Annotated in this window: 55 protein-coding genes (1 of these 55 running past the window's edge); 22 read left to right on the top strand and 33 right to left on the bottom strand. The window is 71.9% G+C overall.

The genetic code is table 11. The features are described 5' to 3' along the window. The 3 genes from ACWV17_RS17220 to ACWV17_RS17210 form a co-directional block, all read right to left on the bottom strand. A protein-coding gene (locus ACWV17_RS17220) for an RNA polymerase sigma factor SigF (protein ID WP_455360425.1) crosses the window boundary here: on the bottom strand, positions 1-523 show its 5' portion. The gene continues 269 nt to the left of window position 1, outside the view; only the first 523 of its 792 coding nucleotides appear in the window; the start codon lies at positions 521-523; its stop codon lies beyond the left edge, outside the window. Positions 524-796: 273 nt separating this feature from the next. Continuing rightward, the gene (locus tag ACWV17_RS17215) at positions 797-1,315 is read right to left on the bottom strand and encodes a DUF3618 domain-containing protein (protein ID WP_455360424.1); all 519 of its coding nucleotides are present in this window, start codon (positions 1,313-1,315) and stop codon (positions 797-799) included. Continuing rightward, on the bottom strand, positions 1,312-1,707 hold the full coding sequence (locus ACWV17_RS17210; protein ID WP_455351633.1) for a phage holin family protein: 396 nt from the start codon (positions 1,705-1,707) through the stop codon (positions 1,312-1,314). Before ACWV17_RS17210 ends, ACWV17_RS17215 begins: the two co-directional genes overlap by 4 nt. 173 nt (positions 1,708-1,880) lie before the next feature. Between ACWV17_RS17210 and ACWV17_RS17205 the strand changes: the two genes are divergently transcribed. Both ACWV17_RS17205 and ACWV17_RS17200 read left to right on the top strand, forming a co-directional pair. Further along, complete coding sequence (locus ACWV17_RS17205; RefSeq protein ID WP_455351634.1) at positions 1,881-2,255, top strand: DUF2795 domain-containing protein; 375 nt, start codon at positions 1,881-1,883, stop codon at positions 2,253-2,255. A gap of 74 nt (positions 2,256-2,329) precedes the next feature. Then, a complete protein-coding gene (locus ACWV17_RS17200) occupies positions 2,330-2,764 on the top strand; it encodes a CBS domain-containing protein (RefSeq protein WP_455360423.1) in 435 nt (144 codons plus the stop codon). A gap of 57 nt (positions 2,765-2,821) precedes the next feature. On the opposite strand, the gene ACWV17_RS17195 is transcribed toward ACWV17_RS17200, so the two are convergent. Together ACWV17_RS17195 and ACWV17_RS17190 are read right to left on the bottom strand one after the other, a co-directional pair. Next, positions 2,822-3,394, bottom strand: a complete 573-nt coding sequence (locus tag ACWV17_RS17195) for a TIGR03086 family metal-binding protein (RefSeq protein ID WP_455360422.1) — start codon at positions 3,392-3,394, stop codon at positions 2,822-2,824. Positions 3,395-3,410: 16 nt separating this feature from the next. Then, on the bottom strand, positions 3,411-3,653 hold the full coding sequence (locus ACWV17_RS17190) for a DUF6158 family protein (RefSeq protein ID WP_455351637.1): 243 nt from the start codon (positions 3,651-3,653) through the stop codon (positions 3,411-3,413). 101 nt (positions 3,654-3,754) lie between these two features. Between ACWV17_RS17190 and ACWV17_RS17185 the strand changes: the two genes are divergently transcribed. Next, positions 3,755-5,260, top strand: a complete 1,506-nt coding sequence (locus ACWV17_RS17185) for a phosphatase PAP2 family protein (protein WP_455360421.1) — start codon at positions 3,755-3,757, stop codon at positions 5,258-5,260. 9 nt (positions 5,261-5,269) lie between these two features. Here ACWV17_RS17185 and ACWV17_RS17180 read toward each other — a convergent pair whose 3' ends face one another. From ACWV17_RS17180 to ACWV17_RS17115, 14 genes are all read right to left on the bottom strand, one after another. Continuing rightward, complete coding sequence (locus tag ACWV17_RS17180) at positions 5,270-5,596, bottom strand: gas vesicle protein K (protein WP_455360496.1); 327 nt, start codon at positions 5,594-5,596, stop codon at positions 5,270-5,272. Between the two features lie 5 nt (positions 5,597-5,601). After that, a complete protein-coding gene (locus ACWV17_RS17175) occupies positions 5,602-5,811 on the bottom strand; it encodes a gas vesicle protein (RefSeq protein ID WP_455351639.1) in 210 nt (69 codons plus the stop codon). Next, positions 5,808-6,608 (bottom strand): GvpL/GvpF family gas vesicle protein, encoded by an 801-nt coding sequence (locus ACWV17_RS17170; RefSeq protein WP_455360420.1) that lies wholly within the window; start codon positions 6,606-6,608, stop codon positions 5,808-5,810. Before ACWV17_RS17170 ends, ACWV17_RS17175 begins: the two co-directional genes overlap by 4 nt. Next, positions 6,605-6,943 (bottom strand): gas vesicle protein GvpJ, encoded by a 339-nt coding sequence (gene gvpJ, locus ACWV17_RS17165; protein WP_455351641.1) that lies wholly within the window; start codon positions 6,941-6,943, stop codon positions 6,605-6,607. Before gvpJ ends, ACWV17_RS17170 begins: the two co-directional genes overlap by 4 nt. Then, a complete protein-coding gene (locus ACWV17_RS17160) occupies positions 6,940-8,019 on the bottom strand; it encodes an SRPBCC family protein (protein ID WP_455360419.1) in 1,080 nt (359 codons plus the stop codon). Before ACWV17_RS17160 ends, gvpJ begins: the two co-directional genes overlap by 4 nt. Further along, positions 8,012-8,566, bottom strand: coding sequence for a DNA primase (locus tag ACWV17_RS17155; RefSeq protein ID WP_455360418.1), 555 nt, complete (start codon positions 8,564-8,566; stop codon positions 8,012-8,014). Before ACWV17_RS17155 ends, ACWV17_RS17160 begins: the two co-directional genes overlap by 8 nt. Further along, positions 8,563-8,802, bottom strand: a complete 240-nt coding sequence (locus ACWV17_RS17150) for a gas vesicle protein GvpG (RefSeq protein WP_455351644.1) — start codon at positions 8,800-8,802, stop codon at positions 8,563-8,565. The genes ACWV17_RS17155 and ACWV17_RS17150 overlap by 4 nt, the downstream gene beginning before the upstream one ends. Before the next feature lie 6 nt (positions 8,803-8,808). Next, positions 8,809-9,525, bottom strand: coding sequence for a GvpL/GvpF family gas vesicle protein (locus tag ACWV17_RS17145; protein ID WP_455360417.1), 717 nt, complete (start codon positions 9,523-9,525; stop codon positions 8,809-8,811). Further along, positions 9,522-9,968: a gas vesicle structural protein GvpA gene (locus tag ACWV17_RS17140; protein WP_455360416.1), complete on the bottom strand. Its 447-nt coding sequence runs from the start codon at positions 9,966-9,968 to the stop codon at positions 9,522-9,524. The genes ACWV17_RS17145 and ACWV17_RS17140 overlap by 4 nt, the downstream gene beginning before the upstream one ends. A gap of 22 nt (positions 9,969-9,990) precedes the next feature. Next, a complete protein-coding gene (locus tag ACWV17_RS17135; RefSeq protein WP_455360415.1) occupies positions 9,991-10,305 on the bottom strand; it encodes a gas vesicle protein GvpO in 315 nt (104 codons plus the stop codon). 49 nt (positions 10,306-10,354) lie between these two features. After that, on the bottom strand, positions 10,355-11,983 hold the full coding sequence (locus tag ACWV17_RS17130; protein WP_455360414.1) for an IS200/IS605 family accessory protein TnpB-related protein: 1,629 nt from the start codon (positions 11,981-11,983) through the stop codon (positions 10,355-10,357). Positions 11,984-12,386: 403 nt separating this feature from the next. Beyond that, positions 12,387-14,231, bottom strand: a complete 1,845-nt coding sequence (locus ACWV17_RS17125; protein WP_455360413.1) for a transketolase — start codon at positions 14,229-14,231, stop codon at positions 12,387-12,389. Position 14,232: 1 nt separating this feature from the next. Next, a complete protein-coding gene (locus ACWV17_RS17120; protein WP_455360412.1) occupies positions 14,233-15,600 on the bottom strand; it encodes an NAD(P)/FAD-dependent oxidoreductase in 1,368 nt (455 codons plus the stop codon). Positions 15,601-15,896: 296 nt separating this feature from the next. Beyond that, positions 15,897-16,343: a phage holin family protein gene (locus ACWV17_RS17115; protein WP_455360411.1), complete on the bottom strand. Its 447-nt coding sequence runs from the start codon at positions 16,341-16,343 to the stop codon at positions 15,897-15,899. Between the two features lie 149 nt (positions 16,344-16,492). On the opposite strand from ACWV17_RS17115, the gene ACWV17_RS17110 reads away from it, so the two are divergent. Both ACWV17_RS17110 and ACWV17_RS17105 read left to right on the top strand, forming a co-directional pair. Next, entirely contained in the window at positions 16,493-17,305 is an 813-nt protein-coding gene (locus ACWV17_RS17110) for a methyltransferase domain-containing protein (protein ID WP_455360410.1), read from the top strand. 29 nt (positions 17,306-17,334) lie between these two features. After that, complete coding sequence (locus ACWV17_RS17105) at positions 17,335-17,694, top strand: VOC family protein (protein ID WP_455360409.1); 360 nt, start codon at positions 17,335-17,337, stop codon at positions 17,692-17,694. A gap of 9 nt (positions 17,695-17,703) precedes the next feature. On the opposite strand, the gene ACWV17_RS17100 is transcribed toward ACWV17_RS17105, so the two are convergent. Then, entirely contained in the window at positions 17,704-19,671 is a 1,968-nt protein-coding gene (locus ACWV17_RS17100; RefSeq protein ID WP_455360408.1) for a DUF5107 domain-containing protein, read from the bottom strand. Between the two features lie 218 nt (positions 19,672-19,889). Between ACWV17_RS17100 and ACWV17_RS17095 the strand changes: the two genes are divergently transcribed. Continuing rightward, positions 19,890-20,996, top strand: coding sequence for a PP2C family protein-serine/threonine phosphatase (locus ACWV17_RS17095; protein WP_455360407.1), 1,107 nt, complete (start codon positions 19,890-19,892; stop codon positions 20,994-20,996). A gap of 23 nt (positions 20,997-21,019) precedes the next feature. Here ACWV17_RS17095 and ACWV17_RS17090 read toward each other — a convergent pair whose 3' ends face one another. The 8 genes from ACWV17_RS17090 to ACWV17_RS17055 form a co-directional block, all read right to left on the bottom strand. Beyond that, on the bottom strand, positions 21,020-21,979 hold the full coding sequence (locus ACWV17_RS17090; protein ID WP_455360406.1) for a S66 peptidase family protein: 960 nt from the start codon (positions 21,977-21,979) through the stop codon (positions 21,020-21,022). Next, positions 21,976-23,958, bottom strand: a complete 1,983-nt coding sequence (locus ACWV17_RS17085; RefSeq protein WP_455360405.1) for a prolyl oligopeptidase family serine peptidase — start codon at positions 23,956-23,958, stop codon at positions 21,976-21,978. The genes ACWV17_RS17090 and ACWV17_RS17085 overlap by 4 nt, the downstream gene beginning before the upstream one ends. Before the next feature lie 15 nt (positions 23,959-23,973). Further along, positions 23,974-25,308, bottom strand: coding sequence for a M20/M25/M40 family metallo-hydrolase (locus tag ACWV17_RS17080; protein ID WP_455360404.1), 1,335 nt, complete (start codon positions 25,306-25,308; stop codon positions 23,974-23,976). Further along, positions 25,301-26,134: a M55 family metallopeptidase gene (locus ACWV17_RS17075; protein WP_455360403.1), complete on the bottom strand. Its 834-nt coding sequence runs from the start codon at positions 26,132-26,134 to the stop codon at positions 25,301-25,303. Before ACWV17_RS17075 ends, ACWV17_RS17080 begins: the two co-directional genes overlap by 8 nt. Positions 26,135-26,145: 11 nt before the next feature. After that, positions 26,146-26,919 carry a class I SAM-dependent methyltransferase gene (locus tag ACWV17_RS17070; RefSeq protein WP_455360402.1) on the bottom strand — a complete coding sequence of 258 codons (774 nt, stop codon included), beginning with the start codon at positions 26,917-26,919 and terminating at the stop codon, positions 26,146-26,148. Positions 26,920-27,001: 82 nt separating this feature from the next. Then, positions 27,002-29,500: an ATP-binding SpoIIE family protein phosphatase gene (locus tag ACWV17_RS17065; RefSeq protein WP_455360401.1), complete on the bottom strand. Its 2,499-nt coding sequence runs from the start codon at positions 29,498-29,500 to the stop codon at positions 27,002-27,004. A gap of 144 nt (positions 29,501-29,644) precedes the next feature. Continuing rightward, the gene (locus ACWV17_RS17060) at positions 29,645-32,098 is read right to left on the bottom strand and encodes an MFS transporter (protein ID WP_455360400.1); all 2,454 of its coding nucleotides are present in this window, start codon (positions 32,096-32,098) and stop codon (positions 29,645-29,647) included. 326 nt (positions 32,099-32,424) lie between these two features. After that, complete coding sequence (locus ACWV17_RS17055; protein ID WP_455351662.1) at positions 32,425-32,898, bottom strand: SRPBCC family protein; 474 nt, start codon at positions 32,896-32,898, stop codon at positions 32,425-32,427. A gap of 146 nt (positions 32,899-33,044) precedes the next feature. Here ACWV17_RS17055 and ACWV17_RS17050 point away from each other — a divergent pair, with 146 nt between their 5' ends. The 4 genes from ACWV17_RS17050 to ACWV17_RS17035 all read left to right on the top strand — a co-directional run bounded on the left by ACWV17_RS17050 (position 33,045) and on the right by ACWV17_RS17035 (position 37,258). After that, positions 33,045-34,091 carry an Rv2578c family radical SAM protein gene (locus ACWV17_RS17050; RefSeq protein WP_455360399.1) on the top strand — a complete coding sequence of 349 codons (1,047 nt, stop codon included), beginning with the start codon at positions 33,045-33,047 and terminating at the stop codon, positions 34,089-34,091. Between the two features lie 134 nt (positions 34,092-34,225). Next, positions 34,226-35,818, top strand: coding sequence for an alpha/beta hydrolase (locus ACWV17_RS17045; RefSeq protein ID WP_455360398.1), 1,593 nt, complete (start codon positions 34,226-34,228; stop codon positions 35,816-35,818). 85 nt (positions 35,819-35,903) lie between these two features. Beyond that, on the top strand, positions 35,904-36,479 hold the full coding sequence (locus tag ACWV17_RS17040; protein ID WP_455360397.1) for an SRPBCC family protein: 576 nt from the start codon (positions 35,904-35,906) through the stop codon (positions 36,477-36,479). Between the two features lie 227 nt (positions 36,480-36,706). Then, a complete protein-coding gene (locus ACWV17_RS17035; RefSeq protein ID WP_455360396.1) occupies positions 36,707-37,258 on the top strand; it encodes an N-acetyltransferase family protein in 552 nt (183 codons plus the stop codon). Here ACWV17_RS17035 and ACWV17_RS17030 read toward each other — a convergent pair. Next, entirely contained in the window at positions 37,207-37,782 is a 576-nt protein-coding gene (locus ACWV17_RS17030) for a HEAT repeat domain-containing protein (RefSeq protein WP_455360395.1), read from the bottom strand. The two genes, ACWV17_RS17035 and ACWV17_RS17030, sit on opposite strands and share 52 nt — an antisense overlap. Positions 37,783-38,123: 341 nt before the next feature. Between ACWV17_RS17030 and ACWV17_RS17025 the strand changes: the two genes are divergently transcribed. From ACWV17_RS17025 to pssA, 9 genes are all read left to right on the top strand, one after another. Next, the gene (locus ACWV17_RS17025) at positions 38,124-39,932 is read left to right on the top strand and encodes a 3-hydroxyacyl-CoA dehydrogenase family protein (protein ID WP_455360394.1); all 1,809 of its coding nucleotides are present in this window, start codon (positions 38,124-38,126) and stop codon (positions 39,930-39,932) included. A gap of 127 nt (positions 39,933-40,059) precedes the next feature. After that, on the top strand, positions 40,060-40,872 hold the full coding sequence (locus ACWV17_RS17020) for a TetR family transcriptional regulator (RefSeq protein ID WP_455360393.1): 813 nt from the start codon (positions 40,060-40,062) through the stop codon (positions 40,870-40,872). A gap of 340 nt (positions 40,873-41,212) precedes the next feature. Beyond that, positions 41,213-42,550, top strand: a complete 1,338-nt coding sequence (gene ccrA, locus ACWV17_RS17015) for a crotonyl-CoA carboxylase/reductase (protein ID WP_455351670.1) — start codon at positions 41,213-41,215, stop codon at positions 42,548-42,550. Positions 42,551-42,559: 9 nt separating this feature from the next. Further along, a complete protein-coding gene (locus ACWV17_RS17010; RefSeq protein ID WP_455360392.1) occupies positions 42,560-44,584 on the top strand; it encodes a protein meaA in 2,025 nt (674 codons plus the stop codon). After that, positions 44,581-45,546 carry an HpcH/HpaI aldolase/citrate lyase family protein gene (locus ACWV17_RS17005; RefSeq protein ID WP_455360391.1) on the top strand — a complete coding sequence of 322 codons (966 nt, stop codon included), beginning with the start codon at positions 44,581-44,583 and terminating at the stop codon, positions 45,544-45,546. The genes ACWV17_RS17010 and ACWV17_RS17005 overlap by 4 nt, the downstream gene beginning before the upstream one ends. A 3-nt stretch (positions 45,547-45,549) precedes the next feature. Continuing rightward, the gene (locus ACWV17_RS17000; RefSeq protein WP_455360390.1) at positions 45,550-46,077 is read left to right on the top strand and encodes a MaoC family dehydratase; all 528 of its coding nucleotides are present in this window, start codon (positions 45,550-45,552) and stop codon (positions 46,075-46,077) included. Between the two features lie 2 nt (positions 46,078-46,079). Continuing rightward, positions 46,080-47,285: an acyl-CoA dehydrogenase family protein gene (locus ACWV17_RS16995; RefSeq protein WP_455351674.1), complete on the top strand. Its 1,206-nt coding sequence runs from the start codon at positions 46,080-46,082 to the stop codon at positions 47,283-47,285. 169 nt (positions 47,286-47,454) lie between these two features. Then, positions 47,455-48,102, top strand: a complete 648-nt coding sequence (locus ACWV17_RS16990) for a phosphatidylserine decarboxylase (RefSeq protein WP_455351675.1) — start codon at positions 47,455-47,457, stop codon at positions 48,100-48,102. Between the two features lie 22 nt (positions 48,103-48,124). Beyond that, positions 48,125-48,946, top strand: a complete 822-nt coding sequence (gene pssA / locus ACWV17_RS16985; protein WP_455351905.1) for a CDP-diacylglycerol--serine O-phosphatidyltransferase — start codon at positions 48,125-48,127, stop codon at positions 48,944-48,946. Positions 48,947-49,045: 99 nt separating this feature from the next. Here the strand turns inward: pssA and ACWV17_RS16980 are convergent, their stop codons facing one another. Further along, positions 49,046-50,200: a glycerate kinase gene (locus tag ACWV17_RS16980; RefSeq protein WP_455351676.1), complete on the bottom strand. Its 1,155-nt coding sequence runs from the start codon at positions 50,198-50,200 to the stop codon at positions 49,046-49,048. A 91-nt stretch (positions 50,201-50,291) separates the two neighbouring features. Then, on the bottom strand, positions 50,292-50,507 hold the full coding sequence (locus ACWV17_RS16975) for a hypothetical protein (RefSeq protein WP_455351677.1): 216 nt from the start codon (positions 50,505-50,507) through the stop codon (positions 50,292-50,294). 95 nt (positions 50,508-50,602) lie between these two features. Between ACWV17_RS16975 and ACWV17_RS16970 the strand changes: the two genes are divergently transcribed. The 3 genes from ACWV17_RS16970 (at position 50,603) to ACWV17_RS16960 (ending at position 53,049) form a co-directional block, all read left to right on the top strand. Continuing rightward, complete coding sequence (locus ACWV17_RS16970; protein WP_455360389.1) at positions 50,603-51,709, top strand: ADP-ribosylglycohydrolase family protein; 1,107 nt, start codon at positions 50,603-50,605, stop codon at positions 51,707-51,709. Positions 51,710-51,737: 28 nt separating this feature from the next. After that, positions 51,738-52,226 (top strand): NUDIX domain-containing protein, encoded by a 489-nt coding sequence (locus ACWV17_RS16965; RefSeq protein ID WP_455360388.1) that lies wholly within the window; start codon positions 51,738-51,740, stop codon positions 52,224-52,226. A gap of 67 nt (positions 52,227-52,293) precedes the next feature. After that, the gene (locus tag ACWV17_RS16960; RefSeq protein ID WP_455360387.1) at positions 52,294-53,049 is read left to right on the top strand and encodes an SIR2 family NAD-dependent protein deacylase; all 756 of its coding nucleotides are present in this window, start codon (positions 52,294-52,296) and stop codon (positions 53,047-53,049) included. 16 nt (positions 53,050-53,065) lie between these two features. Here the strand turns inward: ACWV17_RS16960 and ACWV17_RS16955 are convergent, their stop codons facing one another. Both ACWV17_RS16955 and ACWV17_RS16950 read right to left on the bottom strand, forming a co-directional pair. Beyond that, positions 53,066-53,575, bottom strand: coding sequence for a methylated-DNA--[protein]-cysteine S-methyltransferase (locus tag ACWV17_RS16955; protein ID WP_455360386.1), 510 nt, complete (start codon positions 53,573-53,575; stop codon positions 53,066-53,068). Positions 53,576-53,585: 10 nt separating this feature from the next. Continuing rightward, a complete protein-coding gene (locus ACWV17_RS16950) occupies positions 53,586-55,070 on the bottom strand; it encodes an AlkA N-terminal domain-containing protein (protein ID WP_455360385.1) in 1,485 nt (494 codons plus the stop codon). Between the last annotated feature and the right edge of the window lie 168 nt (positions 55,071-55,238).

The raw sequence follows: 55,238 nt of genomic DNA, 5'->3' as shown, positions 1-55,238 counted from the left end.
GTTCGGCGTCCAGCGAGAGCGCGGTGAAGCTGTCCAGCGCCTCCAGCCCGGCGGTCGCCTCCTCCTCCGTCATTCCGGCGTGGTCGGCTATCTCCGCCGTGGTGGGCACCCGTCCGGACACCGTCTGGGCGAGCTCCTGGTGGGCGACGCGGACCCGGTTGCGCAGGTCCTGGACTCGGCGGGGCACGTGCAGCGTCCACATGTGGTCGCGGAAGTGGCGTTTGACCTCGCCGGTGATGGTGGGCACGGCGAAGCTCTCGAAAGCGGTGCCGCGGTCGGGGTCGTACCGATCGACGGCCTTCACCAGGCCCAGCGCCGCGACCTGGCGCAGGTCCTCGAGGGACTCGCCGCGGTTGCGGAACCGGCCGGCCAGGCGTTCCGACATGGGCAGCCAGGCGCTGACGAGTTCCTGGCGCAGGGCCTCCCGCCCGGGCCCCCGAGGAAGTACGGACAGCCGCCGGAAGGCATCGGCCGTGTCGGGCGCGTCGTCGTGCGGGTGCTTCGCGGTCGCGTGGGTGCGCATGTGCGTGAACTCCCTGAACGGTGCTGACGGATGGTTGTCACCGCGGGAGGGCCGCTGCGGACGCGGACAGGGGCGGCTGCACGCCCCGGGGGCGCGTCGAGCCGCTCCCACGGACGTGCCTCCGGTCCGAAGCACGAGGAGCGCTTTCCCGGCGGCCGGGGCTTCAAACGCGCCGGGTCCTCAGGTGCGTAGGAGACGTACGCGAGGGTGGCCGGAAACCCGTCCCGGGTTTCCGGCCACCCTCGTGCGGCGCGGTGTCGTCGGCGCCGACCGTCAGTGCTTCGTGATCAGCTGCTTCCAGGCCGGTCGGCGGTCCCGGGCGTTCCGGCGCAGGAGGACCACCGCGAGGAGCACGATCGCGCCGCCGGCGGCCGCGAGCGGCGCGGGGTGGCGGCGGATCGGTTCGGGGGTGTGCTCCTGAACCGCGTGCACCGTCCGGTGGGCCGTTTCCTGTGCCTGCGCCTTGACCTCGGCGGCCTTCTCCTGGGTGTGTGCCTTGACCTCCGCGGCCTTTTCCCGGGTGTGCGCCTTGACCTCGGCGGCCCTCTCCTGGGTGTGCGCCTTGACCTCGGCGGCCCTCTCCTGGGTGTGCGCCTTGACCTCCGCGGCCCTCTCCTGCGTGTGCGCCTTGACCTCCGCGGCCTTTTCCCGGGTGTGCGCCTTGACCTCCGCGGCCTTCTCCTGGGTGCGGGTCTTCACATCGGCCTTGGCCGCCAGCTGTTCCGCCGTCTCCCCCAGCCGGGCACGCGCCTGCTCCACCCGGGCCTGGGCGTCTGAGGTGGGCTCGTTCATCGGTGGGTCCTCTCCTTGAGCTCGTGGATGTCCGCTCGTACGTTCTCGACGGTCCGTTCCGGGGCGAGCGGGGTCGCCTTGTGGGTTTCACGCCGTCCCAGCAGCGCGAGCAGCGCCGCCACGGCGGCCAGGATCCCCGCCACCACCAGTCCCGCGGCCCAGACCGGAATGAGCAGCGCGAACGCGGCGACCGCGGCGACCACGAGCGCCTGGAAGGCGAAAAGACCCATGATCCCGGCGCCGCCGAAGAGCCCGCCGCCTCGTCCGGCCCGACGCCCCTTGGCCGTCAGTTCGGCGCGGGCCAGGGCCAGCTCCTCCCGCACCAGATCGCTGAGCTGCTCGGACGCCTGCTTGACGAGTTCGCCCACCGAGGGCTCGGGGGACACCGCCATGATCCTCACCTCCGTGGGGCCGGCCGCTGCCGGCCGTACTGACCTGCACTCACCTGTCTGCCCATGGCCGCTCGGCCGGGACAACGGGTGCCCCACCCCAATAGCCGCAAACATCCGTGTTGCGGCCGCGTCACCGGGTACGCGCATCTCACTCCCGAACCTTGGAGGCACTCATGCAACGAGGGAGCGACCGGCTCAGCCGGCGCCAGGATGATGAAATGAAGCACCAGCTCCAGGGGCTGCTGCGGTCCGGCCACCCGACCCGGACCGAGGAGTGGCACGACCCCGAGCCCTTCGCGGAGGACGACCCGGAGGTGGCCTCCGGGCCCGTCCCCCGGCCGGGCTCCACCGGCGCGTCCGAGGGCCTGCCCCGCGAGCTGGGCCGGCACCTGGCCCGCACCCCGTTCCCGGCCCACCGGCGCGAACTACTGCGGACCCTGGAGCAGCGGCACGCACCCGACCGGCTGCTGGATCTCGTGTCCGAGCTGCCGGCCGACCGTACGTACCGCACGGTGCAGGACGTGGTGCGGGCACTGCCGCAGGAATAGGCCCCTCCCCCTCGGGTACTGCGGGCGGAGTCATACCCGACGCACGCAAGCACTCAGAGGGAAGGCGGACCCCCATGGCCCAGTACGTCAGGGAAGTCATGACGCCGGGCGTCGCAGCCGTACGGCCCGACGCCTCGCTCGTCGAAGCGGCTCAGCTGATGCGTTCACAGGACACCGGGGACGTCCTGGTCGCCGACGGCGACCGGCTGATCGGAGTGGTCACCGACCGGGACATCGCGTTGCGCGCCGTGGCGGACGGGTTCGACCCGCTTACCATCAACGCGCAGTCGGTCTGCACCCCCGATCCGGTGTGCGTGGGCCCGGACGACGAGGTGTCGACGGCGGTGTCGCTGATGCGCCGGTACGCCGTGCGGCGGCTCCCGGTCGTGGAGGACGGCCGGCCGCTCGGCGTGGTCAGCCTGGGCGACCTCGCGGAGGCCCAGGACCCGGGCTCCGCGTTGGCCGACATCAGCCGGGCGGCCCCGGACGCACCGGGCGGACTCCAGTAGCCGCCCCAGTAGCCGCCCCCGACCGGGCTCCTCGCGTGCCCCGGCCCCCTCGTCTCGTCAGACGCGGCGGCCGAGGAGCGCGAGGAGCCTGGTCTGTGCGTCGGCCCCGGGCGGCGGGTCGAGCGGCGCGGCGAACAGACCGGTTTCCGCCAGGCCGTCGGCGTACGGGGTCACTTCCCCCGCCGTGAAGTCGACCAGCGCCCCGGGGAGCCGCTCCGGCGCGCCGATCGCGCGGGAAAGGTCCCAGGCGTGAATGACGGCGTCCGCGGTCATCTGCGCGCAGTACGCCGACGCCCGGCTCCTGCCGTACGACAGATGGACGGTGCGGGACAGCGCGCCGGGGGCGCCGAAGGCCTCCCGGGCGGCCACCGCGGCGCTCTCCCAGGCGGCCACCGGGTCGTCACCGAGGACGTCGCCGTCGAAGGCGTCGCCCTCGTCCTCCACCGTGCGGCCGTGGGTCACCAGCGGCGGGACCCACAGCTGCTCGACGGTGAGGTGGTTGACGAGGTCGGCGACGGACCACTCGTCGCACGGCGTGGGGGCGTCCCACTGGTCGGCCCGTACCGCGCGCACGCGCTCGGTGAACAGGTCGAGTACCTCGGCGTGCCGGGCGAGGAGTCCGTTTCCCACCGTGCTTTCCCTCCGCTCACTGTTGCCGCGCGCGGGCGCCCGCGCGCGTCCGGCCGTCGGCCGCCGGGCGGTCCGGGTGGCGCCGCAGGTACTCGCCCTCCAGCTCGGCCATCCGGACGTTGTGTGCGTGCAGGGCGTCCAGCGACCCGTGCAGCAGCGTGTCGTGCCGGGTGCGGTGGATGGTCTCCAGCTCGCGGAGCAGATCCTGCTCCGACAGCCGCGCCGGGTCCACGCCCTGCCTGCGCTCCGTGTCCTCCATGACGGGCCTCCCGTTCGTGTGGGTCCTCACCTCCCAGGTACCCGCAGGGGACGAAATACCCGGAAGTTTTCGAATCGGTCCGGCCCGGGTACTCGCGTGCCATGTCGCACGAGATCCCGCAGGGTCCGCCCGGGTCCACGCCCGCCCGGATCCTGAAGCTGCTCAGTGGCTGGGACCGCACGGTCTTCCACACCGTGGCCACCCGCCACTGGCCCGGCGCCGACCGGGTGCTGCCCCGGCTGAGCCACAGCGCCAACCACGGACTGCTCTGGTTCGGCACGGCGGCCGCGATCGGGGCGCTCGGCGGCAGCGCCCGGGCGCGCCGGGCGGCGGTGCGCGGGGTGGCCTCGCTGGCGCTGGCCTCCGCCACCATCAACACCGTCGGTAAGCGTTCGGTACGGCGGGCCCGGCCGGTGCTGGACGCGGTGCCGCTGATGCGGCAGCTCAAGCGGCAGCCGGTGACGACCTCGTTCCCGTCCGGGCACTCCGCCTCGGCCGCGGCCTTCGCGACCGGCGTCGCGCTGGAGTCCAGGAGCTGGGGCGCGGCGGTCGCGCCGGTCGCCGCCGCGGTGGCCCTCTCCCGCGTGTACACGGGCGCGCACTACCCGAGCGATGTGGTGGTGGGTGCGGCGCTGGGCGCGGGTGCGGCCTTCGCCGTACGGGGACTCGTACCCACCCGCGACCAGCTGCCCGCTCCCGGGCGGCCGCACGCCGACGCGCCGCAGCTGCCCGGCGGCCGGGAGCTGGTGGTCGTGGTCAACCGGGGTTCGGGCACCGCGCAGGCGGCGGCCGGCGTGGTACGGGATGCCCTGCCGCACGCCGAGGTGCTGGAGTGCGATCCGCAGGACATCACCGCCACGCTGGAACAGGCGGCCCGGCGGGGCCGGGCGCTGGGCATCTGCGGCGGGGACGGAACGGTCAACCAGGCCGCCGCGGTGGCCGCCCGGCACGGGGTGCCGCTGGCGGTGTTCCCCGGCGGCACGCTCAACCACTTCGCGTACGACCTCGGCATCGAGGAGGTCCTCGACACCTGCCGGGCGCTGGCCACGGGTGATGCCGTCAGGGTCGATCTGGGCCGCTTCACGCCGGGGCCGGACGGCAGCGGCGGGCCGGGATACTTCCTCAACAACCTGAGTCTGGGCGTCTATCCGGAGCTGGTACGGATCCGCGAGCACTGGTCCCCGCGGATCGGCGGCTGGCCGGCGGGTGTGTTCGCGGCACTGAGAGTGCTGCGCGGCGAGCATCCGCTGGAGGCCGAGTTCCACGGCCGCCGCCGCGCGGTGTGGCTGTTGTTCGCCGGAAACTGCATCTACCAGCGGATGGGCCCGACGCCCGGCCGCCGCTTCGACCTGGCGGACGGTCTGCTGGACGTCCGGGTGGTGCACGGCGGCCGCCTGCCCGGCCTGCGGCTGCTCGCCGCGGCGCTGGCCGGGCCGCTGAGCCGTTCCGCCGTCCATGCCGCAGTACGGCAGCGGCGGCTCCGGGTCACCGGGGTGGCGCCGGGCACGCTGCTCGCGTACGACGGTGAAGTGACGGAGGCTCCCGACGAGTTGACCATCGACAAGGCCGACGAGGCGCTCACGGTGTACCGTCCGCTGCCGGTCTGACGGCGGCCGTCAGGTGTCGGTGGGCAGCAGGGGGCCCAGCGGGCCGAGGTCGATGTTGAGGTCGCCGGGTTCCAGGCCGAACTTCTCCCGGAGTACGTCCATCCGGTCCTCCAGCAGCATCAGCGTCAGCCCGATCCGCTCCTCCTGATCCTCGGTGAGGTCGCCGGTGTCCACGCGGCGCAGCGCCTGCCGTTCCATGAGCTGACGCAGCAGCTCCACAACGGTCAGTACGAGTTTCGCCAGGTCGCGTTCGACGGTGTCCGGGTCGAGATCGACACGGCGCCGCGGCCCGCCCTCACTCGTGCGGCTCTTGGGGCTCACAGGGCTCGGGCTCACACGGCTCACAGGGCCTCCTCCCAGGGGGACGCGACTCGGTCACCGACCGAGCTGATCAGGGCGTTGAGGTCGATGCGTACGAGGTCGACGTCCGCGATGCGCAGCGTGACGTCACCCGTGATCACCACGCCGCCCGCGAGCAGCCGGTCCAGCAGGTCCACGAGGGCGAGTTCCCGCCGGGCGAGCGGCGAGGCCTGCGCGGGCCGCGCGCTCATCGCCCGGCCTCCCGTTCGGCACGGCTCGCCTGCTCCGGCAGGCCGGGCACATCCGCGAACGAGTACGGTGCCCAGGGGCCGGTCAGTTCGACGCGGATGCCGGGCCGCTGCGGGTTCAGCCGTTCGAGGTGGCCGACAAAGGCCTCGCAGCTCTCACGCGGCACCAGATAGGCGGCGTTGAGAACGTTGACACCCGGCTCTCCGGAGATCTCCGCGTTCTGCGGGCGGTGCAGCCGCCCGGCCTCCGCGTGCCGGCCGAGCTCGGCGTGCAGGTGGTTCGACAGGGCGTCCGCACGGGCCCAGTCGCCCTCACGTGACTGCCGCTCCTGAAGTCGCCGGCGCAGATAGTCACGGCCCGTGGCGGGCGCCTGCGGGGCGGGCTGCCGGCTGGGGGCCGGGTCCCGGTCGACGTACACCTTGACGCCCCACTCGACGCGGCCGTCCAGCCGGCCGAGCGTGGCCGCGAAGCGCTCCCGCCCTGCGTCGAGCAGCCGGCGTACGCCGCTGTCGTCGCGGCATACGGTCGCCAGCCGGAGCGGCAGCGGACAGGTGAGCGTGGTGAGGGCGGCGACCACGGCCTGATGGGCCCGGGCGGTCGCGGAGAGCCAGTCGAGGTCCTCCAGGTGCGCGCGGAGCGGGGCCTCGTCGAAATCGTCCGCGGGCACGGCGCTCACCACGGCGACCAGGTCGCCGTGGTGGAGCAGCCGGGGCGGCTCGCCGTCGAGGCCACGTGTTCCGTCCGGCAGGACGCCCTCGAAGGGGCGGGTGACGGCGTACACATAGCGCAGCTCGTTCATGCCACGTCCTTGCGCTCGTGGTGGGCGGCGGCCTCCTCCAGCTCCGCGACCCGGCGCTGCAACTCGGCGTTCTCGTCGGCGAGTTCGCGGCGCCGGGCGCCTGAGGAGAGGGCCGGATCGTCCTCCCACCAGTCGATGCCCATCTCCTTGGCCTTGTCGATGGAGGCGACGATCAGCCGGAGCTTGATGGTGAGCAGCTCGATGTCGAGGAGGTTGATCCGGATGTCCCCCGCGATGACGATGCCCTTGTCGAGGACGCGTTCGAGGATGTCCGCGAGGTTGGCACTGCCGTCGGCGGAGCCGTAGGGGTCGGGGAGGCGGCCGGCGGTCGTCATCGGCGCCCACGGTTCCCGGAGCCGGCGTACTCACGCTCCTTCTCGGCGTCGGCGTCCGCGTCGGCCTCAGCGTCGGCCTCCTCGAACTCGCCTTCGTACTCGCCCTCGTACTCGGCCTCTTCGCCCTCTTCGGCCGGCTCCTCGCCCTGTTCCTCCTCCTCGTCGCGCGCCTCCTGGGGCTCCTCCTCCTCGTAGGCGGCGTCCCCCTCGTCCTCGTCGGCATACGCCTCGGGCTCTTCCTCCCACTCGCCCTCCTCCTCCGCGACGGCGTCGTCGTGCGTGCGCACCACCTCGCCGTCCCGGATCTCGCCGCGCCAGCCGCCGTCCGCCTCGCCGCGCATCGAGATGTGCCGGGCGAAGTGCTTGAGGTCCAGACGGGCCCGCCGGCCCTGGGCGCGCCAGATGTTGCCGGTCTTCTCGAACAGCCCCTTCGGGTAGTACTCGATGACCAGCAGTACCCGGGTGAGGTTCTCGCCCAGCGGGTGGAAGGTGACGACACCCTTGCTGGTGCCCTTGGCGCCCTCGGAGGTCCAGGCGATCCGGGCGTCCGGCACCTGCTCGGTGGTGTGCGCCTTCCAGCTCCGGCTGGACCAGAAGATCTTCATGTTCCAGTCGGAGGTGGTGTCGTCGGCGACGCTCGCGCTCTTCACACCCTTGGCGAAGCCGGAGAAGTCCTGGAGCTGGGTCCACTGGTCGTACGCGTCGCGCACCGGGACCCCGACATCGATGAACTCCATGATGACCGTGGGCTTCTGGCCGCCGCCGCCCTTCTTGCGCTTGCCGCCGATCCCCTTGACGGCGTCCATGACGTTGTCCTTCAGATGGGAGGCGCCAACTTCCAGGGCGCTGCGGACCGGGCCCTTGCCGTCGGCGAGCTTCTTGCCGCCTTCGAGGGCGAGCTTGCCCAGGCCGGGGCTGCGGCCCTCGGCGATGTCGTTGAGCTTGGCGGTGCTTTCGCCGAGCTTGCGTCCGGCGCCGGTCAGCAGCCGTTCGGTCTGGGCGAGGAGGTAGGCCTGCAGTTCCTCCTTGACCCGCTCGGTCGCCGGATTGTCGAGCAGCTTCTTGGTGTCAGGCACGGTCCCGGCCTCCCTTCGCGGTGCTCTTGGCGGCGCGCTTGGCCGGTGCCGCCTTCCGGGCCGGGGCGCTCTTGCGGGCGGGGGCGGTCTTGCGGGCCGCGGCCTTCTTCCGCGGGGCGGGCCGCTCCTCGCGGGCCTCCTGCGGCTCGCGCTCCTCCTGCTGCTCCGCCCGCCCCCTCTCCGCCTCGTCGGCGTCCTCGCCCGGGCGGTCCGGTGCGCCGGCGACCGCGCCCGAGAGCCGGCCCTGCACACCCTGGGTCCGGTCGTGCAGGCGGTCGGCGAGGCCTTCCAGCTGCCGGTTCACCAGTGCGCCGGTGGCCGCCTTGCCGACGCCGCGCATGTCCTCGCGCAGCTGGTCGCCGATCTCCTTGAACTGCGGGTTGTTCTGCAGCTGGGAGGTCGCGAACTCGGCCAGCGCCTTCGGATTGAGTTGCAGCTTCTTACCCATGATCAGGGTGCCGATCCCGAAGGCGAGTTTCGCCTTCTTCGTGCGCCCCAGGACATAGCCCGCCCCCACGGCGAGCCCCATGACCAGCCGGTTGTTCATATCTGTCTCGTCCTGTCCGTCTGCAGCCGTTCGAGGAGCTCGTCCTCGCGGCGGTCGAATTCGGCCTCGTCGATCTCCCCCGCCTCGAGTCGTTGCTCGAGGAGGGCGAGTTCGCGCTGCACGGCCGAGGGGTCGTAGTACTGCCGCTCCGCCTCGTCCACCACCTGCCGGAGCACCCAGAGGGTGCCGCGCAGCGGGGCGGCGGGCAGCATCAGCAGTTCTCCCAGCAGGCCCATGTGCCGCTACTCCACGAAGCTGTAGGGCGGCAGCGGGCCGTTGACCTGGAGTACGAGCTGGGGATTGGCCCGCTGCAGCTCGCTCACCTGGGCCACGAACTCGTCAGCGCGCTCCCGCTCCACCAGGAACGAGACGTTCGCCAGCCACCCGGTGCTCTCCGGGCCGGCGCTCACATCCGCGGCGGCGGGTTCCAGGGTCTGGCGCACCACGGTGCCGTCCCGGGCCTCACGCCGCTGCACGGCGGCGACGATTCGTTCGCCCAGACGCAGTTTCTGCTCGTAGGTGCCGCCACCGGCCACCTGGTTGGCCGCGCTCAGCGCGCGCAGCTCCGGGTCGTCGGCGAGCACCTGGTGGAGGACGGCCTCCTCGTCGTGCGTGGCCTTCACGTTGTACTCGACCTTGCCGTCGAGGACCGTGAGCCGCTCCAGGTAGTGCTCCTCGCGCTCGGCGAGAACCGCGGTGACCGCCTCGTCGTCCGGTGAGATGCCGCCGAACCGCATCGGCAGTACGGCGCCGGCCGCGCCGGCCTCGGACAGGACGCTCTGGTGGGCGAGCAGGTCGCGCCGCTTGGGCTTGAGATCCTCGGGCGCGTCGCTGACCAGCGCGGCGAGGCGGCCCTGCGCCAGCACGCGGACGGGCCGGGGCGGGTCGCCCACTCCGCCCATCTTCTCCGGGAGGCTGGGGTGCGAGTCGCGGGCGATCCCGTAGACGTACGTACTCATTCCTGCTCCTCCTCCTTCCGGCGGGCCGTGCTGGTCCGGCGGGCGCGCGGCTTGGCCTCGGCCCGGGTGGACTCGCTCCTGCTGTCGTCGCGGGCCTGGTGGAAGGCGTCGGAGATGGTTTCCGCGGCGCCGGACAGGGCGCCCTTGGACTTGCCCTTGGCGCCCGACTCGGTGATCTCACCGACCAGGTCGGGCAGTCCGGGGCTCTTGCGCGGGCCCGCTTCGAGGTCGAGCCGGTTGCAGGCCTCGGCGAAGCGCAGATAGGTGTCGACGCTGGCGACGACCACCCGTATGTCGATCTTCAGGATCTCGATGCCGACGAGGGAGACACGGACGAACGCGTCGATCACGAGCCCTCGGTCGAGGATGAGTTCCAGTACGTCGTACAGGCCGCTGCTGCCTCCGGAGCTCCGGCCTTGCTGTTTTGCGGGGACAACCGTCATCGCGTAGTGCCCTCCTCGGGTGTCAGGACCGGCTGTCGGCCCGGCCGCGTTCGTAGCGGCGGACCCGGCGGTAGCCGGTCAGCTCGCCGTGCGGGTCGAGTTCGACCTCGTACGAGGCGAGCAGGCTCATCGTGTCGGGGACGCGGGCGAGTTCGAGTACCTCGACGACCAACGTCCAGCCGTCCTCCGAGCGTTCGAAGGACGAGACCGTTTCGGCGGTCATGCCGGTGAGTTCGGTGAGCTGGCGCCGCGCGGCGCGCAGCACTTCCACCGAGCCCGGCTGCTTCTCCGCCGAAGCCTGATTCCTCTGGGATGCGTTCTCTGATGTGTGTGTCATGAGTGCCTCGCCGCAGCGAGTAGCCAGGAGAGCCGAGGTCAAACCGTTCCTAATCAATGAGCAGTAGTGAGTCCTGGACCCATTTCTGGTCACTGCGGACATCCCGAACGGTGTTGGGTGTCCTGGTCGCCCGCGTTCGCTCCGCGTCCGGCGGCACGGATCGTGTCCGTGGTCCGGGAACGCGGGGGCGGGGTCCCTCACGCCCAGGGGGCTCCGGTGTGGCCTGGACGGTCCGATGCCCGTGCACATCGCTCTGGTGTGCACGGGGCGGTGCCGTCCGACGCCGGACCGGATACCCCTGAGCGCGTCGTCCGATCGCGATGCTCGCCGCATCGTGACGGGTGGTCTTACGGGTGGTGCTGGTCAGTGGCTTCTGCCAGTGCTGGGCACCCCACCGGGAGGTGTAGGCGGGGTCGACGGCGATGATGGCGATGCCGGTGGCGTCGGCCATGGAGGTCAGGCGGGCGCGGAGTCTGCCGGTGGGCATGCCGGAGATCAACTGTCGGAAGCGGCGTCTGCGGCCGTGTTTCTCGCGGGTCTTCTCGGCCGTGAAGTCCAGGTCCTCGACGGCGATCGCCTTCACGCCGCAGCCCTGGGCCCAGTTGAGCAGTCGTGTCAGGGCGTGGCGGACCTGGGCGTCGCGATGATCGGCGGGTCCGGTCAGGTCGTAGAAGAATCGGCGCGGGGTGCCGGTGGGGTTGCCGTGGGTGTCGAGGCGCCAGGCGGCGAGGTGGTCGGCGTTGGTGTCCACACCGATTACGCCGTCGGCCAGCGCCGCTGCCAGGGGAATCGTGCGCGTTACGGGTTTCTGCCAGGAGGCGGTCACGTACCAGCGGCCGCGCTGGGCGTCGTGGTGGATGCGGTAGGCGATGGCCCGGTTCGCTTCCGCGCGGTCGGCCCATTCCTGCCTGCGGTGCGCGAACCGGATCCGGCCGGTGAGCACGTACCGGCCGTGCGGAGCGTTGGCCAGACCCTTGAGCGGGGTGGGGAGCCTGATGCTGGCCTCACCGTCCGGGCTGATGCGGATGGTTTCGTTCCCGAACCGCTTCCCGCTCTCCCCGTCCGCCTGCAGAAACCAGCGAGCCGCCTCCCACCGCCCACGCCACTCGCCCTCGGTGAGCTGTGCGGCGGGCAGGTTGTGCCGGGTGCGGGCCAGGCGCTTGCCTCCCCGCACCACGTGCACGGTCCCGGCCGTCCAGGCGGCACGTTCCCGCTCCAGCCGGTCCTCCAAGACGTGCAGGCGGCGGGACTTGGCATGCCACTCCCGCCTGCTGCGGTAACCACCCGGCGCCTTCTTCGACCCCTTTGCGTCCACGGGTAGCGACAGCCGGTGCCGCAGGGTCCGCACCCCCGCCTCCAGGGAGTGGATGTGGGCGAGAGCGCAGCGTCGGGCCAGCGCCCACTGATCGTGCGTGGCCTTGGTGATCGCGCCTGCCCAGCGGGCCGAGGACGCAGGGGTCAGTTCCCGCTTGCGTGCGGCCCATGTCGCGGCGTCGTGTTCCAGACCGTCACGGCAGCGTGTCTTCAGGTCACGGGAGGCCAGCGCGCCCAGATGCGCGCCCACCCGTCGTAGCACTTCCTCATCGCGGGCGGTGAGCTGCTTGAGCCGGGTACGGACCGCCACTCCTGACGGGCTGGGCACCACAAACGGCACCGCAAGCTCCCGCAGATCGCCCACCCCACACCCCCGGTCAGCCGTAGAGACCCGCTCACCCCACCCAACGAACGCGCTCGCGAAGGGTCACGCATCCGGCAGGCGAACTCCCATTCCCCTCCACCGACAGGACAGCACACCCCCTTTGCCGAAACCCAGCGCTGACTCGCACACTCCAGAGCACACTCGTGCTCAGTCAAATCACAGCAGTTCCCAACCCCTGAGTCTGCGGCGAGCGTCTCGGCCACGTCCCGGGCGGACTCACGCGCCGCTCCGACCTCAGCGGGCGACCCCGCGGACGCGGCAGCATGTACGGGACGACCTCCCGGTCGTAGCCGGTGAGGTCGTCCTGGGTGAGGCCTGATTCAGTGCGGCCGTCGTCGGGGAGGGGAACCGCGCCCGGTGCCCTCCCCCGCCCGGCCGGTGCTTACCGCACGATCGCCTCGCCGACCAGCAGTCGTACCGCCGCGGCGATCGAGTCGGCGTCGATGCCCGCCGCGTGCAGCTGCTCCTCCGGGCTCGCCGAGCCCGGCATGCTGTTCACACCCAGCCGTACCAGTCGCGGCACGGGCCGCCCGTCGGAGAAGGCCTCGGCGACGGCGTCACCGATCCCGCCCTCCGGCCGGTGGTCCTCCACCGTCACCAGGCAGCCGGTCGCGGTCGCCGCCGCGTACAGCGTCGCGGCGTCGACGGGCTTGACCGAGTAGAGGTCGATCACGCGTACCGCGATGGCTTCGCCGTCCAGCAGCTCGGCGGCCTTCAGCGCCTCGTGCACGGTCACCCCGGCCGCGACGAGCGTCACCCGGTCGTCGTCACCGGCGCGCAGCACCTTGGAGCCGCCGACCGGGAAGTCCTCGTCGGGGCCGTACAGGACCGGGCTCTCGCCCCGGCTGGTCCGCAGATAGCGCACGCCCGACAGACCGGCCATGGTGGCGACCAGGGCGGCCGTCTGGTTGGCGTCGCACGGGTACAGCACGGTGCTGCCGTGCACGGACCGGAACATGGCCAGGTCCTCCAGGCCCATCTGGGACGGCCCGTCCTGCCCGATGGCGACTCCGGCGTGCGAGCCGACGACATTGATGTCCGCCCGGCTGACCGCCGCCATCCGCAGGAAGTCGTGGGCGCGCGTCAGGAAGGCGGCGAACGTCGAGGCGTACGGCACCCAGCCGCGTGTCTGCATGCCGACCGCGGCGGCGATGAGCTGCTGTTCGGCGATGTAGCACTCGAAGAACCGACCGGGGTGCTCCTTGGCGAAGAACTCCGCACGGGTGGAGTCGCTCACCTCGCCGTCGAGTGCCACGATCTCGGCCCGCGCGGCGCCGAGGGCGGCGAGCGCCTCACCGTAGGCGTTGCGGGTGGCCACCGAGTCCCCGACGTCGTAGCGGGGCAGCTCCGGCCGGACCGGGGCGGTGGCGTGCGGGTTCCGCGCGTCGGGCGGGCGCTGCACGTCGACCCGGATCGAGCGGCGCCCGCCCAGCTCCTCGATCGCCGCGCCGGCGTCCTTCAGCGGCTTGCCGTGCATACCCTCGCGGTCCTCGGCCGCGGCGACACCGCGGCCCTTGTGGGTGCCGGCGATGACCGCGGTGGGCTGGCCGAGCGTCGAACGGGCCTCGTTGAGGGCGGTGTCGATGGCCTCGATGTCGTGGCCGTCGACTTCGACGGTGTGCCAGCCGTGCGCGCGCAGCCTGCGGGAGTACGCGTGCAGGTCGCTGCCGTAGCGCGTGGGCCCGCGCTGGCCGAGCCGGTTGACGTCGATGAGCAGGGTCAGATTGTCCAGATGCTCGTACGCGGCGTGCTCGACGGCCTCCCATACGGAGCCTTCGGCCATCTCGCTGTCCCCGGACATCACCCAGACGCGGTACGGGATCTGGTCGAGCCGCTTGCCCGCGAGCGCCATGCCGACGCCGATGGGCAGGCCCTGCCCGAGCGAGCCGGTGGCCACGTCGACCCAGGGCAGCCGCGGGGTCGGGTGGCCTTCGAGCCGGCTGTCCCGCTCGCGGAAGGTGAGCAGTTCGTCCTCGTCGATGGCTCCGGCCGCCCGGTAGAGGGCGTAGAGCAGCGGCGACGCGTGGCCCTTGGAGAGGACGAACCGGTCGTTGCCGGGGTGGCCGGGCTGTGCGAAGTCGTAGCGCAGATGGTGGGCCAGGAGTACGGCGGCGACGTCCGCGGCCGACATCGACGAGGTGGGGTGCCCCGAGCCGGCCGCGTCGGCGGCGCGTACCGCGTCGACGCGCAACTGCTGTCCCAGTTCGGTCAGTTCTTCGGTACGCATGTCACTCCTTACGGCCGGGTCCGCCCGGCATGCGCGCGAGTTCGGGCGAATCCGTGTCCAGCGGCACCGACCCGGAGCGGACCAGGCCCAGTTGTACGGCCTGGCGCGGCAGCACCGCGTCCAGCAGCCAGTCGGCGGCGACCCGGACCCGGTTGCCCGGCATGGCCGCCAGGTGGTAGCCGCGGGTGACAGCGCCCGCGAGCGGGCCGGACAGCGGTACGCCCATCGGGTTGGCGGCCGCCTTCACTCCGCCGAGGTCGACGGCGAACCCCATGTCGTGGTGTTCGTACATCTGCCGCTGTCCGTGTCCGAGCGAGGCCGCGACATTGCGGCCGGCCACCTTGCCCTGCCGGCTCGCGTGCTGGGCGGTCATCGGCGTGAACTCGCCCGGACGGGTCAGGTCCGGTACGGCCGCCGCGTCACCGCACGCGAACACGTCGGGGCGGCCGGGCACACCGAGGTGCGGGTCGACGACGAGGCGGCCCTTCTCGACGGGCAGACCGAGCTCGGACACCAGCGGGTCCGGGCGGACCCCGACGCACCAGATGAGGGTCCGGGTTCCGACGAACTCGCCGTCGTCCAGCCAGACTCCGTCGGGGGTGGCGTGCTTGACGGAGGTACCGGTGCGCACGTCCACGCCGCGGGCCTTCAGTACCTGGTTGGCGGTGGTGGACAGCCGCTGGTCGAGTTCGGGCAGGACCCGGTCGGCGAGGTCCAGCAGCAGCCAGCGCGGCTTCTGCCCGGTGCGCCAGGCGCGCTGGTTGCGCACCAGCGCGTCGGTGAACATCTTGCCCTGGGCGGCGACTTCGGTGCCGGTGTATCCGGCACCGACCACGACGAAGGTACAGCGGGACGCGCACTCCCCGGCGTCGCCCGTCGCCGCCGCCATCTCGATCTGGCGGGTGACGTGGTCGCGGAGGTACAGCGCCTCGGGCAGCCCGCGGAAGCCGTGGGCGTACTCGGCGACGCCGGGGACCGGCAGCAGCTTGTTGACGCTGCCGACGGCGAGGACGAGCCGGTCGTACGTCAGCTCACCGGTGCCGCCCTCGGGGTCGGTGTAGTGCACCCGGCGGCCGTCCAGGTCGACGTGCCCGGCCTCGCCGAGGACGAGCCGCACGTGGGGCAGCGTCCCGGGGAGGGAGACGGTCACCCGCCGGGGCTCCAGGATGCCGGCGGCGACCTGGGGCAGCAGCGGCAGATACAGAAAGTAGTCGGTCGGATTCAGCAGAACGATCTCGGCCTTGCCCCGCAGGGTGCGGGACAGCGTACGGGCCGTCTGGTAGCCGGCGAATCCGGCTCCGACGACGACAACACGGGGTCGGTTCACGATGCGTCTCCGAGTCGGCAGTGTGACTTCCCCGGTGCCCATGTGCCCCGGGGCCAAACACCTGGTGCGCCGGCCCTGGGCAGCCGGAAGCCCAGGGGGTGTCCGGCCGATCAGGCCGGATCAGCGAGCGGCGTCTGGTGCACTGCACTCGCTTCGCTCGCTCCGTCTCGGCTCTTTGATTCATCCTCCGGATGCCGAGCGCAGCTGCAAGGCGGCCGGATTCGGCCATAGCGGAGCTATGGGCGGATTTGGCCAACGCGGCAGATGTGCGTGCCTGGGGGCACCTCCCAGCGGTAGCTGGGGGAGACGGGAGCCCGGCATGATCGGCCGGACACCCCCTAGAGACGGCGCGGGGAATCCGGGCTGCTCGGCGAGCTGCCGGGGGGCATCTGCCGCGGTACGCGCGGCGCGGCGCCGCCTGGCGGGACGGGCGGGGCCGGCGGGGCGGCGGACGCGTCGCCGAAGCCGGGGGCTTCGGCGAGCGTGTCGGCGTCTTCGGTGCCGCCGGCGGGCCCGGTGTGGGTGCTGCGCGCCGCCTGCCGCATCATCTCGGCCGCCCCGAGGAGCAGTACCGCGACGAGCAGGGCGGCCGCCCAGGCGGGCAGGGCCACGGCCAGGACGAGAACGAGAAAGGCGGTGGCCGCCGCCCCGCCGTACAGGACGGCCGCACCGGCCCCCGCGTACAGCCTGGCCGGCCGGCGCTGCTTCCTGCTCTGTTCGCGCAGTTCGTCCCTGATCGTGTCCCGGACGACCTGTGCGACCTGTTCCGAGAGATTCGTGTCCATGGCGCTCGGGTACCCCGGTGGCCCGGCGGTAGTCCGGCGCCCAAGGCGCGTGTCCACATGGCGATATATGCATCTCACCATCCGGCATGACGGAGTACGGTTGCCCCATCGCTCGGACGCTCGGTGAGCACGCGAGAAGGAGTACGGCCATGCCGAAAGAGACCGCCGTCTACACCCATGGACACCACGAGTCGGTACTGCGCTCGCACCGCTGGCGGACCGCCGCCAACTCCGCGGCCTACCTCATCGGCGAACTGCGGCCGGGCCTGGACGTACTGGACGTGGGCTGCGGCCCCGGCACCATCACCGCGGACCTGGCCGGGCTGGTGGCCCCCGGCCGGGTGACGGCGGTCGACGCCGCGCAGGACGTGGTGGACCAGGCGCGGGCGTACGCGGAGGAACGCGGCGCCGTCGGTGTGGAGTTCGCGGTGGCCGACGTGCACGCGCTGGAGTTCGCCGACGACTCCTTCGACGTCGTGCACGCCCACCAGGTACTCCAGCACGTCGGCGACCCGGTGCAGGCACTGCGCGAGATGCGCCGCGTCTGCCGCCCCGGCGGGATCGTGGCGGCGCGGGACGCCGACTACGCGGCGATGACCTGGTTCCCCGCTGCGCCGGCGCTGGACGAGTGGCAGACGCTGTACGACCGGGTGGCCCGCGCGAACGGCGGTGAGCCGGACGCCGGGCGCAGGCTGCTCTCCTGGGCCAGGAGCGCCGGTTTCACCGACATCGCCTGCTCCGCCACGGCGTGGTGCTTCGCGACTCCCGAGGAGCGGGCCTGGTGGAGCGGACTGTGGGCGGACCGCACGACGAGCTCGGCTTACGGGCGGATCGCGGTCGAGGGCGGGCACGCGACGAAGGAGGAGCTGTCCGCCATCGCCGCGGCATGGCGGGAGTGGGGCACCCGGGAGGACGGCTGGTTCTCGGTCCTGCACGGCGAGATCCTCTGCCGCGTCCCGTAAGCCGAGCACCTCCAACTACCCTCACCCGTATGGAGATCCTGGGAACCACGCTGCGAGTCTGCGTCGACGACCTGGAGACCTCGGTGGTCTTCTACGAACGGCTCACCGGTAGTCCGGCGCTCCGGTTCGAGCGCGGGGGCGTCTCGGTCGCCGCGGTCGGCTGCTTCCTGCTGATGAGCGGGCCCGAGTCGGAGCTGGAGGTGCTGCGGAAGGTGGCGGCGACGATCGCGGTGAAGGACGTCGGCGAAGCCGCGGACGTCCTCACCGCATCGGGGGCGACGATTGTGGCGGGTCCGGTCCCCACCCCGGTGGGCCGCAACCTGATCGCCCTCCACCCGGACGGCTCGGTCTTCGAGTACGTGGACAGAACCACGGACCCGACAGCCTGACGGCTTTCGTCAGGACGGCGGGCGCATGCGGTAGTCGTAGGTGTCCGGGAGGGGCGCGTCGGTGAGCGACGACCAGAGCCTGCTCAGGGTTTCGTCGCCCTCGCGCAGGTCCGGCACCTCGAAGCCGGCCTCGAACAGGGCCCGCGCCGCCGCCGGCGCGCCCTCCGCCAGCAGGAGCTGGGCCTCCACCAGGCGGAAGCGGCCGCGGCCCCGCACGTCCGGGCCCAGCCGGTGCCAGACGGCGCGCGCGTCGGCGGGGCGGCCGGCCGCGAGGAGCGCCGCGATCGCCTCGCGGCCCAGCGCGGCCGTCGCCGCCGTCCACGGCTCGCCGTCGCGGCGCTCCTGGCACAGGTCGTCGAAAGCCTCCGCGTAGCGGTCGGCCGCCCGCGGCACATTGCCCGACAGCTCGTCGGCCGCCGCCAGGCAGCGGAGCAGCGGCCACTGCGAGGGGGCGAGTCCGAGCCCGCGTTCCCAGCTGCGCACCGCCTGGGCCAGGTCGCCCGCGTGCCACTGCGCGACGCCCAGGTGGTACTCGGTGAGCGGTTCCGCCGGGGCGGTCTCCAGCATGTCGCGCCAGTGCGGGGCCACCAGCGTGGGGCCGGGCGGGGTGACCCGCCGAGGGGCGGGGAAGGCGCCTGCTCGGTACAACTCCAGCCAGGGCGCCTGCGGTTCACCGAGGGTGGACTCGTCGAACGGCGTGCCGGGCAGCTTCAGACCGGCCCTCAGCACTTCGAGCGCGCCCCAGCCCGAGCCGGTGGCCAGCCGCTCGCCCGGCTCGGTGTCGGCGAACGGACGCCACGCCTCGTACGCCGCGTCGACCCGCGCCCGCGGCAGCGCGGACTCCAGCCGCGCCTGCGTCTCGGCGCGGGCCGCCGCCCAGTCCGTGCCGTGGACCGTCGTCGCGTCCGCGGCCAGCGGCCCGTACGCCTCCAGCCACGCGAACTCCCCGCCCGCGTCGAGCTTCACATGCTCCAGCTGGGTGCGGGCCAGCCCCGCCTGGATCTCGGCGTAGCCGGGGGTGCCCGGCTCGGTCAGCCACTGCTGCCACCGCCTGCCGCCGCGCCCCGCACCCCACAGGAACAGCTTGCGGCCGCGCAGCAGGTCGGTGGAGGTCTGGACGAGGCCCTGCCCGTCCGCGTCGAGCGAGGCGATCCACCGCCGCGCGCCGTCCGGCACCTCGTAGAAGTAGTCGGCCGGGTACGTGCCGCGCAGCGGGTACGTACGGTCCGCCCCGTCCCACCCGGGCACCGGCACCCGCCGCAGCCCGCGCTCGTACCCGAAGTGCCAGGCCTCGTCGGCCGGGGCGAGGACGCGGGTCCGCTCGCCCTCCGCGACCGCGATGTTGGACCACCAGTACACCGGGGCGGGCCGCTCGTGCGGGTTGCGGATCCGAACGCCGACGTACAGGAAGTCGGAGTCGCCGGGCAGCCACAGGTCCACCTGGAACGGCAGATCGCGCAGCCGCTCCCACTCCCACAGCCGGACCATCTCCCCGCCGTCCGGGGCCGGGACGCGCGCCGCGTGCAGCGGGGCGCAGGACAGCGTGGTGTGCCCGGTCGCGCCGATGTTCCACTCGATGCCGCCGGAGAACCAGGCGCCGTTGAGCGCGAAGTCGGCGGGCTGGAACACCGGGTTGCGGTAGACCAGTTCGCGGCCGGTGGGCTTGTGGTGCAGGGAATGGACGCGGCCGCCGAGCCCGGGCAGGACGGTGACCCGCAGCCGGTCGTTCTCGATGACGACCGCCTCGAAATCAACCGGGGTGCGTGCGCGTCCGTATCCGTCCAGCACCCGCACCGGCAGGAGGCTGCGCAGCGGCTCGTACCCGATCTGGCGGGCCATGTCCCGGGGCAGGGCCTCGCGGGCGCGCTCGTCGAGCTCGTGCGTCTCGTCCAGGGTGCGCAGTGCGGGCAGCGGGTTCTCGAGCCCCAACAGGGCGGCGGGCAGGGTCAGTACGGTGCGTCGCACGGTCGTGGCCACGGCAACCTCGCATCCTCGCGCGGGCCCGCCGGCCGTCCGGCGTACCCCCGTGACCATGGAACACGCCGGTGACCGGACTGGCCAGGGGATCTCCCCATCACGATTACGCAAAGGCCCCCACTCCCCCCCGGCCCGGTGGCGGCGTCCGCGACACGGTCAGGGCGACACGACCCGGCCCGTGATCCTTCCCGGCGCGCGGTGCTTCTAGGGTGCGCCTTATGCCTCGTCGGAGACCTTCCCCGCGATCCTTCCCGCTGCTGCGTCAGGGCTGGCTCTGGTGGCTGCCGTTGGTCGCCGTCGTGGCCGATCTGATCGTCGAAGCGGCCCTCCGCGGCCGGGAGCCCGTGAGTTTCCTGCTTACCGGCGTGCCTCCGATGGCCGCCGCGACCCGCGGCCCGCGGGGCACCGCACTGTTGGCCGCCGTGTGCCTGGGGCTGCAGATGCTCCTGGCGGCCCGCCGCCCCGGCCACTTCCACGAGCAGCACCATGTGGCGCTGTACGGCGCCACGCTGCTCATCGGGATCGCCAGCACGGCCCTCGCCTGGCAGCGCGAGCGCGCCAGGCAGCATCTGATCCGCGCGAACTCGGTCGCGGAGGCGATGCAGAGGACCCTGCTGCGCCCGGTGCCGCGCCGGCTCGGTCCGGTACGGGCGGCCGGGCTCTACTCGGCCGGGGAGGGCGGCGCGCTCGTCGGCGGCGATCTGTACGACGTCTGCACCACGCCGTTCGGGGTACGGGCGATCATCGGCGACGTGCGCGGCAAGGGGCTGGACGCGGTGCAGACGGTCGCGGCGGTCCTGGGCAGCTTCCGGGTGTCCGCGCACGAGTGGGAGGACCTGAGCAGTCTGGCGGAGCGACTGGAACTCAGCATCGCCCGCAACAGCCCGGCCGGTGAGGAGGGCGATCCCGAACTCTTCGTGACGGCGCTGGTGCTGGAGTTCCCGTTCTCCGGCGGCGAGGTGCGGATCGTCGACCGCGGCCACCCGGCACCCGTCGTCGTCGGCCCGGAGGGCGCCCGGCGGCTGGTCACCGCGCCCGCGCTCCCGCTGGGGCTCGGCGGGCTGTCCCCCGGCGGGGCCGTGGAGACCACCGTGCATCCGCTGCGGCCGGGCGAGCTGCTTGTCGTGTTCACGGACGGGGTGAGTGAGGCACGTAACGCGGACGGCGTGTTCTATCCGGTGCTCGACCGGCTCGCTGAGCGCTTCGGCGGGGACCGGACGCCCGACCCCGACGACGTCGTGCAGTTCGTGCACGCCGACGCGGAAGCCTGGTCGGCGGAACGCGACGAGGACGACGAGGCCATTCTCGCGCTGACGCTCGGGTAGCCCCCGGTACGGCGGGCGCGCGGTCAGCCGAGCGCGGGTGTGTCGAGCGTGAGCGTCCCCGCCTCGCTGTCCAGCAGCCCCGGTACCCCGAGCGGCACGGTCAGCGAGGTCTCGCCGTGCCCGAAGCCCAGCTCCTCGGCCACCGGCACGCCGAGTCCGCCGAGCCGGTCGAGCAGCAGCGCGCGCACCTCCGCGTACGGGCCGCACTCGGCCCAGGAGCCGAGGCAGACCCCGGCGACGCCGTCCAGCCAGCCGGAGCGCAGCAGCTGGGTCAGCACGCGGTCGAGGCGGTACGGCTGCTCGCCCACGTCCTCGATCATCAGCAGCCCGCCGCGGGCGGAGGGCCTGGCGTACGGGGTGGCAAGACCCGCGGCGAGCAGGCTGACACAGCCGCCGAGCGTGACGCCCCGGGCGCGGCCCGGTACCAGCGGGCGGGCGGTGGGCAGGCCGAGGGTGCGTACGGATTCCGGTTCGAAGAGGGTGGCCCGCAGGTGCTCCTGGGTGAACGTGTCCCTGACGAACGCCGCCGCCGCGACCATCGGTCCATGCAGGGTGACCAGGCCGAGGCGGACCGCGAACGCCTCGTGCAGCGCGGTGACATCGCTGTAGCCGACCAGGATCTTGGGGCCGGCGGCGCGCAGCGCGTCCCAGTCGAGCAGGTCCACCATGCGCTGTGCGCCGTAGCCGCCACGGGCGCACAGGACTGCGGACACACTGGGGTCGCACCACGCCTGCTGGAAGTCCCGGGCGCGGTCCTCGTCCGTACCGGCGAGGTGGCCGAGGCTGTGGTGGCGGTCGCGCACATGTGCGCCGGCCACCGGGTCGAGGCCCCAGCCGCGCAGGATGTCCAGGCCTGCCGCGAGCCGCTCGTCCACGACCGGGCCGCTGGTCGCCACGACGGCGACCCTGGCGCCGGGCCGGAGACGGACGGGCCGCGTCAGAGACGGCGCGGACGGCGGGGGCGGCGCAGGCGTGCGGGTCACTTGGTGAGTTCCAGGAGCGGGATATCGGGGCGGTTGATCCCGAACGTCTGCGCGTACAGGGAGAGTTCGGCCTCCAGCGCGCGGACCGTGGTGTCGGCGCGGCGGAAGCCGTGCCCCTCGCCCTCGAAGGCGACGTAGGCGTGCGGGACCTCCCGCCCCTCCATGCGGGCGAGGAAGCGCTCGGCCTGCACGGGCGGGCAGATCACGTCGTCCAGTCCCTGGAGCAGGACGAAGGGCGCGGTGACCCGGTCCGCCTGCTCGACGGGCGAGCGGTCGCGGTAGCGGGCCGGGTACTCCGCCCGCGGGCCGACGAGCGTGTCGAGATAGCGGGACTCCAGGTCGTGCGTCTCGCCGCTCGCCCATCCCACGAGGTCCAGGATGGGATAGATGATCGTGCCGCAGGCGTACACATCGGTGGTGGCGAGGGATGCGGCGGCCGTCCAGCCGCCGGCGCTGCCGCCCCGGATCGCCAGCCGGTCCGGGTCCGCGGTGCCCTCGGCCGCCAGCGCGAGCGCGACGGCCGCGCAGTCCTCGACGTCGACGACGCCCCACTGCTCGCGCAGCCGGTTGCGGTAGTCCCGGCCGTACCCGGTCGAGCCGCCGTAGTTGACCTCGGCGACTCCGATGCCGCGCGAGGTGAAGTAGGCGATCTGCAGGTCGAGCACGAGCGGCGCGTGGCCGGTGGGACCGCCGTGGGCCCACACCACATAGGGCGGCAGCTCGTCGGCGGGCGCGATATGGCCGGGGTTGTGCGGCGGGTACACATGCGCCGGGATGTCGCGGCCGCCCGGACCGGTGAAGACGCGGATCTGCGGTTCGGGGTAGTACGCCGGGTCGGCCGGGTCGTCGTGGGCCGCGCCGACGACCCGGGCCCGGCCGGTACAGGTGTCGAGTTCCACGACTTCGTACGCGCTGCGCGGGCTCGCCGCGACTCCGACGACCCGGGTGCCGTGCACGGCGAGCGTCGGCTGCCAGGCGGTCCACGGCCCGGCCGCGTCGACCAGGTCACCGGTCTCCGGATCGAGTATCCCGAGCACGGCGGAGCCCTGCCCGTGCAGTACGGCGACGAGCCCGCCGGGCAGCGGGGCGAACCAGCGCTGCCCGGTCCTCCACAGCGGTCCGGCGAACTCCTCCTCACGCGGACACAGGTTGGTGGCCGCGCCGGTCTCCGGATCCACCCGGTGCAGATTCCACCAGCCACCGCGGTCGGTGGCGGCCAGCAACGTCCCGTCCGCGGCCCAGTCGGTCTGGGCGACGGACTCCTCGGGTCCGCCGATCACCGTGCGTACGCCGGTGAAGGTGCCGCCGGGGGTCACGTCGGCGAGCTTCAGCTCGGTGCCGTCCCACGGCATCCTGGGGTGGTCCCAGGCGATCCACGCGGCGCGCCGCCCGTCCGGGGACAGCCGGGGGCCGGTGACGAACCGGTGCCGGTCGTCGGACAACTCCCGTACGGCCGCCCGGTTCCCGGCAGCGGAGCCGTCCAGGGGTACGGCGGCGAGCACCCGCCGTACGTCGGTGGCCGCCGGGCCGGTGAACTCCTCCAGTACGCACCACACCTCGCCCCGCTCGGGGAGCAGCCGGGGATCGGCCCAGCGCAGGCCGCCGCCCACGGGCGAGAGCGGAGTCAGCGGCCGCGGCTCCCCCGGGGCGTCCGGCTCGTAGGCGTACAGCCGCTGGTCGGCGAAGTGCACGAACACCACCAGCGGCCCGCCCGCCGCCCGTTCCGCCCCGGCCCAGGGCAGGCCGCCGTACTCGACGACCCGGCTGCGGACGTTCCACGGCGGGGGCAGTACCGAGACCTCGGCGCCGTCCGCGCGTCGGCGCACCAGCGCCCGGCGGCCGCCCTCGGCGGGTCGTGGCGCGGTCCACCACACCTCGTCGCCGAGCACGCCGACGTACTCCGGATGGCCGTCGTGAGATGCGGCGAGGGCGGCGTCGATCGGCGAGGGCCAGCTGCCGTACGGCCCGGTGGGCACCATGTCTGCCACTTCCCCCTATGCGGACTGCAGATAGTGGTCGAGCACGCGGACGCCGAAGTGCAGCGCATCGACCGGGACGCGCTCGTCGACGCCGTGGAAGAGCGCCGCGTAGTCGAAGCCCTCGGGCAGTCTGAGCGGGGAGAAGCCGTACCCGGTGATGCCGAGGCGCGAGAACTGCTTGGCGTCCGTGCCGCCGGGCATGCAGTACGGCACGACGTGCCCCTCGGGGGCGAAGTGCTCCACGGCGGCGCGCAGCTTCGCGAACGTCGGTGAGTCGACCGGCGCCTGGAGCGGGATCTCCTGGTGGTGCAACTCCCACTCCACGTCCGGGCCGGTGAGCCGGTCCAGGGTGGTGCGGAACTCCTCCTCGCCGCCGGGCAGCACCCGTCCGTCGACATACGCCGTGGCGGTGCCCGGAATTACGTTGATCTTGTAACCGGCTTCCAGCATCGTCGGGTTGGCGCTGTTGCGCACGGTCGGCTCGACCAGCGCCCCGGCCCGCCCCAGCTTGGCCAGCAGCCCGTCCACGTCGAGGTCCGCGGCGCGGAGGTCGGTCTCGACGCCGTACACCGCGGCGAGTTCGGCCAGGGCGGCCCGCACGGTCGGAGTGAGCCGCACCGGCCACTCATGCTCACCGATCCGGGCGACGGCCCCCGCCAGCCGGCTCACCGCGTTGGCGCGGTTGACCTTGGAGCCGTGCCCGGCCGTGCCGTAAGCGGTGAGCTTCAGCCAGCGGGTGCCGCGCTCCCCCGCCGCGATCGGGTAGAGCGCCAGGCCGGGTCCGGCGTGGAAGGTGAAGGCGCCGGCTTCGCTGATGCCTTCCGTACAGCCTTCGAAGAGGCCGGGGTGCTGGTCGGCGAGGAAACCGGAACCGTCGACGGCCCTGTCCTCCTCGTCCGCGGTGTACGCGATCACGATGTCCCGGCGGGGCCGCAGGCCCGCCCGTGCCCAGGCCCGGACCACTGCGAGCACCATCGCGTCCATGTTCTTCATGTCGACCGCGCCACGCCCCCACACCACCCCGTCCCTGACCTCCCCGGAGAAGGGGTGCACGCTCCACTCGGCGGGCTCGGCCGGCACCACGTCGAGGTGTCCGTGCACGAGCAGCGCGTCGGCGGACGGATCGGTTCCGTTAATTCTGGCTACCACGTTGGTGCGTCCGGGGGTGCGCTCCAGCAGCACCGGTTCGAGTCCCGCTTCGGCCAGCAGTTCGGCGACGTACTCGGCGGCGGGCCGCTCCCGGCAGTCCCCGCCGCCCCGGTTGGTGGTGTCGATGCGGATCAGTTCGGAGGTGAACCGCACCGCCTCGTCGAGGGCGACATCATCAATGGCCTGGTGCATGTCAGCCATAGTGCTCCTCCACGGCCGCCGAGACGATTGTCGTGACCGCCTTGAAGGCGCGAATTCCCTCGTACATGGTCCCGCTGGTGTACGCGACCCGCCGCTCGCCCGTCCGCCGCACGCCCGGCACCACGGTCGCGGCGGCGGAGAGGTGCTCCGCGTCGAACTCCAGCTCCACGGTGAACGGCCCGCCGCGCACCGGTTCGTGACGCACAGAGAGCGCGGCCGCTTCCTTGGCCGCCGCTCTGATGTCCGCGGCGGTACGGGCGGGGGTGCGGCACACCGCGGCGTACCGCGAGACATGGTCCTTGACCGCGACCGTGCACGCCCCCGGCGCGTACCCCTTGGCGTCCTCGCAGGTCAGGTCGTCGCCGGTGACCAGCACGACGGGCACCCCGTACTCCGCGACGACATGGGAGTTGAGCAGGCCCTCGCTCGCCCGGGCGCCGTTGACCCAGACGCCGGTGATGGAGTTGGCGAGATACGTGTGCGCGAGCACGCCCTCGGTGCCCGCGCCGGTGTGGTAGCCGACGAAGGCGATGCCGTCCACATCGCCGTGCTGCACGCCCTCGACCATGGAGAGCGACTTGTGGCGCCCGGTGAGCATCCGGGCCCGCTCGTCGAGCTGCTCCAGCAGCAGATTGCGCATGGTCCAGTGCGCCTCGTTGACGAGCACCTCGTCGGCGCCGCCGTCGAAGAACCCGAGGACGGCGGCGTTGACGTCGGAGGTGAACAGCGCCCGGCAGCGCTCCCACTGCGGTGTGCCCGGCAGCACGTCGGCCGGCCAGGTCACACCGGTGGCGCCTTCCATATCCGCAGAGATCAGGATCTTCATGCACGAAAAGGTTACGCGCTGCCGCCTGCGCTGCCCACCCCCGCACGCGTGTCGGAGCGGCCTACGACCAGCCAGTTCGACGGCAGTTCGATACGCGAGCCGTCCGCCGCGTGCTCGGCGGTCGCCAGCGGCGCCGACCCGCTCGCGAGTACCGCCAGACCCGCTGCCCCGAGGAGCCGCGGAACCTCCTCGTCCGGCACCTCGCCCGGTGTGAGCCCATGAGCGAAGACCGGCCTGAGCTTGGCCGGCGGGCCGGCCGGGCCCTGCGCCAGGCCCATCAGTACGGGCCGGGCGGCCTCGGACAGCTCGACGACGAAGGCCCGCCCCCGCTCGCCGACCAGGGTGGCGAGGGTGTCCACCAGTGGCTGCCGGTCGGCCGGCTCGCACTGGTGCAGCACACCGCGCATGTACACGTTGGCGTCGCCCAGCTCGCCGTACAGCTCCTGGACGGCGGCCTTGTCCACCGCGTCGAGCTCCCGGAACGAGACCCGCCCGTCGCCGTCGGAGGTACGGGCGTGGCCGCGGGCGTGCGCGATCGCGGCCGCGGACAGATCGGCCCCGACGACCCGGGCGAAGCGGTCGGCGAGGAAGTGGGTCTGGGTGCCGTTGCCGCAGCCCAGATCGACCAGCGGCAGACCGGGGTCGGCGAGGTGGGGTTCGAAGAGGGCGAGATGCGCGCCCGCGGTGAGGGCGGGCTCCGCGTCCCAGAAGACGGATCCCGGCTCGGCGGGGGCCTCCCGCCAGAAGCCCTCCCACGCGTCCCTGTACCGATTCGTCACGCTCATGAACAGCTCCCCAGGAAGTGACACGACGTCAAGGCCGGTCTACCGTCCAGGAGATGGCTGGGCAAGGTGTCCGGGTCATCATTCACCCCGCGTTCGGGCCGGTACGGCGTACCCGCGGGAGCGACAGTTCGAACCACACCGTCTTGCCGGCGGCGGTCCGGCTCGTGCCCCACTCCCGGGCCAGCGCGCTCACCACCCGCAGTCCGCGCCCCGCCTCCGCGCCGGGCCCCGCGTTCAGCAGGGTCGGCAGGGTGTGGTCGTCGTCCTCCACCTCGCACAGCAGGGTGCCGGCGCGGACCAGCCGCAGCTCCACATGGCGGCTGTGCGCGTGGCGCAGTGCGTTGGTGACGAGTTCGCCGGCCAGCAGCGCGGCGGTCTCGGCCACCTCGTCCAGCCCCCAGTCGTCCAGCTGGGCGGCGACCAGCCGGCGCGCCCGGCCCGCCTCGCGCGGGTCGATGGCGAGCTGGAACCGGGCCACGTCCTCGGGCGCGATCCCGCTGAGCCGGGCCATCAGCAGCGCCACATCGTCCTTGCGGCCGCCCCGAGTGTTGAGCGCGCGGATGATGGTGTCGCAGGCGTCGTCCATGGAGGCCGCGGGATGGGCGGCCGACTCGCAGAGCGTCGCGAGCCCGACGCCGATGTCCTCGCCGCGTACCTCGACCAGGCCGTCGGTGCACATCACCAGCCGGTCGCCGGGCGCGACGGGCACGCGTACCGACTCGAACGGCACTCCGCCGACGCCGATCGGCGCGCCGGTGGGCAGCTCCAGCAGCAGGCTGCGCCCGTCCTCGGCCCGGACGAGCACGGGCGGGATGTGACCGGCGTTGGCGATCAGCAGCTCGCCCGCGATCGGGTCGTAGACCGCGTACAGGCAGGTGGCGAGGTAGTGCTCGCCGAGCCGCTGGGCCAGGTCGTCGAGGTTGCGCAGCAGCTGGGCGGGCGGCAGGTCGAGGGCGGCCATGGTCTGCACGGCCGTTCGCAACTGGCCCATCATGGCGGCCGAGTTGAGCCCGTGCCCCATGACGTCGCCCACCACCAGCGCGGTGCGCGAGCCGGGCAGCTTGACCGAGTCGAACCAGTCGCCGCCGACCCGCCCCAGCAGCGTGCCGGGCAGGTAGCGGGTCGCCGTGTCGCACCCGGCCATCCGCGGGGTGACCTGCGGGAGCATGCTGTCCTGGAGCGTCTCGGCGACGCTCTCCTGGTAGGTGTACATGCGGGCGTTGTCCAGGACGAGCCCTGCGCGGGCGGCCAGTTCGGCCCCGGTGACCCGGTCCATGTCGTTGAAGACCGGCCGCTCCGCGTGCCGCAGCAGGATCATGAACCCCAGGACGACGTTGCGCGCCTTGAGCGGCACGACCAGCATCGAGCGGTTGGTGATCAGCGGCCGGATGTCGCGCTTCTCGAACTGCGAGGCGATGGCGTTGCCCATCTGCTCGCTGATGCGGGGCACGAGCACCGGCTCGCCGGTCGTCATGCACTGGAAGAACGGGGTGTGCGCGGGAAAGGGCATGGCCTCGCCGACCGGCACCACGTCGTCCCAGCGGCCCGGCTCGTCCACGTGCTCGACGGCGACCCGGTGCCACATCGTGGTGGCGTCCGGCGGTCCGTCGGGGAAGCCCTCGCCGGCGATGACCTGTTCGCGCAGATAGGTGCCGGCGACGTCGGTGAACCGCGGTACGACGGCCGCGCTGACCTCCTGGATCGTCCGGGCGAGGTCGAGCGAGGATCCGATGCGGCCGCTGACCTCGTTGAGGAACTCCAGGCGCTCGCGCACCGCCGCGTATTCCAGGTCCTGTTCGAGGTCGGCCGGCTCGAACTCGCGGCCCTCCTCCGCGGCCTCGGCGGCCAGCCGCCGGCGAGCCCGGCGCTCGGCCCGCCTGGGCACGCCCCAGTCGGGGGTGACCGGCACCCGGTCGTGCTGACTGAACTCCAGTACCGGGTAACCCAGTTCGAGGATCTGCGAGACGATACGGGAGCTCTCGCCGACACTCATGCTCGGCAGGATCTCCGGGAGCCGCCGGGCCAGCTCGTCGAACCCGGGGAACTCGGTGTGCAGGGCGAAGCCGGGCGCGATGCGCTCCAGGGACTCACCCTCGAACTCCTCCTCGCGGCGCAGACGGTCGGCGTCCGCGGCGAGTACGAGCAGCCGTCCGGGCCCGGGCCCGATCAGCGGGTACGCCCACCACAACACGTCGACCCGGCCGCTTCCGGACTCCGAGAACCGGGCCCGGCCGGCCGCGGGGTAGGAGGTACGGCCGCCAAGCGAGGCTTCGAGCTCCGGTCCGAACTCGTCGGTGCGGTCGTACGGTTCGTACGCGCCCCGGGACCGGGACCGCGACCGCCCCGGCGCGGACCGCTGCGCCTCGGCCGTCTCCGCCGCGTCGTTGAGGGGCCCCGACACGGGCAGCAGGTCCACGGCGGGCCGGCCCACCGCCTCCTCCCTGGAGGGGCCGAACAACCGCCGCGCGCCCGTGCTCCAGTGCGAGACCAGGCCGTCGCCGTCCACGACGACCACCGCGAGCGGAATCCGGCCGGCCACGTCGCGCTGCCGCGGCAGGCCCGGCGGAATGCCCCTGTCCATGGGTGGGAGGCTCCTTCCCCGCCGCAAGATCTGCGGCTCCTTCCACCACGGTACGACCACGCGCGGGCGGCCCGCCGGGCAACGCACGAATAGGTCGTGCGCCCGCGCGAACCGGCCCGCGGCCCAACCGGAACTGAGGGCCGGTCAGTCCTCGTGGCCCAGCTGGAGGTCCCGTTCGGTGCGTCCCCCACCCGCCACCTGGAGCACAGTGGCCACCGGCGGATACCCCGCCGTGATCACCGTGTACTCACCCGAGGAGAGGTCGACGAACCGGAACGCCCCGTCCGCCCCCGTCGTCAGCGTGTCGACGACATTGCCCGCGGCGTCGAGCAGGGTGACCCGGGCGTCCTCGACCGGCCGTCCGCCGCTCGCCCGGACCGTGCCGCGCAGCACGGCCCCGCCCGCCAGTTCGATGTCCTGCCGGGTCTCCCGGGAGGACTGCACGCTCACCGGGAGTGCGGCGGGGCGGAAGGCGGGGGCGCTGGCCGCCAGGGTGTACTCCCCCGCCACCAGTTCGCTGATCACATAGCCGCCCTCCCGCCCGCTGCGGGTCGTGGCAACCACGTCGCCGCGGACGTCGGTGAGGGTGACGGCGGCGTCCCTGACCGGAGTGCCGTCCGCCGTGACGACGGATCCGGCGAGCCGGCCGGCCCCGCCCAGCACTACATCGAGGTCGACGGGCCGTTCGCCCACGGTGACGCTCACGGCCTGCGGCTGGTGGCCGCCGGCCGCCGCGATCAGGACGTACGCACCGGAGCCGGGCACGCTCAGCGCGTACCGCCCGTCCTCGCCGCTGGCGCCGCGCCCGATCTGCTGCCCGGAGCCGTCGATGAGGGTGAGGGCGGCGCGCGGCACCGAGCTGCCGTCGTGGTGCTGCACCGTCCCGCAGACGGGCACGCCCGCCGAGTACCCGGCGCCGGCGGCGTTCCCGGAGCCGCTGCCCGGATCCGGGGCGCGACCGGTGCGCGCGTGCGGGATGGACGTGGGCTCGGCGGTGGGGGCGTTGTGGGACACCAGCGGTTTCTCCTTGAGGAAGAAGGCGAGCAGGAGGCCGAGGACGAGCACCGGCACGAGGTAGAGAAAGATCCGCGGCATGGCGTCGGCGTAGGCCTGGACATAGCCGTCGCGCAGCGCGGGCTCCATGGCGTGGACCATCTGCGGGGTGATCGACTCGGGGGACGGCAGTCCCCCGCCGGACGGCAGCCGCTCGGCGAGTGCGTCGGTGAGCCGGTCGGCGAAGAGGGTGCCGAAGACGGCGGCGCCGACGCTGCCGCCGATCTGCCGGAAGTAGTTGTTGGTGCTGGTGGCGGCGCCCAGGTCGGCCGGGTCGACGGCGTTCTGGACGGCGAGGATGAGGACCGGCATCACCAGCCCCATGCCGGTGCCCAGTACCGCCATCCAGATGCTGTACTCCAGCCGGGGCGTGGTGGTCTCCAGCCGCGAGAGCAGCCACATGCCGACGGCCGCGACCCCGCTGCCGACGATCGGATACACCTTGTAGCGGCCGGTTCTGCTGATCAACTGCCCGGACACGACCGAGGCGATGACGATGCCGCCCATCATCGGCAGCATCAGCAGTCCGGACTCCGTGGCGCTCGCGCCGTCGACCATCTGCAGGAAGGTGGGCAGATAGCTGGCCGCGCCGAACAGGGCCACGCCGATCACCGCCCCCACCAGAGCCGTGATGTTGAAGACCGAGTCGCGGAACAGCCGCAGCGGGATGATCGGTTCGGGCGCGTAGTGCTCGACGACCACGAAGAGGAGGGTCGTCACGAGGGCTCCCGCACCGAGCCCGAGGATCACGCGCGAGTCCCAGTCGTACTCCGTACCGCCCCAACTGGTCAGCAGCACCAGGCAGGTGGAGGCGGCGGCCATCAGCACCGCGCCGACCACGTCGAGACGGGCCCGGGCGGCGGGCTTCGGGAGCTTCAGTACGACGGCGATGACGGCCATGGTGACCAGGCCGAACGGGATGTTGATGTAGAAGCACCAGCGCCAGGAGGCGTGGTCGGTGAAGAAGCCGCCGAGCAGCGGTCCGGCCACCGAGGCGAGCCCGAAGGCCGCGCCGATGAGCCCCATGAACCGGCCGCGCTGCCGGGGCGGCACGATGTCCGCCATGATCGCTTGGACACCGATCATGAGCCCGCCGCCGCCGATGCCCTGGACGGCCCGGAAGGCGATCAGCTGGTCCATCGTCCGGGACCAGCCGGCCAGCGCGGAGCCGATGACGAAGACGACGATCGCGAACTGGAAGACGCTCTTGCGCCCGAAGAGGTCGCCCAGCTTCCCGTAGATGGGCAGGGCGACAGTCGAGGCCAGGAGGTACGAGGTGACCGCCCAGGACATCTTGTCCAGGCCGTGCAGCTCACCGACGATCTTCGGCAGCGCGGTGGCGACGATCATCTGGTCGAGCGCCGCGAGCAGCAGCGTGAGCATCAGGCCGAAGAAGACCATCCGCACCCGGAACGGACTGAGGCCGTCGTACGAAGCGGCCGGGGCGGGAGCGGCCGGCGGCGGGGGCCCTTCGGCCGCGGAACGGGCGGGCGCGCCGGCCCGCTCCTCCTTCACCAGAGTGGTCCCGCCAGTGGTCCCGCCCACGTGCTGCTCCCCTCGTCGCGCCTGCACCGCGGACCTTTCTCGCATTGGGCGAGAAGCGGGAGCAAGCGAGACGTTTCGCCACAGCACAGCGCGGGCAGTGCGCCAACTGCCCTGCGGCGAGCGCCTGTCCGGCGCTCATCAGGGGCTTTCCCGCGGCGCGCAACGCGCTGGTCACGTCATGGCGCCGCGGGAAGGATCACCCGAACCGGTGAGGACGGGGGCAACTCGGACGGGTCAACGCCCGGGCCGGCCGGGTCAACTCTCCGGCCGGCGCCCGGCCGGCGCCCGGCCGGCGCCCGCCCGTCAGCGCCCGGTCGACGCACCGCTCAGCGCTCCACCTCCGCGGCGAGCCTGGCGAGCACCGCGTCGTAGATGCGGCCGAGGCCCTTGGGGGCGAAGGTCCGCTCGAAGAAGCCGCCGATGCCGCCCGCGCCGTCCCACACGGTGGTGACGACGGCCTTCGACCTGCCCTCACCCGCGGGGGTGACCGTCCAGGTGGTCACCATGGAGGAGTTCCGGTCCTTCTCGACCAGCTCTCCTCCCCCATAGGCTTCGCCATGGGAGGGGCCCCCAGTCGGCTCGGTCACCTCCAGCAGGCAGTCGCGGACCCGCTTGCTGGTGGCCTGGAGCTTCCAATGGACGAGCGTGCCCTCGCCGTCGCCGCCCTCGCGCACCTCGTACTCGCTGAAGTGCTCGGGGAGCAGCTTGGCGCGGGTCCCGGTGTAGTCGGCCAGTGCGTCGAACACCTTCTCCGCGTCCGCCGCGATGATCCGCTCCGTGGTGGCCTCGACCTGCGCCATGCCTGTTCCTCCAGGACTCGTCGTGCTCGTGGTGAGTTGGGTTCCGGCAAGCCAACCATCTGGATCACAGCCGCCCAAATCGGGGTCCCCGCACGATCAAGGGAACATGTGTTCTATTCTGAGGCCAGTGCTACCGAGGAGGCGCCATGCGCTGGGACAATCTGGCCGAGAACCAGGCCGAGGCCGCGCCCGCCGGGCCCGGCTCGCCCGCCGCGCTCTTCGGGGCGGACGCGGTCGTCACCCGGACCTTCGACACCCCGGAGTTCCGCGGCATCACCTTCCACGAGATCCGGGCGCGGTCGATCGTCAACCGTGTGCCGGGCGCCTCGCAGCTGCCGTTCGAATGGACGGTCAACCCCTACCGGGGCTGCACACACGCCTGCGTGTACTGCTTCGCCCGCAAGACCCACAGCTATCTGGACCTCGACACGGGCCTCGGCTTCGATTCGCAGATCGTGGTCAAGATCAACGCCCCGGAACTGCTGCGCCGCAAGCTCGCCTCGCGGAACTGGACCGGCGAGCACATCGCGATGGGCACCAACGTCGACTGCTATCAGCGCGCCGAGGGCCGCTATCGCCTGATGCCCGGCATCATCGCGGCCCTGCGCGACCACGCGAACCCGTTCTCCATCCTCACCAAGGGCACGCTGATCCTGCGTGATCTCGACCTACTCCGGCAGGCCGCCGAGGTCACCGACGTCGGCGTCTCCGTCTCCGTCGGGTTCATCGACAGCGCCCTGTGGCGCACCGTCGAGCCGGGCACGCCCTCACCCGAGCGCCGCCTCGACGTCGTTCGCGCGCTCACCGAGGCCGGCCTCGGCTGCGGGGTGCTGATGGCCCCGGTGATCCCCTTCCTCGGCGACTCGCCCGACCAGCTGCGCGCGACCGTACGCGCGATCGCCGCCTCCGGAGCGACCTCGGTGACGCCCCTGGTACTCCATCTGCGCCCCGGCGCGCGCGAATGGTTCATGGCCTGGCTGGCCGAGCGCCATCCGTATCTCGTACGCCGGTACGAACGCCTCTACGCCGCCGGGGCCTACGCGCCCACGTGGTACCAGCGCCGGATCACCCGCCAAGTGCACGAACTGGCAGCCGAGTTCGGCATCGGTCCGGCCCGGCGGGGTGCCGCCCGGCGGATACCGGCCGCGCCGGAGCCGGAGCTCGCCGAGCCCACCCAACTGACCCTTCTCTGACCTCCCACACCCTCCTCCCCTCATCAAATCGGGCCAATTATCTGCAGAACCGCTCTTTCCCGGGCACGGATTCCTGGACGATGCGGCCTGGGCTGTGCGCCCACAGCCCAGCACCCTGTCGGCCGGGAGGCCCCATGAAGAAGCGCGCAGGAGTTCTGTTCGGCGTCGCCGCGGTGATGGCGGGGACGGTCACCGCCGCTCCGTCCGCCGCGAGTACCGGCCCGGCGGCGCCGCGCACCACCCTGAAGTGGACCGGCTGCGCCACCAAGAGCCATCCGACCCTCCAGTGCTCCTCGGTCGAGGTTCCGCTGGACCACGCCCGCCCGCGCGGCGAGAAGATCACCCTCGCGCTGTCGCGCGTCCCGCACACCGCCGCGAAGTCGCAGGGCCCGCTGCTGGTCAACCCCGGCGGGCCGGGCGGCAGCGGCCTCACGCTGGCCGGCTTCGTCGCCTCCTCGCTGCCCAAGGACGTCGCGGCGCAGTACGACGTGGTCGGCTTCGACCCGCGCGGCGTGGGCAAGAGCAAGCCGGCGCTCAACTGCGGGCCGGGCCACTCCGCGCCGGTCCGGCCCAACTCCGTACCGCTCGGCATCACGGACGAGCTGGCCAATCTCCAGCGGGTCCAGGCCTTCGCGCGGGCCTGCGCCACCAAGTACGGCAGTCTGCTGAAGCACATCGACACCGTGAGCACGGCCAAGGACCTGGACCTCGTCCGGCAGGCGCTGGGCGCCCCGCGGATCAACTACTTCGGCTACTCCTACGGCACCTACCTCGGCGCGGTGTACGCCAAGCTCTTCCCGCAGCGGGTGCGGCGGATGGTGCTCGACTCGATCGTCGACCCGGGGGGTGTCTGGTACGAGGCGAACCTCGCGCAGGACTACGCCTTCGACTCCCGGCACAAGGCGTTCATGGCGTGGGTGGCCCGGCACGACCGTACGTACAACCTCGGCTCCGACCCCGCGGTGGTCGAGGCGAAGTGGTACCGCATGCGCGCGGCCCTCGCGAAGAACCCGGCCGGCGGGAAGGTCGGCCCGTCGGAGCTGGAGGACACCTTCATGCCCGGCGGCTACTTCAACGGCTACTGGCCGCACCTGGCCGGGGCGTTCGCCGCGTACGCGAGCGGCGGCGTCGGCAAGAAGGACGAAGTCCCGCTGGTCGAGGCGTACGAGAAGTTCGGTGCCGTCGACGCGGAGGGCGAGAACGGCTACAGCGTCTACGCCTCGGTGCAGTGCCGGGACGCCGCCTGGCCGCGCGCGTGGAACACCTGGCGCCGCGACATGTGGCAGGTGCACGCGAAGGCACCCTTCATGGCCTGGAACAACGCCTGGTACAACGCCCCGTGCGCGTTCTGGGGCACCCCGTCGCTCACCCCGCCCGACGTGTCGAACGCCTCGCTGCCGCCGGTGCTGCTGTTCCAGGCGAGCGACGACGCGGCGACTCCGTACGAAGGCGGCGTCCGGGTGCACCGCAAGCTGCGCGGCTCCAGCCTGGTGGTCGAGCAGGGCGGCGGAAACCACGGCATCTCGCTGAGCGGAAACGCCTGCGTGGACCGGTATCTGGCGGACTATCTGGCCACCGGCACGGTGCCGCGCGGGGCTGCCGGCGCCGCGGCGGACGCGGTCTGCGACGCCCTGCCCGAGCCGAAGCCACTGCCGGCGACGAAGGCGGCCGGCCCCGGCGCCAAGGGAGGCGCAGCGCTGCACGGCCTGCTGGGCTTCCGGTCCTGAGAAGCCGCGGCGGGCCCAGTCTGAGCGCCGCTACCCGCCGGTTTGACATGCAACCAAATGGTTGAGGCTGCACTACCTCAACCCCGTGCCCATCCACGATATTGCTGACCGCTGGATCGGCCAGTACGAGCGGGGCCGGATGGCCGCGCTCAGCAACCTGAAGCACGCCCTGGAAGGAACGGCGATGAGCAAGCCCGAGTTCGTCTACACGATCTACATCCACACCACGCCCGAGGAGCTCTGGGAGGGGCTGACCAGCCCGGAGTTCCTGAAGCAGTACCACGGCGGCTGGGCGCCCTCCTCCGACTGGAAGGTCGGCTCGAAGGTGCTGTGGCCGGTCGAGGACGGCGGCGAGCCGCAGGACCTCGGCCAGGTCGTCACCGAGGCGGAGCCCGGCAAGCGGCTCGCCTACACCTGGCACACCCTGCAGCGGATGCACCAGGAGATGTTCGGCATGAGCGACGCGGAGTTCGCCGAGGCGACCAAGGAGCGTTCGAAGGTCGCCTTCGACATCGAGCCGGCCGAGGTGCCGGAGCTGGGCATGAAGCTGACCATCACCCACGACGGCTTCACCTCGGCCGACTCCAAGATGCTCGAGGGTGTCAGCGGAGGCTGGATCATGATGATGTCGCAGCTGAAGACGGTCCTCGAGAAGGCCTGACCCGCTTCTCGGCAGGACGCTCGACGGTCATCATCTTCACCGAGGCCGACTACTGCACTCTCGCCCCCGGAGGCTCGGGGTCCGCCCCGTCATGAGACGCACTGAGAGCTGGGCTGCCCGACGTCCCCGTCGGTCCCCTCTACTCCACCGGGCAGACTCCGCCCGGCCCGCGGGAGCCCATGCGTACGCCGACAGCGCAGACTGGCCCCCGGATAGGGTGCGGCCGCATGGACGACCTACGTATACGGCCCATGACCGGCGACGACTGCGCGGCGGTGGCCGAGGCCCGGGTGCGTGGGTGGCAGCGCGCGTACGCCGGGCTCGTCCCGCAGGCGTACCTCGACGCGATGAGCGTCGAGCAGGACGCGGTCAGGCGCCGCGCCCACCTCGCCAGGGCCGGGCCCGGCGTCGTCAACCTGGTCGCGGAGCGGGACGGTGAGGTCGTCGGCTGGGCCTGCTACGGCCCGTACCGCGGGGACGGAGACGACTCCGGCGACGGCGAGCTGTACGCCCTCTACGTCCACCCCGGGCACTTCTCGACCGGGGCCGGCCGCGCCCTGATGGACGAGACGCTGACGCGCGCCACCGCTCACGGCCACCCCGCCCTGCTGCTGTGGGTCCTCACCGGAAACTCCCGCGCCCGCCGCTTCTACGAGAAGGCCGGCTTCGCCCCCGACGGGGCGGAGGAGTCCTTCGACGTCGACGGGGTCGCCGTCCCCGAGGTGCGCTACACGAGGCGGCTGAGCGCCTCGGCCGCCGCCTCCCCCAGCCGGGGGTGATCCCGCGCCTCGCTGAGGACCGCCTCCGCCCGCCGGTCGCCGAGCATGCCGAGGCCCTCCACGCACGCCAGGGCGACGCGCCAGTACGGCTCCTGCGGGGACAGCAGCCGCCGCAGGGTGGCGGTCAGCGCGGGTACGGACTCGGGCGCCCGCAGTTCGGTCAGCAGCCGCACCGGATGCAGCGCGTACGCCGTGCGCAGCGTGTTGGTGGCGAGGGCGGCGGCCGCCCGGGCGGTGCGCGGGTCGCCGAGCCGCGCCAGCGCGTACGCGGCGGAGGCGCAGCGCTCCGGTTCGCGGTGGTTGAGGAGCAGCACCAGCGTCTCGAAGGCCCGGCGGTCGCCGGCGCAGCCGAGCCGGAAGGCGGCCAGCTCCCTGGCCCACAGCGGCCGGCCGGTCGCGGTGAGCACCCCGGCGAGCACGTCGTGATCGCCCGTCGCGACCAGTTGCTCGTACACGGCCAGTTCGGCCGGTACGCTCGCTTCCCGCCTGATCCGGACCGTCAGCTCCCGCAGCTCCCCACCCATGGCGCCAGCGTACGGACCGCGGGCCGCGATGCGGCGCAGATCACGTTTCCCGGGGGGTGGCGCGCTCGTTACCCGCCGGTTAAGCTCATACGAGCGATTCGATGCGGCCAGACCCTCGGCCGTACGACCGCAAGCTCAACTCAGGGCGGCCTGGTGACGCAGCCGCCTTCGAGTGCCAGTCGGTTCGGTACCTCTTTGCGACGTGACTCCGGGACAGAGTCCGTCGGCACTCACCACGACACACAACGCCCGCATGCCGTGCGCCTGTTCGCGTTTTCTCGCGTTCCCGCGATGCGTGTGCCCCTCTCCTCCCAGTCGTCACTCATCACTGGAGTCCCGCGATGGACCGTCAGTCCACCCCGCCCAGTCCCGCAGCCCCCCTGAACACCATCGCCGTCGTCGGTCTCGGCACCATGGGCACCGGCATCGCCGAGGTCCTGGCCCGTGCCGGCCGTGAGGTCATCGGTATCGACGTCAGCGAGGCGGCCGACCGTCAGGCCGTCGCCGCCCTGGAGGCCTCGACCGCCCGTGCCGTGGAGCGTGAGCGGCTCACCGAGCAGGAACGCCGGGATCTGCTGTCCCGGTTCCGCACCTTCTCCGAGCTCCAGGCCGCGGCCGACGCCGATCTGGTGATCGAGGTCGTCCCCGAGTCCTACGAGATCAAGCACCAGGTCTTCGCGGGGCTGGACGCGGTCGTCAAGCCGACCGCCATTCTCGCCACCGGCACCAACGCGCTGTCGGTGACCCGGCTCGCCGCCGACTCGGCCCACCCCGAGCGTGTGCTGGGCCTGCACTTCTTCAACCCGGCCCCGGCGATGAAGCTGGTCGAGGTGGTCTCGTCCGTGCTGACCGCGCCGCAGGCCGTCGAGGCCGTCACCCAGCTCGCCCGTGACCTGGGCAAGGAGCCCGTCGCGGTCGGCGACCGGCCCGGCTTCGTCGCCGACGGCCTGCTGTTCGGCTACCTCAACCAGGCCGCCGCGATGTACGAGGCCAAGTACGCCTCCCGCGAGGACATCGACGCCGCGATGAAGCTGGGCTGCGGCCTGCCGATGGGTCCCCTGGCCCTGCTCGACCTGATCGGCGTCGACACCGCCCGTACCGTCCTGGAGGCGATGTACGCCGACTCCCGCGACCGGCTGCACGCACCTGCGCCGATCCTGGGGCAGCTCAGCGAGGCGGGCCTGACCGGCCGCAAGTCCGGCCGCGGGTTCTACACCTACGCGGAGCCGGGCAGCTCGACCGTGGTCCGGGACGCGCTCACGCCGCTGGAGAGCGCGGAGCTCGGGGCGGGCCGTACCGTCGCCTCGGTCGGCGTGGCCGGCTCCGGCACCATGGCCAGCGGCATCGCGGAGGTCTTCGCGAAGGCCGGTTACGGCGTGGTGCTCGCGGCCCGCAGCCCGGAGAAGGCGGAGACGGCGAAGGCCCGGATCGCCAAGTCGCTGGCCCGCTCGGTCGACAAGGGCCGGCTGACCGCCGAGGCCCGGGACGAGACGCTCGCCCGGATCACCGCGGCCGGTTCGCTGGACGCCTTCGCCGACGTCGATCTGGCCGTCGAGGCGGTGGCCGAGGACCTGGACGTCAAGCAGCAGCTCTTCGCGACGCTCGACAAGGTCTGCAAGCCCGGCGCGGTGCTGGCCACCACCACCTCCTCGCTGCCCGTCGTCGCCATCGCGCGCGCCACCTCGCGCCCGCAGGACGTCGTCGGTATGCACTTCTTCAACCCGGCCCCGGCCATGAAGCTGGTCGAGGTGGTGCGCACGGTCCTCACCCTGGACGACGTCCACGCCACGGTCCGCGAGGTCTGCGCGAAGATCCGCAAGCACCCGGTGGACTGCGGTGACCGGGCCGGCTTCATCGTGAACGCGCTGCTGTTCCCGTACCTGAACAACGCGATCAAGATGGTGCAGGAGCACTACGCGACGCTCGACGACATCGACGCCGCGATGAAGCTCGGCGGCGGTTACCCGATGGGTCCGTTCGAACTGCTCGACGTCGTGGGCCTGGACGTCTCCCTCGCGATCGAGAAGGTGCTGCACCGCGAGTTCCGCGACCCGGGCCTGGCGCCCGCGCCGCTGCTGGAGCACCTGGTCGCGGCGGGCTGCCTCGGCCGCAAGACGGGCCGCGGCTTCCGCGAGTATGCCCGGCGCTGAACCGCGGCCGGAGTGGGGCGGGCTGCTCGATCCCTACGGCAGCCCGCCCGCGCATCCGGCCCCGCATCCGCCCCCGCATCCGGCCCCACAGACGCGCTCTCCTGCACGAATGCAGTACGTTCAGCTCATGTCCCAGTCCGCCAAGTCCCCCCGTACCGCCTCCGCGTCCGACGCTCCGGAAAGTGCCGCCGGCAGTCGCGCAGCCGCACAGCGGCTCAAAATGCGCCGCGAACTGGCGACAGCCGCCATGGAGCTCTTCGCGACCAAGGGGTACGAGGCGACGACGGTCGACGAGATCGCGGCCGCGGCCGGGGTCGCCCGCCGGACCTTCTTCCGGCACTTCCGCTCCAAGGAAGAGGCGATCTTCCCCGACCACGACGACACCTTGATCAGGGCCGAGGCAGTGCTGGACGCGGCCCCGCCGCACGAGCACCCGCTCGACACGGTGTGCCGGGGCATCAAGGAGGTCATGCGGATGTACGCGGCGTCGCCCGCCGTCTCCGTGGAGCGCTACCGGCTGACCCGCGAGGTACCCACGCTGCGGGAGCGCGAGATCGCCTCGGTGGCCCGCTACGAGCGGCTGTTCACGCGCTATCTGCTGGGCCACTTCGACGAGCACGACCACCACGACGACAACGACGACCCGCTGCTCGCCGAGGTGGCCGCGTCCGCGGTCGTCACCGCGCACAACCATGTGCTGCGCCGCTGGCTGCGGGCGGGCGGTCAGGGCGATGTGGAGGCCCAGCTCGACCACGCCTTCGCGATCGTCCGGGACACCTTCGGTACGGGGATAGGAGCCGGCCGCACCGCCGGCGCCTCCCCACAGCCCGCCCCGGCGGCGGTGCGTACGGAGGGCGAGGTCCTGGTGGCGGTGGCGCGCACGGACGCCCCGCTGGACGAGGTCATGCGCACGATCGAGCGGGCCCTGAAGCAGAGCTGACTCAGCACAACCGACCGGACACCCTACGCAACGGCCGCCCCGACGGGGCGGCCGTTGTTGCTCATGTGTGGCGGACGGGTGACATCTGCGCGAAAATATTGGCACGCAGTGCCTTGTCACCTGACACGCGGTGCCATACGTTGAAGGGGTCCGGGCGGCCGGCGTGCAGAGATCACTCGTACGCCGGCTGTCCCCGCAAGCCGCACGGCCTGCGTGCCCGGACCGCCTGCGTCACCAGGCACCCTTCGCGCTACCGCGCTCACGCACCACCCGCCGAACCGATGGCACCCCCGACGTCCCCCCAAGCGTTCCCCGCAACGCGCTTCGCCGGAGGCAAACCGTGAAGGAAATCCTGGACGCCATTCAGGCGACCGACAGCACCGCCGCAGACTTTGCGGCCCTGTCCATCCCCGAGTCGTACCGCGCGGTGACCGTGCACAAGGACGAGGCCGACATGTTCGCCGGCGTCGACAGCCGCGACAAGGACCCGCGCAAGTCCATCCACGTCGAGGACGTGGCAGTCCCCGAGCTCGGCCCGGGCGAGGCCCTGGTGGCCGTCATGGCCAGCTCGGTCAACTACAACTCCGTCTGGACCTCGATCTTCGAGCCGGTGTCCACCTTCGGCTTCCTGGAGCGGTACGGAAAGCTCTCGCCGCTCACCAAGCGCCACGACCTGCCGTACCACGTCATCGGCTCCGACCTCGCGGGCGTCGTGCTGCGCACCGGCCCCGGCGTCAACGCCTGGCGCCCGGGCGACGAGGTCGTCGCGCACTGCCTCTCGGTCGAGCTGGAGTCCTCGGACGGCCACAACGACACGATGCTCGACCCCGAGCAGCGCATCTGGGGCTTCGAGACCAACTTCGGCGGCCTCGCCGAGATAGCCCTCGTCAAGTCCAACCAGCTGATGCCCAAGCCCCAGCACCTCAGCTGGGAGGAGGCGGCGGCCCCGGGCCTGGTCAACTCCACCGCCTACCGCCAGCTGGTCTCGCGTAACGGCGCCGGCATGAAGCAGGGCGACAACGTGCTGATCTGGGGCGCGAGCGGCGGACTCGGTTCGTACGCCACCCAGTTCGCACTGGCCGGCGGCGCCAACCCGATCTGTGTGGTGTCCAGCGACCAGAAGGCGGACATCTGCCGCGCGATGGGCGCCGAGGCGATCATCGACCGCAGCGCCGAGGGCTACAAGTTCTGGAAGGACGAGCACAACCAGGACCCCCGCGAGTGGAAGCGCTTCGGCAAGCAGATCCGTGAACTGACCGGCGGCGAGGACGTGGACATCGTCTTCGAGCACCCGGGCCGCGAGACCTTCGGCGCCTCGGTGTACGTCACCCGCAAGGGCGGCACCATCGTCACCTGCGCCTCCACCTCGGGCTACAACCACGAGTACGACAACCGCTACCTGTGGATGTCGCTCAAGCGCATCATCGGCTCGCACTTCGCCAACTACCGCGAGGCGTGGGAGGCCAACCGCCTGATCGCCAAGGGCAAGATCCACCCCACCCTCTCGAAGGTCTACTCGCTCGACGACACCAGCCAGGCCGCGTACGACGTGCACCGCAACCTGCACCAGGGCAAGGTCGGCGTGCTGGCGCTCGCACCCCGCGAGGGCATGGGCGTCCGCAACCAGGAGATGCGCGAGAAGCACATCGACGCCATCAACCGCTTCCGGAACGTCTGAGAGTCCACGATGACTGAGCGTCAGAAGGACCGTCAGAAGGACCGGCCCTGGCTCATGCGGACGTACGCCGGTCACTCGACCGCCGAGGCGTCCAACGAGCTCTACCGGCGCAACCTCGCCAAGGGTCAGACCGGACTGTCGGTCGCGTTCGACCTGCCGACGCAGACCGGCTACGACCCCGACCACATCCTCGCCCGCGGCGAGGTGGGCCGGGTCGGGGTCCCGGTCTCGCATCTGGGCGACATGCGGCGGCTGTTCCAGGACATCCCGCTGGAACAGATGAACACGTCCATGACGATCAACGCCACGGCGATGTGGCTGCTGGCGCTCTATCAGGTGGTGGCGGAGGAGCAGGGCGCCGACGCCACCAAGCTCCAGGGGACGACGCAGAACGACATCGTCAAGGAGTACCTGTCGCGCGGGACGCATGTCTTCCCGCCCGGCCCGTCGCTGCGGCTGACCACCGACATGATCACGTACACGGTGGCGCACATCCCCAAGTGGAACCCGATCAACATCTGCAGCTACCACCTGCAGGAGGCGGGCGCCACGCCGGTGCAGGAGATCGCGTACGCGATGTCCACGGCCATCGCCGTCCTGGACGCGGTCCGGGACAGCGGCCAGGTGCCGGCGGAGAAGTTCGGTGATGTCGTCGCCCGCATCTCCTTCTTCGTGAACGCGGGCGTCCGCTTCATCGAGGAGATGTGCAAGATGCGCGCCTTCGGCCGCATCTGGGACAAGGTCACCCGCGAGCGGTACGGCATCGAGAACGACAAGCAGCGCCGCTTCCGGTACGGCGTCCAGGTCAACTCCCTGGGCCTGACCGAGGCGCAGCCGGAGAACAACGTCCAGCGCATCGTGCTGGAGATGCTGGCCGTCACCCTCTCCAAGGACGCGCGCGCCCGCGCCGTCCAGCTGCCGGCCTGGAACGAGGCGCTGGGCCTGCCCCGGCCCTGGGACCAGCAGTGGTCACTGCGTATCCAGCAGGTCCTCGCGCACGAGTCGGACCTGCTGGAGTACGAGGACATCTTCGCGGGGTCGCACGTCATCGAGGCCAAGGTGTCCTCGCTGGTCGACGAATGCCTCGCCGAGATCGACCGGATCCAGGAGATGGGCGGCGCGATGGCGGCCGTCGAGTCCGGTTACCTCAAGTCGCAGCTGGTCTCCTCGCACGCCGAGCGGCGGGCGCGGATCGAGGCCGGCGACGAGAAGATCATCGGGGTCAATATCTACGAGACCACCGAGCCCAACCCCCTCACCGCCGATCTCGACACCGCGATCATGACGGTCGACCCGGCGAACGAGGCACGGGTCGTCGCCAAGCTGCACGAGTGGCGGGACAACCGCGACGAGGCCCGTGCCACCGAGGCGCTGGCCGCGCTGAAGAAGGCCGCCGCGGGCACCGCCAACATGATGGCCGCCACCGTCGAATGCGCCCGCGCGGGCGTCACGACCGGCGAGTGGTCCTGGGCGCTGCGGGACGTCTTCGGCGAGTTCCGCGCCCCCACGGGCGTCAGCAGCGCCCCGGTCGCGGTCACCGCCGAGGCGGGCACCCCGCTCGCCGTCGTACGGGAGAAGGTGTCCCGTACGGCGGACGAGCTGGGCGCCGGCCGGCTGCGCCTGCTGGTCGGCAAGCCCGGCCTGGACGGGCACTCCAACGGCGCCGAGCAGATCGCCGTACGGGCACGCGACGCGGGGTTCGAGGTGGTCTACCAGGGCATCAGGCTGACGCCCGAGCAGATAGTCAACGCGGCCCTCGCCGAGGACGTGCACTGCGTCGGGCTGTCGATCCTGTCCGGTTCGCACGCCGAGCTGGTGCCGGACGTACTGGCCCGGCTGCGCGAGGCGGGTGCCGCCGACATTCCGGTGATCGTGGGCGGGATCATCCCGAACGCCGACGCCCAGGAACTGCGTGCGGCCGGAGTGGCCGCAGTATTCACCCCGAAGGACTTCGGGATTACGGAGATCATCGGCCGTATCGTCGACGAGATCCGGAAAGCGAACAAGCTCGACCCTCTGGAGGTCCCCGCATGAGTACCCCCGTCAACCGTCTGCGTCCGCGCCGCTCCTGTCTGGCCGTACCGGGTTCCAACCCGCGCTTCCTGGAGAAGGCCCAGGGGCTGCCGGCCGACCAGGTCTTCCTGGACCTGGAGGACGCGTGTGCGCCGCTCGCCAAGGAAGGCGCCCGGCACACGATCGTCGACGCGCTGAACAACGGCGACTGGACGGGCAAGACGCGGGTCGTGCGCGTCAACGACTGGACGACGCACTGGACGTACCGCGACGTCATCACGGTCGTCGAGGGCGCCGGCCAGAACCTCGACTGCATCATGCTGCCGAAGGTCCAGGACGCCCAGCAGGTCGTCGCCCTCGACCTCCTGCTCACCCAGATCGAGAAGACGATGGGCTTCGAGGTCGGGAAGATCGGCATCGAGGCGCAGATCGAGAACGCCAAGGGTCTGGTGAACGTCGACGAGATCGCCGCCGCCTCGCCGCGCCTGGAGACCATCATCTTCGGCCCGGCCGACTTCATGGCCTCCATCAACATGAAGTCCCTGGTCGTGGGCATGCAGCCGCCCGGCTACCCGGCGGACGCGTACCACTACATCCTGATGCGCATCCTGATGGCGGCCCGCACGCACGACCTCCAGGCCATCGACGGCCCGTTCCTGCAGATCCGCGACGTGGACGCGTACCGCGAGGTCGCCGGCCGCGCCGCCGCCCTCGGCTTCGACGGCAAGTGGGTGCTGCACCCGGGTCAGGTCGACGCCGCCAACGAGGTCTTCTCGCCCTCGCAGGAGGACTACGACCACGCGGAGCTGATTCTCGACGCGTACGAGTGGTGCACCTCGGAGGCGGGTGGCAAGAAGGGCTCGGCGATGCTCGGCGACGAGATGATCGACGAGGCCAGCCGCAAGATGGCGCTCGTGATCGCGGGCAAGGGACGCGCGGCCGGCATGCAGCGCACCTCGAAGTTCGAAGCCCCGGAGGCGTAAGCGATGCAGTTCGGACGTACGTACGAAGAGTTCGAGGTCGGTGCCATCTACAAGCACTGGCCCGGGAAGACGGTCACCGAGTACGACGACCACCTCTTCTGCCTGCTCACCATGAACCACCACCCGCTGCACATGGACAGCAACTACGCCGAGAAGACCACCGACTTCGGCAAGAACGTCGTCGTCGGCAACTACATCTACTCGCTGCTGCTGGGCATGTCGGTTCCGGACGTCTCCGGCAAGGCCATCGCCAACCTGGAGATCGAGTCGCTGAGGCACGTGGCGCCCACCTTCCACGGCGACACCCTCTACGGCGAGACGACCGTGCTCGACAAGACCCCGTCGAAGTCGAAGAACGACCGCGGGATCGTCTACGTCGAGACCAAGGGCTACAAGCAGGACGGCACCCTCGTCTGCGTGTTCCGGCGCAAGGTGATGGTCCCGACCGAGACGTACATCAAGGAGCGCGGCGGCGAGCAGCCCGGCCGCCCGGAGCTGCTGGACACTCCGAAGAAGAACCAGGAGAAGTAGCCATGAGCCGACTCGCCCAGACCCATGGTCTGACTGACATCCAGCAGGAAATCCTGGCCACGGTCCGGGACTTCGTCGACAAGGAGATCATCCCGGTCGCGACCGAGCTGGAGCACCGCGACGAGTACCCGACGCAGATCGTCGAAGGCCTCAAGGAACTCGGCCTGTTCGGGCTGATGATCCCGGAGGAGTACGGCGGCCTGGGCGAGTCGCTGCTCACCTACGCGCTGTGCGTCGAGGAGATAGCGCGGGGCTGGATGTCCGTCTCGGGCATCATCAACACGCACTTCATCGTCGCGTACATGCTCAAGCAGCACGGCACGCAGGAGCAGAAGGACACCTTCCTGCCGCGGATGGCGCTGGGCGAGGTGCGCGGCGCGTTCTCGATGTCCGAGCCGGCCCTGGGCTCCGACGTGTCGGCGATCACGTCCAAGGGCGTGCGGGACGGCGACGAGTACGTCCTGAACGGCCAGAAGATGTGGCTGACGAACGGCGGCACGTCGAATCTGGTGGCCGTGCTGTGCCGGAGTGACGAAGGACACCCCGAGGGCACCGCGCCGCACAAGTCGATGACGACCTTCCTCGTCGAGAAGGAGCCGGGCTTCGGTGAGGTCCGTCCGGGCCTGACCATCCCGGGGAAGATCGACAAGATGGGTTACAAGGGTGTCGACACCACGGAACTCATCATGGACGGACTGCGCATTCCGGCCAATCGTGTACTCGGCGGCACCACGGGCCGAGGCTTTTACCAAATGATGGACGGTGTCGAGGTCGGCCGGGTGAATGTGGCGGCGCGTGGCTGCGGCGTCGCACAGCGTGCCTTCGAGCTGGGAGTTTCCTACGCCCAGCAGCGTCAGACCTTCGGAAAGCAGATCGCCCAGCATCAGGCGATCCAGTTCAAGTTGGCCGAGATGGCTACCAAGGTCGAGGCCGCCCATGCGATGATGGTGAACGCAGCGCGCAAAAAGGACTCCGGAGAACGAAACGACCTCGAAGCAGGGATGGCGAAGTACCTCGCCTCCGAGTACTGCAAGGAGGTCGTCGAGGACGCGTTCCGTATCCATGGCGGGTACGGGTTCTCGAAGGAGTACGAGATCGAGCGTCTCTACCGGGAGGCTCCGATGCTGCTCATCGGCGAAGGTACCGCCGAGATCCAGAAAATGATCATTGGGCGGCGGTTGCTCGAGGAGTACCGGTTCCAGGGCTGAAAGACCTCTTTGTGGGGATTTTACCGCGAAGAAGATCACACCCTGTTATCGACTTCAGGCCGCCGACTCGGCTTCTGGCTTGCCCAGTTGTTGCACTCAACCGATAGCATCGCCGGAAAGCCGCCGTCCCCCGTTGCCTGCGCGGCATCATCCGCTACGAAGGTCATCCATGCCCCACAGCCAAACCTCTGCACCACGCGGCCGCGTCCGCCTCGCGCGCGGAGCATCGCCGTGGCTTCTGCCGACCGTCGCCACCGCGGCGCTCAGCCTCGCCCGGGCTCGCAAGTCCGGGCGATGGGCTGCCGTCGCCGTGCCCACCACCGCTCTGGCGGCGGGCATGCTCTGGTTCTTCCGCGACCCCGAGCGTGAGATCACCCAGGGCCGGGTCATCTCGCCAGCCGACGGTGTGGTGCAGAGCATCATGCCGTGGAAGGACGGGCGCACCCGCGTCGCGATCTTCATGAGCCCGCTGAATGTGCACGTCAACCGCGCGCCCCTCGCGGGCACTGTGACGTCGGTCGAGCACATCCCCGGCGGGTTCGTCCCCGCGTTCAACAAGGAGAGCGAGAACAACGAGCGCGTTGTCTGGCACTTCGACACCGAGCTCGGCGACATCGAGATGGTGCAGATCGCGGGTGCGGTCGCCCGGCGCATCGTCCCGTACATCCCGCAGGGCACCAAGGTGGAGCAGGGCGAGCGGATCGGTCTGATCCGCTTCGGCTCGCGCGTCGACATCTACCTGCCGGAAGGTGTCGATGTCGCGGTCGAGGTCGGCCAGACCACCACCGCGGGGGTGACTCGAATTGACCGTGACTGATCCGGAGACTCAGGCCGGCTGGGTGCCGGAGGCCGACGAGGACGCGGACGAAGCCGAGGACATGCCGCTGTCACTGCGGCTGTCGATAGCGGACACGCTCACGCTCGGTAACGCCACCTGCGGATTCATGGCGGTGTACTTCACCACCACCGGGATCCTCATCCCGCACCTCACGGGCAGCGAGGAGACCGGCATGGCGCGGCACAGCGCCGCGACCGCCGTGATCCTGATGCTGCTCGCGGCGATCTTCGACCTGTGCGACGGGCTGGTCGCGCGCAAGCTGCGCAGCTCGCCGATGGGCGCGGAGCTGGACAACCTCTCCGACCTGATCAGCTTCGGCCTCGCCCCGGCGTACTTCGTGCTCGTGTACGGCATGGTCGCGGACGACGCGCACCAGCGGGTGTCGGCACTGGCGGCGATCGTGGTGCTGCTGGCGGTGGTGCTGCGGCTTGCGAGATTCTCGTGCGTGACGCTGAAGGACGGCATGTTCCAGGGCATGCCGAGCCCCTTCGGCGCCTTGACGGTCGTCTCGATCGTCCTGCTCGAGCTCCCCTTCATCCCGACGCTGCTCGCGATCATCGGCGTGGCGTGGCTGATGGTGAGCCGGGTCGAGTACCCCAAGCCGCGGGGCATCCTCGCGGTGGCGATGCTCAGCTGGATCGTCGGTGCGATGGGTCTGCTGGCGGCGTGGGCGTTCGACGCGCCGGGCGGCCAGTTCCTGCTCCAGACCGGCTGTGTGCTGCAGGTGGTCATGGGCGCGGTGATCCCGCTCTTCGCGACGACGCGCAGGGTGAACACGTTCCGCCACAACCGCCGCGAGGCGCGGGCAGCGGAGCTGCCGTAGTCCGGTACGAAACGGTGAGGCCCCGAGTGCGCTGCACTCGGGGCCTCACCGTTTTTCAGGACCCGCCCCGGCGACCGGGGCGAAAGGGGCCCGGGTGGGTCAGGACAGGAAGTCCCTGGCGATGTTTTCCGCCAGCTGTTCCAGCAGGGGGCCCGCCTCCGCGATGCAGCGGGCGGTGTCCGGCTCGATCTCCGTGAGGGCGTACGCACGGCGGATGCCCGCCCTGCCCAGCGCCTCCGGAGCCAGCGCGAGCCGGCCGCAGACCGCGACGACCTCCTTGCCCTCGGCACGCGCGGCCGCGGCGACGCCCGCCGGCGCCTTGCCGTGCAGGGTCTGCTCGTCGAGCGAGCCCTCGCCCGTGATGACGAGCGTGGCCCGGGCCAGCGCGGGGGCGAAGCCCAGTACGTCGAGCATCACCTCGATACCGGGCCGGAAGCTCGCGCCCAGCGCGACGAGCGCGCCGTAGCCGATGCCGCCCGCGGCGCCCGCGCCCGGCGAGAGCGCGTACTCGGCGGCCGCCGGGCCGACCGACTTCTCCAGGACCTGCGCGAAATGCGCCAGCGCCGCGTCGAGCGTGGCGACGTCCTCCGGGGAGGCACCCTTCTGCGGTCCGTAGACCGCGGGCGCCCCCTTGGGACCGGTGAGCGGATTGTCGACATCGCTCGCCAGCACGAGGTCCACCTCGGCGAACCGCGGGTCGATGCCGGACAGATCGGCCGTGGCCAGCTCGCGCAGCGGCCCGCCCCCGGGGCCGACCGGCTCGCCGTCCGCGTCGAGGAACCGCGCGCCGAGCGCCGCCAGCATGCCCGCGCCGCCGTCGGTCGTGGCGCTGCCGCCGACGCCGAAGACGATCTGGCGGGCGCCCGCGTCGAGCGCGGCGCGGAGCAGTTCGCCCGAGCCGTACGTCGTGGCGGTGAGCGGCGCGAAGACGCCCTCGGGGAGGTGCTGGAGGCCGGACGCCTCCGCCATCTCCACCACCGCCGTGCCGTCGCGGAGGGCGAACGCCGCGGTCCGCTCCTCGCCGAGCGGGCCGGTGACCCGTACCTCCCGGCGTTCGAACCCGGCCGCCACCGCCGCGGCGACCGTGCCGTCTCCGCCGTCCGCGACGGGCAGGGTCTCCACCTGCACGCCGGGGGCGGCCTTGCGCAGCCCGGCCGTCACCCGCTCGGCGACCTGTACGGCCGTGAGCGAGCCCTTGAATTTGTCCGCGGCGATGAGCACGCGCGCGGCCTCAGTTACTGCTCCGTCCGTCACCTTGTTAATCCCTTGCTATCGAACGTGCAGTCGCGCCGCCCCGACCCTATCGGCAGGAGGGGGTGCCTGCCCACTGCGCGATACCGGCGTCTCAGTCCGCGGCGCCCGCGCGCGAGTCGTACATCTGGTGCACCGCGCGGCTGCCTTCACCCGCCGGCACGCTGATGTGCTCGAGTACGTCCTCGAGCAGATCGACGTCCCCGGTGCTCACCAGCGGCCCGAACGTGGTGTCCGCGGCCACGGCCGGCGACCCGGCCGCCGCTCCCGCCACCACAAGCGCGGCCAGCACGGCCGTACGGCGTTTCATCGCCCGGCCCTCCCCTCTGAACCTCTGATCATCAATCATCCGAAACAAGTAGAAATCTCCCATGCGGAGCCGCGCGAAGCGGGTAGACCCGGGGCATGACTCCTCAAGGCACGCGGATGGCCGACCGGATCCACGGCGGCTGGCTCGGCCGGATCGCCGGCAACATGCTCGGGAAGCCGGTGGAGCTCGGTGACTACTGGACGCGCGACCGTATCGACCGCTATCTGCGGCGCGCCGACGCGCTCCCGCTCACCGACTATCTGCCGGAGCTCGATCCCCCGGCCCCGCCCGGGGAGTTCGACTTCCGGCCCGAGTGGCGGGACTGCGTACGAGGCCGGATCCGCGGCAGCTGCCGCGACGACGACGTGGACTACGCGATCCTCGGCCTGCACCTGCTGGAGACACACGGGTTCGCGTTCACCACCGAACAGGTCGGCGAACTGTGGCTGCTGCGTCTGCCGTACCTCCAGACGTTCACGGCGGAGCGGGCCACGTACCGCAATCTCGCCAACGGGCTGAAGCCGCCGCTGACGGCCACCCTCGACAACCCGTACCAGGAGTGGATCGGCGCACTCATCCGCGCCGACATCTTCGGCTGGACCTCTCCCGGCGACCCGCACCGGGCCGCCTCCCTCGCCCGCCGCGACGCCGTGCTCTCGCACACAGGCAACGGCGTGTACGGGGCGATGTGGGCGGCGGCGATGATCGCCGCCGCCTTCACCGCGCCCGGCCCGCGCGCCGCCGTCGAGGCCGGGCTCGCCCGTATCCCGGCAAGCAGCCGGCTCGCCCGCACCGTCCGGCGCACCGTCGCCCTGCACGCGGCGGGGCTGAGCTGGGACCGTACGCTCACCGAGCTGGAGGCCGAGACGAGCGGCCTCGGCTGGATCCACGCGGTGCCGAACGCCGCCGTCATCACCGCCGGACTGCTGTACGGCGAGGGCGACTTCACCCGCACCATCGCCCTCACAGTCCGGGGCGGGCTGGACACCGACTCCAACGGGGCGACGGCCGGCTCGGTGGCCGGGGTGCTGTGCGGCGCGGCGGCGATCCCGCCGCAGTGGACCGAGCCGCTGGAGGACCGGGTGCGCAGCGCGGTGTTCGGCTTCGACGGCTCGGGCATCGCCGAACTGGCCGACCGCACCGCCCGGCTGGCCGCCGCCACCGGATCCCTGTCCGGCCGATCATGCTGGGCTCCCGCCTGATCGCCCGGACAGAACCTAGTCTGTCGGGGTGACCCTGGACTACGCCACGTACATCGTCGGCCTCCCCCGCGTCCTGGCCGGGGCCGCCGCCCTCTTCCGGGACGCCGAGGGGCGTGTCCTGCTCGTCGAGCCGAACTACCGCGAGGGCTGGGTGCTGCCCGGCGGCACGATCGAGTCCGACCTGGGCGAGACGCCCCGCCAGGGCGCGCGCAGGGAGACGGTCGAGGAGATCGGGCTGGACGTGGACCTGGGCCCGCTGCTGGCCGTCGACTGGGTGGCGGGACCCGAGCGGCCGCCGATCGTCGCGTACGTGTACGACGGCGGGGTGCTGGACGAGCGGCAGCTCGCAGCCATCCGGCTCCAGGAGGAGGAGCTGATCTCCTGGCGGCTGGTGGCCGTCGACGAGCTGGACGCGTACCTCAAGGGGACGCTGGCGGGGCGGGTCCGGGCGGCGTACGCCGCACTGGCGGCGGGCACCGGCGCGGTGGAACTGGAGGACGGCCGGCCGGCGCGCTGATCCTCCCGCGCCCGGCGGCGCCCAAAACGGCTCGCCGGGCGCGGACGCGGCTGCGTACGCTCACCGCATGAGCGAGCACGCGACCACGTCCCGCAAGCCCCTCGTCGCCCTCCTCAGCGGTGCCGGGATCTCCACGGACTCCGGCATTCCGGACTACCGCGGCCCGGACGGTCTGTGGCGGCGCGACCCGGCGGCCGAGCGGCTGGTCACGTACGACTTCTACATGGCCGACCCCGAGATCCGCCGCCGCTCCTGGCAGATGCGCCGCAACAGCCCGACGCTGCGGGCCCAGCCGAATGCCGCGCACCACGCCGTCGTGGAGCTGGAGCGCTCCGGCACGCCGGTGCGGGTGCTCACCCAGAACGTCGACGGGTTGCACCAGCTGGCCGGCCTGCCGGCCCGTAAGGTGCTCGAACTGCACGGCACGGCACGGGCGGTGACCTGCACGCGCTGCAAGGTGCGCTCCTCGATGGAGGACGCGCTCGCCCGGGTCGCGGCGGGTGAGGACGACCCGCCCTGCCTGGAGTGCGGCGGCATCCTCAAGTCGGCGACTGTCATGTTCGGTGAACGGCTCGACCCGGTGGTGCTGGGCGAGGCGATGTCGATCGCGAAGGCGTGCGAGGTGTTCATCGCGGTCGGTACCAGCCTCCAGGTGCAGCCGGCCGCCTCGCTGGCCGGCATCGCGGCCGAGCACGGGGCGCGCCTGGTGGTGGTGAACGCCGAGCCCACGCCGTACGACGACGCGGCGGACGAGGTGGTACGCGAACGGATCGGCACCGCGCTGCCCGCCCTGTTGAAGCGGCTGTCGGCCGGGCACATCTAGACACGTCCGGACTCGTTCAGAACAGGACGGTGCCGGTCGTGTCCTCGCCCCGTTCGAACGCCAGCAGCCGCTGCTTGCGGTCGAGTCCGCCGCCGTAGCCGGTGAGGCCGCCCGACGCCCCGATGACCCGGTGGCAGGGGACGATGATCCCGATCGGGTTCTTGCCGTTGGCCAGACCCACCGCCCGGGACGCGCCGGGCTTGCCGAGGCGTGCGGCGATCTCGCCGTACGACCAGGTCTCGCCGTACGGGATCTGCCGCAGCTGGTCCCAGACGCTGCGTTGGAAGGCCGTGCCGGCCAGTTCCATCGGCAGGTCGAACTCCTTGAGGCCGCCCGCGAAATAGGCCTCCAGCTGGCGGATCACCTCGGTGAACGGGCTCTGGCCGGGCACGCCGAAGGACTCCTCCGGCGGCCGGTGGCGCTGACCGGCCATGTAGAGGCCGCAGAGCGTGCCGTCGGCCGCGACGAGGGTGAGGGGACCGTACGGGCTGTCGGTGACGGTGTACTGCCTGGTGGATGTGAACATGGCGGACTCCTCAGGCCGGCAGGTGGTTGATGGGGTGGCTGTCCGTGGCCCAGAGGTACTGGACGGCGTACGCCCGCCAGGGGCGCCACCGGGCCGCGCGGGCGGTGAGCGCGGCGGGGGTGGAGGGCAGGCCCAGTTCCCGGGCGGCGCGCCGCATGCCGAGGTCGGTGGGCAGGAAGGCGTCCGGGTCGCCGAGCGCGCGCATCGCGATCACCTCGACGGTCCAGGGACCGAATCCGGGGAGCGCGGCGAGCCCGTCGCGGGCCTGCTCCCAGTCGCTGTCGGAGCCGAGCTTCAGTGATCCGTCGGCGAGCGCGCCGACCAGGGTGGTCAGGGTGGTGCGGCGGCTGCGCGGCAGGGCGAGCGCCTCCGGGTCGAGGGCGGCCAGGGCCTCCGGCGACGGGAAGAGATGGGTCAGCCCGCCGGCCGGGTCCTCGACCGGCCGTCCGTGGGCGGTGACCAGCCGGGCCGCGTGGGTACGCGCGGCGGCCGTGGAGACCTGCTGGCCGAGCACCGCCCGTACCGCGAACTCCGCGGCGTCGACGGTACGCGGCACCCGGCGGCCGGGCGCCTTGTCCACGAGCGGGGCGAGCAGCGGGTCGGTGCGCAGCTGGTCGTCGACGGCGACCGGGTCGGCGTCGAGGTCGAGCAGCCGGCGGCAGCGATTGATGGCGAGGGTGAGATCACGCAGATCGGTGAGCGCCAGCTGACAGGCGATGTGGTCGGGCCGCGGGGCGAGGGCGACGACGCCGGTTCCGTACGGCAGGCGCAGCGTGCGCCGGTACGCGCCGTCGCGCCACTCCTCCACGCCCGGCACGGCGGTGGCGGCCAGGTGCCCGAAGAGGTTGTCGGGGTTGAGCGGGGCGCGGAACGGCAGCCGCAGGGAGAGCACGCCCGGGGTCCGGGCGGGGGCCTGCGGCGCGGCCCGGCCGCCGGCCGAGCGGGTGCGCAGTTCGCCGGGGGTGAGTGCGAAGACCTCGCGGACCGTGTCGTTGAAAGTACGGATCGAGGAGAATCCAGCCGCGAAGGCGATGTCCGCCATGGGCAGGGTGGTGGTCTCGATGAGGAGACGGGCGGTCTGGGCCCGCTGGGCGCGAGCCAGCGCGAGAGGCCCGGCGCCCAGTTCGGCACGCAGCTGCCGCTCGATCTGCCGGGTGGAGTAGCCGAGCCGGGCGGCGAGCCCGGGGACGCCGTCGCGATCGACGACGCCGTCGTGGATGAGCCGCATCGCGCGGGCTACGGCGTCGGCGCGGGCGTTCCACTCCGGGGAGCCGGGGCTGGTGTCGGGGCGGCAGCGTTTGCAGGCGCGGAAGCCGGCCTGCTGGCACGCGGCCGCACTCGGCAGGAAGGTCATGTTCTCGACCTTGGGCGGCACGGCCGGACAGCTCGGACGGCAGTAGATCCGGGTGGTCAGGACGGCGGTGAAGAACCAGCCGTCGAAGCGGGCGTCCTTCGACCGCACGGCGCGTACGCAACGCTCGGTATCGGTGTGCATGCTTCAAGGATCGGGCACGTCCGGTGCCTGGGCTGGCGGATTTCCGACATCAACCCCGCCCTGCCAGGACCGCCGCGAGCCCCGGTGCGGACTAGGTGTTCTGTCCTGGGAGGTTGTGGACGGGTGAGCCAGGTCTCGGCTGAGGGATCTTGAACAGGTGAGGGCCTT

It is taken from the genome of Streptomyces mabaensis, assembly GCF_053763515.1.
This window is presented reverse-complemented; position numbering and strand designations above follow the sequence as displayed.

Bases quoted from the DNA above. Each gene is read 5' to 3' on its own strand.
- ACWV17_RS16970 (WP_455360389.1), top strand. From the start codon at position 50,603: ATGACTCCTCAAGGCACGCGGATGGCCGACCGGATCCACGGCGGCTGG.
- ACWV17_RS17055 (WP_455351662.1), bottom strand. From the start codon at position 32,898: ATGGCGCAGGTCGAGGCCACCACGGAGCGGATCATCGCGGCGGACGCG.
- ACWV17_RS17025 (WP_455360394.1), top strand. From the start codon at position 38,124: ATGGACCGTCAGTCCACCCCGCCCAGTCCCGCAGCCCCCCTGAACACC.
- ACWV17_RS17050 (WP_455360399.1), top strand. From the start codon at position 33,045: ATGCGCTGGGACAATCTGGCCGAGAACCAGGCCGAGGCCGCGCCCGCC.
- ACWV17_RS17175 (WP_455351639.1), bottom strand. From the start codon at position 5,811: ATGAGCGCGCGGCCCGCGCAGGCCTCGCCGCTCGCCCGGCGGGAACTC.
- ACWV17_RS17185 (WP_455360421.1), top strand. From the start codon at position 3,755: ATGTCGCACGAGATCCCGCAGGGTCCGCCCGGGTCCACGCCCGCCCGG.
- ACWV17_RS17030 (WP_455360395.1), bottom strand. From the start codon at position 37,782: ATGGGTGGGGAGCTGCGGGAGCTGACGGTCCGGATCAGGCGGGAAGCG.
- ACWV17_RS16960 (WP_455360387.1), top strand. From the start codon at position 52,294: ATGAGCGAGCACGCGACCACGTCCCGCAAGCCCCTCGTCGCCCTCCTC.
- ACWV17_RS17095 (WP_455360407.1), top strand. From the start codon at position 19,890: ATGCCTCGTCGGAGACCTTCCCCGCGATCCTTCCCGCTGCTGCGTCAG.
- ACWV17_RS17080 (WP_455360404.1), bottom strand. From the start codon at position 25,308: ATGGCTGACATGCACCAGGCCATTGATGATGTCGCCCTCGACGAGGCG.
- ACWV17_RS17105 (WP_455360409.1), top strand. From the start codon at position 17,335: ATGGAGATCCTGGGAACCACGCTGCGAGTCTGCGTCGACGACCTGGAG.
- ACWV17_RS16950 (WP_455360385.1), bottom strand. From the start codon at position 55,070: ATGCACACCGATACCGAGCGTTGCGTACGCGCCGTGCGGTCGAAGGAC.
- ACWV17_RS17145 (WP_455360417.1), bottom strand. From the start codon at position 9,525: ATGAGTACGTACGTCTACGGGATCGCCCGCGACTCGCACCCCAGCCTC.
- ACWV17_RS17110 (WP_455360410.1), top strand. From the start codon at position 16,493: ATGCCGAAAGAGACCGCCGTCTACACCCATGGACACCACGAGTCGGTA.
- ACWV17_RS17170 (WP_455360420.1), bottom strand. From the start codon at position 6,608: ATGAACGAGCTGCGCTATGTGTACGCCGTCACCCGCCCCTTCGAGGGC.
- ACWV17_RS17115 (WP_455360411.1), bottom strand. From the start codon at position 16,343: ATGGACACGAATCTCTCGGAACAGGTCGCACAGGTCGTCCGGGACACG.
- gvpJ (WP_455351641.1), bottom strand. From the start codon at position 6,943: ATGACGACCGCCGGCCGCCTCCCCGACCCCTACGGCTCCGCCGACGGC.
- ACWV17_RS17005 (WP_455360391.1), top strand. From the start codon at position 44,581: ATGAGTACCCCCGTCAACCGTCTGCGTCCGCGCCGCTCCTGTCTGGCC.
- ACWV17_RS17140 (WP_455360416.1), bottom strand. From the start codon at position 9,968: ATGACGGTTGTCCCCGCAAAACAGCAAGGCCGGAGCTCCGGAGGCAGC.
- ACWV17_RS17125 (WP_455360413.1), bottom strand. From the start codon at position 14,231: ATGCGTACCGAAGAACTGACCGAACTGGGACAGCAGTTGCGCGTCGAC.
- ACWV17_RS17085 (WP_455360405.1), bottom strand. From the start codon at position 23,958: ATGGTGCCCACCGGGCCGTACGGCAGCTGGCCCTCGCCGATCGACGCC.
- ACWV17_RS17075 (WP_455360403.1), bottom strand. From the start codon at position 26,134: ATGAAGATCCTGATCTCTGCGGATATGGAAGGCGCCACCGGTGTGACC.
- ACWV17_RS16975 (WP_455351677.1), bottom strand. From the start codon at position 50,507: ATGAAACGCCGTACGGCCGTGCTGGCCGCGCTTGTGGTGGCGGGAGCG.
- ACWV17_RS17200 (WP_455360423.1), top strand. From the start codon at position 2,330: ATGGCCCAGTACGTCAGGGAAGTCATGACGCCGGGCGTCGCAGCCGTA.
- ACWV17_RS17120 (WP_455360412.1), bottom strand. From the start codon at position 15,600: ATGGGCACCGGGGAAGTCACACTGCCGACTCGGAGACGCATCGTGAAC.
- ACWV17_RS17210 (WP_455351633.1), bottom strand. From the start codon at position 1,707: ATGGCGGTGTCCCCCGAGCCCTCGGTGGGCGAACTCGTCAAGCAGGCG.
- ACWV17_RS17135 (WP_455360415.1), bottom strand. From the start codon at position 10,305: ATGACACACACATCAGAGAACGCATCCCAGAGGAATCAGGCTTCGGCG.
- ACWV17_RS17205 (WP_455351634.1), top strand. From the start codon at position 1,881: ATGCAACGAGGGAGCGACCGGCTCAGCCGGCGCCAGGATGATGAAATG.
- ACWV17_RS17020 (WP_455360393.1), top strand. From the start codon at position 40,060: ATGTCCCAGTCCGCCAAGTCCCCCCGTACCGCCTCCGCGTCCGACGCT.
- ACWV17_RS17215 (WP_455360424.1), bottom strand. From the start codon at position 1,315: ATGAACGAGCCCACCTCAGACGCCCAGGCCCGGGTGGAGCAGGCGCGT.
- ACWV17_RS17155 (WP_455360418.1), bottom strand. From the start codon at position 8,566: ATGAACAACCGGCTGGTCATGGGGCTCGCCGTGGGGGCGGGCTATGTC.
- ACWV17_RS17045 (WP_455360398.1), top strand. From the start codon at position 34,226: ATGAAGAAGCGCGCAGGAGTTCTGTTCGGCGTCGCCGCGGTGATGGCG.
- ACWV17_RS16995 (WP_455351674.1), top strand. From the start codon at position 46,080: ATGAGCCGACTCGCCCAGACCCATGGTCTGACTGACATCCAGCAGGAA.
- ACWV17_RS17010 (WP_455360392.1), top strand. From the start codon at position 42,560: ATGACTGAGCGTCAGAAGGACCGTCAGAAGGACCGGCCCTGGCTCATG.
- ACWV17_RS16990 (WP_455351675.1), top strand. From the start codon at position 47,455: ATGCCCCACAGCCAAACCTCTGCACCACGCGGCCGCGTCCGCCTCGCG.
- ACWV17_RS17065 (WP_455360401.1), bottom strand. From the start codon at position 29,500: ATGGACAGGGGCATTCCGCCGGGCCTGCCGCGGCAGCGCGACGTGGCC.
- ACWV17_RS16955 (WP_455360386.1), bottom strand. From the start codon at position 53,575: ATGTTCACATCCACCAGGCAGTACACCGTCACCGACAGCCCGTACGGT.
- ACWV17_RS17070 (WP_455360402.1), bottom strand. From the start codon at position 26,919: ATGAGCGTGACGAATCGGTACAGGGACGCGTGGGAGGGCTTCTGGCGG.
- ACWV17_RS17150 (WP_455351644.1), bottom strand. From the start codon at position 8,802: ATGGGCCTGCTGGGAGAACTGCTGATGCTGCCCGCCGCCCCGCTGCGC.
- ACWV17_RS17035 (WP_455360396.1), top strand. From the start codon at position 36,707: ATGGACGACCTACGTATACGGCCCATGACCGGCGACGACTGCGCGGCG.
- ACWV17_RS17000 (WP_455360390.1), top strand. From the start codon at position 45,550: ATGCAGTTCGGACGTACGTACGAAGAGTTCGAGGTCGGTGCCATCTAC.
- ACWV17_RS17190 (WP_455351637.1), bottom strand. From the start codon at position 3,653: ATGGAGGACACGGAGCGCAGGCAGGGCGTGGACCCGGCGCGGCTGTCG.